The following is a 55538-nucleotide window of genomic DNA, read 5'->3' as shown; positions in this document are numbered from 1 at the left end:
ATACCGTCCGCGTCCTGAAGAAGGACCTTAACTGAACGGCATTAGCCCGAAGGCTGCCTCTTGTTTGCTACCACCAGAAAGGCTTAACGGCCCTTCGAGCGCAGCCTATGGATCGCTGCCAGCTGCGCAATGGCAGCCGCGAGTTCCGACTGCGCTTTCGCGTAGTCGATCGTCGAGTCCTGGTTCTGCATCAGTTCTTCGGCCTGGCGCTTGGCTTCCTGGGCTTTCGCTTCGTCCAGGTCGCCGCCGCGGATCGCGGTGTCGGCCAGCACGGTCACGCCGTTCGGCTGCACCTCGAGGATGCCGCCGGCGACGAAGACGAACTCTTCATTGCCCGCGGTCGTCTGGATGCGCACGGCGCCCGGACGGATCCGCGTGATCAGCGGCGTGTGCTTCGGGTAGATACCCAGCTCGCCCGCTTCACCCGGCAACGCGACGAAAGTCGCTTCGCCGGAGAAGATCTGCTCTTCGGCCGAGACCACGTCAACGTGAAAAATGTTTGCCATGTGTGTCCTTCAGGTTGAAGAAACCGATTAGGAAGCCAGTTTCTTGGCTTTTTCGATTGCTTCTTCGATGGTGCCGACCATATAGAACGCCTGCTCCGGCATGTGGTCCAGTTCGCCCGATGCGATCATCTTGAAGCCCTTGATCGTGTCTTTCAGCGAAACGTACTTGCCCGGTGCGCCGGTGAACACTTCAGCGACGTGGAAAGGCTGCGACAGGAAACGCTGCATCTTACGTGCGCGTGCCACGGTCAGCTTGTCTTCCGGCGCCAGTTCGTCCATGCCCAGGATCGCGATGATGTCGCGCAGTTCCTTGTAACGCTGCAGGGTGCCCTGAACAGCGCGCGCGGTCTCGTAGTGTTCCTGGCCGACGACGAGCGGGTCCAGCTGGCGCGAGGTCGAATCGAGTGGGTCGACCGCAGGGTAGATACCCAGCGAGGCGATGTCACGCGACAGAACGACGGTCGAATCCAGGTGGGCGAAGGTGGTCGCTGGCGATGGGTCGGTCAAGTCATCCGCAGGGACATAGACGGCCTGGATCGAGGTGATCGAACCGGTCTTGGTCGAGGTGATGCGCTCTTGCAGGCGGCCCATCTCTTCGGCCAGGGTAGGCTGGTAGCCCACTGCCGACGGCATACGGCCCAGCAGTGCCGAGACTTCGGTACCGGCCAGGGTGTAGCGGTAGATGTTGTCGACGAAGAACAGCACGTCCTTGCCTTCGTCACGGAAGGCTTCGGCCATGGTCAGGCCGGTCAGCGCGACGCGCAGACGGTTGCCTGGCGGTTCGTTCATCTGGCCGTAAACCATCGCGACCTTCGAGTTTTCCGGATTTTCCAGGTCGACGACTTTTGCATCCGCCATCTCGTGGTAGAAGTCGTTGCCTTCACGGGTACGCTCGCCAACACCGGCGAACACGGACAGGCCCGAGTGCGCTTTAGCGATGTTGTTGATCAGTTCCATCATGTTGACGGTCTTGCCGACACCGGCGCCGCCGAACAGGCCGACTTTACCGCCTTTGGCGAACGGGCAGACCAGGTCGATGACCTTGATGCCGGTTTCCAGCAGGTCGGTCGATGGCGACAGTTCGTCGTACACAGGCGCCGAGCGGTGGATCGAGGCGGTGCGCTCGCTGCTGACAGGGCCGCATTCGTCGATCGGGTTACCCAGCACGTCCATGATGCGGCCCAGGGTGGCGACGCCAACCGGAACCATGATCGGGTTGCCGGTGTTCTGGATGATCATGCCGCGACGCAGGCCTTCCGAGGAGCCCAGCGCAATGGTACGGACGATGCCGTCACCCAGCTGCTGCTGCACTTCCAGGGTCAGTGCGGAGCCTTCCATTTTCAGTGCGTCGTAGACCTTCGGCATGGCGTTACGCGGGAATTCCACGTCGACCACTGCGCCGATACACTGAACGATTTTGCCATCAGCCATGTTCGTTCCTTCAGATATAGTTAAATTCGTGTTTTAGACCGCGGCCGCGCCGGCGACGATCTCGGAGAGTTCTTTGGTAATCGCTGCCTGGCGGGTCTTGTTGTAGACCAGCTTCAGTTCGCCGATGACGCTGCCTGCGTTGTCGCTTGCGGCCTTCATCGCCACCATGCGTGCCGATTGCTCGGACGCCAGGTTTTCGGCGACAGCCTGGTACACCAGGGCCTCGACATAACGCACCAGCAGTTCGTCGATCACGACCTGCGCTTCCGGCTCGTAGATGTAATCCCACGAGATGGCGCCCTTTTCCTGTTCCAGGTGCTTGGACGGCAACGGGAGCAGCTGCTCGACGACCGGTTCCTGCTTCATCGTGTTGATGAATTTGGTGTAGCACAGGTAAACCGCGTCCAGCTGGCCGTCCTGGTATGCGTCGAGCATGACCTTGATCGGGCCGATCAGCTTGTCCAGGTGCGGCGTATCGCCGATCTGGGTAGCCGACGACACCAGCTTGACGCCCACGCGGTTCAGGAAGCCCAGGCCCTTGTTGCCGATGGCAACTGCCTCGATGCGGTTGCCCGCCGCTTCCAGTTCGCGCGACTTCTGCGTCACCTGGCGCAGGATGTTGGTGTTCATGCCGCCGCACAGACCTTTATCGGTCGTGACGACGATGAAGCCGACAGCTTTTGCCTGCACGTGCTTGGCTTGCGCCATGAACACGTGGGTGTACTCCGGATTTGCGCCGGCCAGATTGGCGGTGATGTTCCGAACTTTCTCACTGTAGGGACGGGCGGCGCGCATACGGTCCTGCGCCTTGCGCATTTTCGATGCGGCGACCATTTCCATCGCCTTGGTGATCTTCTTCGTATTCTCTACGCTCTTGATCTTGCCACGAATCTCTTTGCCTACTGCCATGAGTCCTTACTCCTTCCGGTCACCAGCATGGCATTCCTGCGGAAGCCATGCTGGATCGTTCATTTCACTTATTAAAATGCGCCGGACTTTTTGAAATCAGCAATGGCGGCCGCGAGTGCTGCATCGGCGTCCTTGTCCAGTTGCTTGGTTTCTTCGATCTTCGACAGGAGCGCAGGCTGCTTGGTCTTCAGGTAGCCGTGCAGGCCACTTTCGAAAGCCAGCACTTGCTTGACTTCGATATCGTCGAAGTAGCCCTTGTTGACGGCGTACAGCGATGCGGCCATCAGCGACACCGGCAGCGGCGAGAACTGCGGCTGCTTCAGCAGTTCGGTCACGCGTGCACCGCGGTCCAGCTGCTTGCGGGTCGATTCGTCCAGGTCCGATGCGAACTGCGCGAACGCAGCCAGTTCACGGTACTGCGCCAGGTCGGTACGGATACCGCCCGACAGGTTCTTGATGACCTTGGTCTGAGCAGCGCCACCGACGCGCGAGACCGAGATACCGGCGTTGATCGCAGGACGGATACCGGCGTTGAACAGCGAGGTCTCCAGGAAGATCTGGCCGTCGGTAATCGAAATCACGTTGGTCGGCACGAAGGCCGAGACGTCGCCCGCCTGGGTTTCGATGATCGGCAGTGCGGTCAGCGAGCCGGTCTTGCCGGTCACGGCGCCGTCGGTGAACTTCGACACGTAGTCGGCGTTCACGCGTGCTGCGCGCTCGAGCAGACGGCTGTGCAGGTAGAACACGTCGCCTGGGTAGGCTTCGCGGCCTGGTGGGCGGCGCAGCAGCAGGGAGATTTGACGGTAAGCGACTGCCTGCTTCGACAGATCGTCGTACACGATCAGCGCGTCTTCGCCGCGGTCGCGGAAGTATTCGCCCATCGCGCAGCCCGAGTAGGCCGAGATGTATTGCATGGCTGCCGATTCCGACGCCGATGCGGCGACGACAATCGTGTATTCCATCGCGCCGTGCTGTTCCAGCGAACGCACGATGTTCTTGATGGTCGATGCCTTCTGGCCGATTGCAACGTACACGCAGGTGACGTTCTGGCCTTTCTGGTTGATGATCGCGTCGACTGCAACAGCCGATTTACCGGTCTGGCGGTCGCCGATGATCAGCTCGCGCTGGCCACGGCCGATCGGCACCATCGCGTCGATCGACTTGATGCCGGTCTGCATAGGCTGCGACACGGATTCACGGGCGATGACGCCAGGAGCGATCTTTTCGATCGGGGCGGTCAGCTTGGCGTCGATCGGACCCTTGCCGTCGATCGGCTGGCCCAGTGCGTTGACCACGCGGCCACGCAGTTCAGGACCGATCGGCACTTCCAGGATGCGGCCGGTGGTCTTGACGGTGTCGCCTTCCGAGATGTGCTCGTACGAGCCCAGGATGACCGAGCCGACCGAGTCGCGCTCGAGGTTCATCGCCAGACCGAAGGTGTTGCCCGGGAATTCCAGCATCTCGCCCTGCATCACGTCCGACAGACCATGGATGCGGCAGATACCGTCGGCGACGGAGATCACCGTGCCTTGATTGCGAACGTCAGCCGAACCTTCGAGGCCCTGGATGCGGCTCTTGATCAGTTCGCTGATTTCAGATGAATTAAGTTGCATGAGTGCTAACTCCTAATAGTTTCTTGATGCGTAGGGCAAGGACGTGGATGCGGCGACGTGTGCGAAGTCCGGATTACGACACCAGCGCAACATGCATCTGTTGCAGCTTGGCGCGTACCGAGGTATCGAGCACTTCATCGCCGACCACCACGCGCACACCACCGATCAGCGACGAATCGACGGTCACCGTTGGGTTGAGCTTGCGGCCGAATTTCTTTTCCAGCGTACCGACCAGCTGCGCGGTTTGCGCGTCGGTCAGCTCGAAGGCGCTGAAGATGGTCGCGTCGGCAGCACCTGCCTGCGCGTTCTTCAGTTCCTGGAACTGCGCGCCGATCTGCGGCAGCAGGCTGATGCGGCCGTTTTCGGCCAGCATCGCCAGGAAGTTCGACGCCTCCGGGGTCACCGGCGACTTCACCAGCGAGGTCAGCGTAGCGACCAGGTCGGTTGCGGTCAGTTTCGGATTGGCGGCAAACGCCTGCACATCAGAATTGGCGCCGATCTGGGCCAGTTCGGACACCAGGTCGGACCAGGCTGCCATGTTGCCCGATTGGGCAACGCGGAACAGCGCTTCGGCGTAGGGACGGGCGACGGTTGCGAGTTCAGCCATGATTACAGCTCGGCCGACAGTTGCGACAGCAGGGCGGCGTGCGCTTCTGCGTTCACTTCACGCTTCAGGATCTGCTCGGCGCCCTGGACTGCCAGCGCAGCGACCTGGCCGCGCAGTTCTTCGCGCACGCGCGTCACTTGCTGCTCGGCGTCGGCTTTTGCGTTGGCAACGATGCGGGCGGCTTCTTCAGCGGCGGTCTTCTTGGCTTCGTCGATGATCAGCGCGGCGCGCTTTTCGGCGTCGGCGATGCGCTTCTGGCCTTCGTCACGGGCGCCAGCCAGTTCCGATTGCACGCGCTTTTCGGCGGCGGCCAGGTCGGCCTTGCCGCGGTCGGCAGCTGCCAGACCGTTGGCGATCCGCTCGGCGCGCTCGTCGAGTGCCTTCATCAGCGGCGGCCACACGAACTTCATCGTGAACAGCGCCAGGATGAAGAAGACGGCGAACTGGGCAAACAGGGTTGCGTTAAGGTTCACTGTATTTTCCTTCTCACAAAAACGGATGCCGAACCGCGATGGTTCGGCCATTCAAAACCCGAGATGCTTTGCTGCTTAGCCGCTGAACGGATTGGCGTAAGCGAACAGCATGGCGATACCAACGCCGATCAGGAATGCCGCGTCGATCAGGCCGGCCAGCAGGAACATCTTGGTTTGCAGGGTGTTCATCAGTTCTGGCTGACGTGCCGAGGCTTCCAGGTATTTACCGCCCATGATAGCGATACCGATACATGCGCCGATAGCGCCGAGGCCGATGATTAAACCGCAAGCCAGTGCAACAAAAGATGCGTCAGTCATGATTACTCCAAAAAGTTAAATGAAAAGCTAAATTAAAAACTACTACTTCGGTACTACTACGATCTGTTCGATGCTTGCGGCGCCGATCAGTGGCCTTCGTGGGCCTGACCGAGGTACACCAGCGTCAGCATCATGAAGATGAATGCCTGCAGGAAAACGATCAGGATGTGGAAGATTGCCCAGATCGAACCAGCGATGACCTGACCTGCGAAGCCGAAGACGGTAGCGGTCGAGCCCAGCAAGGCGATCAAGAGGAACAGCAGCTCGCCGGCAAACATGTTGCCGAACAGTCGCATACCGAGCGACACCATTTTTGCTGCGTATTCGATGATGTTCAGGAGCAGGTTGAACGGCGCCAGCCAGATGCCGAACGGCGCTGCGAACAACTCGTGGAGCCAGCCGCCCAGGCCCTTGATCTTGATGCCGTAGTACAGCATCAGGACCAGTACGCCCAGCGAAATACCCACGGTACCGTTCAGGTCGGCGGTTGGCACGACGCGGTGGTAAGGGAACAGATGCTCGACGCCGAAGAAGCCGAAGGCTGCCGAGAACAAGTCGACCGGCAGGAAGTCCAGCGAGTTCATCAGGGCGACCCAGACGAACACGGTCAGCGCGGCCGGGGCAATGAAGCTGCGGTCGCCATGGATGATGGTCTTGGCCTGGTTGTCGACCATTTCGAACAGGATCTCGACGGCAGCCTGGAAGCGGCCCGGCACGCCCGAAGTGGCGCGGCGCGCGGCCGACCACATGATCAGGCAGCCGATCGCGCCCATCAGGACCGACCAGAACATGGTGTCGTAGTGGAAGACGGAAAAGTCGACCGGGCCATTCTGGTGCGAACTCGACAGGTGCGCCAGGTGGTGCTTGATGTACTCGCCTGCGGTGGGCGCGTGGTGTGCTGCGCCTTCTACGGTTGTCGTCATATCAGTGCCTAAATAATAAGAATATGTAACTTTTCAGCGCCACGATGAACCCGGCGAGGAGCGCCAGCCAGTTCAGGTCACGGTACAGCCACGCAGTTGCCGCCAGCAGGGCAAGCGTTAATGCAATCTTTATAAATTCCCAGATGAAAAACGTGAACGGGTTGGTCCCGCCCGGCTGGTGTGCGGCGGCGAACAAGCGCAGCGCCATGATGCCGTTGGGCACAACACAACAGATTCCACCGAGTACCGCCGAAAACATCGCAGGCCATCCCCCCAGCAGTGCGGCGACGAGGCCGGCGACAGCTGTTGCGATCAATTGCAGGGAGACCAGGCGCAACATTTTTATTCTTCTGCCTTGGCCGTTTGAACCGAGTTACGGTGTGGTAATTACATGAATCAGCGGGATTATATGTTCGTTCATGTATCTGAGTCAAACGATTCCAGCTGTGCGGTAGTAGCGTGCAAGGGCTTGAAATGTCACATAAATCTTGATAGATCGGCAGGTTTTACGTGCAGTTCGCGGGGCGGAATGCAGATGCCGGATCGGGCCGCCGCAGGGGGATTTACCCGGGGAGAATGGGGTACTGGTGGGCTTGCTGACCGCCCATTCAGCGCCAGTCGGCCCGAGTTCGCGATACCGCTATAGTTGGCAACGTAGGGTGGACGGGTTTCCCGTCCACGCGTTCAACAATTGTTGGATATGCGCGACAGTTGTTGATGCCGGGGTGGTGGATATCGTAGGGTGGGCACTCTGTGCCCGCGCGTGAAGTGCGCTGCGTGTTAGCGCCGGAATCGGGCCAACGATGTTCATATGTCACGCGTGGGCACGGAGCGCCCACCCTACCGTCATCCCGGTCAACAACTTCAGAAACGTCGTGCGCGTCTCCGCGCCATTGATGGATCACGCGCGCAGGCGGGCCAATACACCTTCGAGCACATCCAGGTTCGAGAAGTCGATGATCATCTGCCCCTTCCCTTTCGGCCCCATCTTGAATGCGACCGGCGTCGCCAGCTTGTCCGACAGCTCTTCCTCCAGCCGCACGATATCGCCCGACTTTTCCTTCTGGCGCGCGGCCGACGCCGGTGCGTCGAGTTCCTCGATCGCACGCGCCACCAGCTTCTCGGTCTCGCGCACCGACAGGCGCTTGGCCACCACCTGCGTGGCCAGCGCGATCTGGCTGGCGTTATCCACAGACAGCAGCGCGCGCGCATGCCCCATGTCGATATCCCCTGCCATCAGCATGGTCTGTACCGGCCCGGCCAGGTTCACCAGGCGCAGCAGGTTCGACACCGCACTGCGCGAACGGCCCACGGCGCCCGCCGCCTGCTCATGCGTGAAATTGAAATCCGAAATCAGGCGCGCGATGCCCTGCGCTTCTTCCAGCGGATTCAAGTCCTCGCGCTGCATGTTCTCGATCAGCGCCATTGCCGCGGCCGCCTGGTCGTCGACTTCGCGCACCAGCACCGGGATCTCGTCGAGCCCGGCCAGCTGCGCCGCGCGGAAGCGGCGTTCGCCGGCGATGATCTCGTAGCGACCGCCATCGACCGGACGCACCAGCACCGGCTGCATCACCCCCTGGGTCTTGATCGACGCGGCCAGCTCCTGCAAGGCCCCCTCGTCCATCCGGGTACGTGGCTGGTATTTGCCCGCTTGCAGCTGCGCGATGGCGAGCGAGGACGGTGCGTGCGCCGGGGCCGGCACCGCATCGAGGTCGCCGCCGAGCAAAGCATCGAGACCGCGGCCGAGGCCTTTGAATTTCTTTGTAGCCATTTATAGATGTCTCCGCTTACATGGTCTTGATGCGCTCGACCATTTCGGCCCCGAACGCGATATACGCCTGTGCGCCTTTCGACGACGGGTCGAAGGTCACGCCCGGGATGCCATAGGACGGCGCTTCGGCCAGGCGCACGTTGCGCGGGATGATGGTTTTAAAAACCTTGCCACCGAAGTGCTGTTCGAGTTGGGCCGACACCTGCTGCGACAGCGTCATGCGCGGATCGAACATCACACGCAGCAGGCCGATGATCTTCAGGTCCGTATTCAGGTTGGCGTGCACCTTCTTGATGGTGTTGACCAGGTCCGACAGGCCTTCGAGCGCGTAGTACTCGCACTGCATCGGGATGATGACGCCATGCGCGGCGCACAGGCCGTTCAGGGTCAGCATCGACAAGGCGGGCGGGCAGTCGACCAGGATGAAGTCGTAGTCGCCATCCACCTTGGCCAGCGCATTCTTCAGGCGGCGCTCGCGGCTGTCGAGTTGCACCATCTCCACTTCGGCGCCGGCCAGGTCACGGTTGGCGGGCAGCACGTCGAAGCGCCCTGCTTCCGAGCGCACGCGCGCTTCCGTTACGTCGGCCTCGCCCAGCAGCACGTGATACGTGGAAGCTTCCAGCGTTGCCTTGTTGATGCCTGCTCCCATGGTGGCATTGCCCTGGGGGTCGAGGTCGACCAGCAGCACGCGCTGCTCAAGCTTGGCCAGGCCTGCCGCCAGGTTGACGCTGGTGGTCGTCTTGCCGACGCCGCCCTTCTGGTTTGCTACGCAAAATATCTTTGCCATCTATTCTTTCGAACGCTACTTAATCGGACTATATCGTTCATTCCGTTTAAACCGTATAAACGATTTATTCAGTTTAAACGATATAAACCGTTTACATTGTTAATTGATAGAGTCTGTTTTTTCGATGAAAACCAGGTGACGCTCCGCTTCCACTTTTGGCACTTTGATCGGTCTCAATTCCTGTATCTTCCATTCGCCTGGCAGCCGCTCCTGTTCGTCCGCCGGCGCCGTGCCTTTCAAGGCGATGAATCTGCCGCCCTCTGCCAGCAGGTGTCCGGACCAGTTGACGAAATCCGACAGGTCGGCAAAAGCGCGCGAAGTAATCACGTCGAAAGGCCCGGCTTTCAGCTCCTGCACCTTCATGGTGTACACGTTCACGTTTTTCAGGCCCAGCTCGGCCTTCACCTGGGTGAGGAAGGCGGTTTTCTTGTGCACGGTGTCGATCAGGGACACGTTCATGTCTGGCCGGGCAATGGCCAGCACGATGCCCGGCAACCCGCCCCCTGCCCCGACGTCGAGCACGTTTTTCGCGCCCTCGAAGGCCGACACCGCCGCCAGCGAATCGAGCAAATGATGGGTCACCATCTGCATCGGGTCGCGCAGCGAGGTCAGGTTGTACACACCGTTCCACTTGGCCATCAGGGCCAGGTAATCCATGAGTTGCTCGCGCTGGGCGGCCCAGAGCGGCAAATCCATGGCCTCGATGCCGTCGTTCAGCACTTCGCTCAGTTTTTCGCGGTCAAAACCCCTCATTGGGCAGCCTCCTCGTTGGCAGTTGGGGCACTGGTAAAGCCTTTGGCACCGCGTTTTTTCAGGTGCACCAGCAGCAGGGAAATCGCCGCCGGGGTCACGCCGGAGATGCGCGAAGCCTGGCCCAGGGTTTCCGGACGCTGTTTATCGAGCTTCTGGCGCACCTCGATCGACAGGGCCGCGATCTCCAGGTAATCCAGGTTGTCCGGCAATTTCAGGTTTTCGTAGTAGTCGTGACGCTCGACTTCGCGCGCCTGGCGGTCGATGTAGCCCGCATATTTCAGCTGGATTTCCACCTGTTCCTTGACCGCAGGATCTTCCACGCCAGGACCAGCAAGCGCCTGGCCTTCCAGGCCATTCATGCTCATCAGCGTGTCGTATGCGACGTTCGGACGGCGCAGCAGATCGGCCAGGTTGTACTCGCGTTCGAGCGCCTGCCCTACCACGCGCTCGGCTTCGCTTGCAGCCAGGATGCGCGGGTTGACCCAGGTCGAACGCAGGCGTTCCAGCTCGCGCGCTACCGATTCGCGCTTCTTCTCGAAGGCTTCCCACTGTGCGTCGCCGACCACGCCCAGCTTGCGGCCGATCTCGGTCAGGCGCATGTCGGCATTGTCTTCACGCAGCGACAGACGGTATTCGGCACGGCTGGTGAACATGCGGTAAGGCTCGGCTACGCCCTGGGTGGTGAGGTCGTCGACCAGCACCCCGAGGTAGGCTTCGGAGCGGCCTGGGGTCCACGTCTCTTCGCCCTTGGTTTGCAGGGCTGCATTCAAGCCAGCCAGCAATCCTTGCGCCGCTGCTTCTTCGTAGCCGGTGGTACCGTTTATCTGGCCGGCGAAGAACAGGCCCTTGATGGAACGGGTTTCGAGCGTCGATCTCAGGCCGCGCGGGTCGAAATAATCGTATTCGATGGCGTAGCCCGGTCTCAAAATGAAGGCGTTTTCCATGCCCTTCATCGAGCGCACCAGGGCCAGCTGCACGTCGAACGGCAGGCTGGTCGAGATCCCGTTCGGATAGAACTCGTGCGTCGTCAGGCCTTCCGGTTCCAGGAAAATCTGGTGCGATTCCTTCGACGCGAAGCGGTGGATCTTGTCTTCGATCGACGGGCAGTAACGCGGCCCGACGCCTTCGATAACGCCGGTGTACATCGGGCTGCGGTCCAGGCCGTTGCGAATGATGTCGTGGGTTTGCGCATTCGTATGCGTCACCCAGCACGGCACCTGGCGCGGGTGCATGGCGGCGTTGCCCATGTACGAAAACACCGGTACCGGATCGAGGTCGCCCGGCTGTTCGGCCAGCACCGAGAAATCGATGCTGCGGCCGTCGATGCGGGGCGGCGTGCCGGTTTTCAGGCGGCCTTGCGGCAGCTTGAGTTCTTTCAGGCGCGCGGAGAGCGACAGTGCAGGCGGGTCGCCGGCGCGGCCAGCCGAATAATTTTGCAGGCCAACGTGGATCTTCCCGTCCAGGAAAGTACCGGCCGTCAGCACCACGGCACGGGCGCGGAACTGCAGGCCAATCTGGGTAACGGCGCCGACCACGCGGTCGCCTTCCACCATCAGGTCGTCGACGGCGTGCTGGAACAGCCACAGGTTTGGCTGGTTTTCCAGGCGCGAACGGATCGCCGCCTTGTACAGGATGCGGTCGGCCTGGGCGCGCGTGGCACGCACGGCCGGGCCTTTCGAGGAGTTCAGGATGCGGAACTGGATGCCGGACTCGTCGGTGGCGATGGCCATCGCGCCGCCCAGGGCATCGACTTCCTTGACCAGGTGGCCCTTGCCGATGCCGCCGATCGAAGGGTTGCAGGACATCTGACCGAGGGTCTCGATGTTGTGGGTAAGGAGCAGCGTCTTCTGCCCCGTGCGCGCAGACGCGAGCGCAGCCTCGGTGCCGGCATGGCCGCCGCCGACGACGATCACGTCGAATTCAGTTGGAAATAGCATGATGGGATGTGTGAAGCAAAGGACTAAGTTGCGCGTAGACGCGGAGTATAGAAGCGGATTATAGGAGCTTTTCTTTACGCAGACTCAGCTCGACCAAAAAACACAGCCGTTTTTGTTTCACGTGGAACACATCGTGAGAAGTTGATAACGACGTTCCACGTGAAACAATCGGGTGACTGAGACGTAAAAAAGCCGGCTGAGCCGGCTTTGTTCCACGTGAAACAACCCAACAAGCCTTAGTTAAACCACCTGACAATCGCATCGAAGCCAGTCTTGACGATCAGTACCGAGACCACGACCAGGAACAGCTTGCGCACAAACGCACTGCCATGCTGGATTGCCAGCTTCGTTCCGACCAGCGAACCGGCGATTTGGCACAGCGCCATCAGCAAGCCAAGCTGCCACAAGATGTGACCGCTGTAACCGAACCACATCAGCGCCGACAAATTGCACGCGACATTTACGATCTTCGCCGCCGCCGAAGCGCTGAGGAAGTCGAAGCCGAAGAAGCGCACATACAGGAAGATCAGGAAGCTGCCCGTTCCTGGTCCAAAGAAGCCGTCATAAAACCCGATGGCCGCGCCCATGCCAATTGCCCACCAACGCTCGGCCGATCCGCTGTGCACAGGTGCATGGACCGAACCCAGGTCTTTCTTGCGGAATGTGTAGATGGCCACCGCCAGCAGGATCAAGGGCAGCAGGCTGCGTACGAAGTCGCCGGGCACACGGGTCACGGTCCAGGCGCCGACGAACGACAGGGCAAACGCCGCCAGGGCCGCCGGTGCTGCGGCGCTCCATGCCACCCGCACACGCTGGGCATATTTCACTGCCGCCGCGCCCGTGCCGAAAATGCTGGCCAGCTTGTTGGTGCCGAGCAGGGTTGCCGGCACTTCCTTCGGCAACACGGAAAAGATCGCCGGCACCTGGATCAGCCCGCCACCGCCGACCACCGCATCCACCAGCCCCGCCAGGAAGGCTGCGCCGCCCAGCCATACGAAGTCAATCATCTACCGCTTTCAAAACTTGGAAAGGCGAAATTGTACGCATGATTTGCCAGTCAGTGCAGGGTCCTCAGGCCCTTGCCCCATCGCCGCGACCCAGCCATTCTGGTGTAAGCTAATCGGCAAACAACACCTGGGATGAGACCATGACCGACTTTGCCTTCAGCACCGTTGCCAGCATCCTTTCCGAGACCGGGGCCGCCGCCCGCCTCGGCCAGATCGTCCGCGAACGTTTTCCCAATGCGCGCCGCGCCCTGGTCGTCACCGATCCTGGCTTCCTGCGCACCCGGCTGGCAGAGCTGCCCTGCCTCGATTTGCAGCGCCACGGTTTCACGGTCAGCGTCTTTTCCGGCGTGGTCGCCGATCCGCCCGAAGATGTAGTGAGGGAGGCAGTCCGCTTCGCCCAGGAGAAGGACAGCGACCTGGTCATCGGCCTGGGCGGCGGCAGTTCGATGGACGTCGCCAAGCTGATCGCCATCCTGGCCACCGGCGAACACCAGCTCGCCGACATCTACGGCATCGGCAAGGTCAGCGGCTCACGCCTTCCGCTGGTCCAGGTGCCGACCACCGCCGGCACCGGTTCGGAAGTGACCAACATCGCCATCGTCACCACCGGCGCCACCACCAAGATGGGCGTGGTCGCGCCCCAGCTCTACGCCGACCTCGCCGTGCTGGATGCGACGCTGACTTTGGGCTTGCCGCCGATGGTCACTGCCGCCACCGGCATCGACGCCATGGTCCACGCGATCGAGGCCTATACCAGCAAGCACAAGAAGAATCCGATGTCGGATACGCTGGCGCGCCAGGCGCTCGAGCTCTTGTCGACGAACCTGATTTCTGCCTGCGAAAACGGCAGCCGCCTCGAAGCGCGGCAAGCGATGCTGCTCGGCGCCTGCCTGGCCGGCCAGGCGTTCTCGAATGCACCGGTGGCGGCGGTGCATGCACTGGCTTATCCGGTAGGCGGCATCTTCCATGTGCCGCATGGCTTGTCGAACTCGCTGGTGCTGCCGCATGTGCTGCGTTTCAACGCACCGGAAGCGGCGCCGCTGTATGCCGAGCTGGCGGCGATTGCCGTACCGCAGGCCAGCGGCAGCGCGGAAGCACGCACCGAAGCCCTGGTCGCGGCGATGCAGCAGACGGCCCGCATCACGGGCATCCAGACCACGCTGCAACAAGTGGGAATCAATGAAAGCGACCTTGACCGGCTGGCGGATGACGCCATGCTCCAGACCCGCCTGTTGGGGAATAATCCGCGCACCCTGACGCGCGCGGATGCGCGGGCGATCTACGCCGCTGCGCTGTAGGGATTACGCAGCAAAAATTAGCTGGAGGCGGCAGCCATGGATGGCCGAGGCACGGTTGCAAAGAAATCGAGCAGCAGCGCATTCAGGCGATCGGCCGCCGTCAATTGCAGCCAGTGGTCGGCGCCATCGATGCGCTCGTAACGGAAACCGGCTTGCGCAAATTGCGCCGAGTCGCGCATCTGCTCTTCGGTAAGCGCCGCGTCGCGGCTGCTCCACACCCCCATCACAGGCACCGACACCGGATCGGCTTTCCCGCCCGGCAGCATCATGCGCGGCACATTCGCACGGTAGTAATTCAGGGCAGCCGTCAGGCGGCCAGGCTCGCGGAGGCTGCGGCGCCACACATCGTACTGGGTCGGTTCCTTGGTGAACCTGCGCATCGGCTGGAAGTCGTTGAAGCTCAGCGAGGTCTCGGCCAGGAAAGGCAGCATGAACCACAGCATGTAGCTGCTGCGCAGGCGCTGCATGATGCCGGCCCGCGCAAACGCTGCCGGGTGCCCGACCGACAAGGCCACGTACTGCTCGAAGCGTTCCGGCGCGCGCATGCACAGCAGCCAGCCGATCAGCGCGCCCCAGTCATGCCCGACCAGCCGTGCCTTCTGCACACCCATCACATCCAGCAGGGCCAGCATGTCGTCGCAGATATACCGTGTGCGGTAGGCCGACACCGTTCCCGGCGCATCGGTCTGGCCATAGCCGCGCATGTCGGGCACGATCACGCGGTAGCCGGCGTTCACCAGCGGCCCGACCTGCTTGCGCCAGACCAGGTGGGTGTCCGGAAAGCCGTGCATCAGCAGCACGGCCGGCCCTTCCCCTGCACTCATCACATGCATGCGCAGGCCGTTCACGCTGAGGATCTGCGAGGTTTCTTTCATGCGATTTCCCTGTCTGGGTTGACGACACCTGGCGCAGGCGCGACCGGCTTGGCGCGCGCGCGGCGCTCGAACAGCGCGCCGATCTCGCCGACGATCCCGCGCCGGAACAGCAGCACGCAGACGATGAAGATCAGACCGGTCACCATGCCCACCGATTCGCCCAGCGACGAGAACCATTCGATGCCCGTCATCTCGGCCAGCGCCGTGCCGACTTCGCCCAGCTTGTTTTCCAGCGCCACGATGATGAAGGTGCCGATGATCGGGCCGGCCATCGTGCCCATGCCGCCAACCAGGGTCATCAGCACGACCAGGCCGGACATGGTCCAGTGCACGTCGGTCAGGGTTTCGAAGCCGAGCACCACGGTCTTGGTGGCGCCGGCAAGACCCGTCAATGCAGCCGACAGCACAAAGGCCAGCAGCTTGTAGCGGTCGGCGTCATAACCGAGCGAAATAGCGCGCGGCTCGTTTTCCTTGATGGCTTTCAGCACCTGGCCAAAAGGCGAATGCACGGTGCGCACGATCAGGGCGAAGCCGAGCACGAAGATCGCCAGCACCACGTAGTAGAGGGTCAGGTCGCTCGACAGATCGATCAGGCCGAACAGGCGTCCGCGCGGCACGCCCTGCAGGCCATCCTCGCCATGGGTATAGGGGCTGCGCAGCGCGGCGAAGTACACCATCTGCGCCAGCGCCAGGGTGATCATCGAAAAATAGATGCCCTGGCGGCGGATCGCCAGCGAACCGATGACCAGCCCCAGCGCCGCGCTGGCCGCGACGCCTGCCAAAATGCCGAGCTCGGGCGACAGGCCGACATTCGCCAGCAGGTGGCCAGTCACGTAGCCGGCGCTGCCGAAGAAGGCGGCGTGGCCAAACGACAGCAGCCCGGTAAAGCCGATCAGCAAATTGAAAGCACAGGCGAACAGCGCGAAGCACAGCAGCTTCATCAGGAACACCGGGTAGCCGAAGAACGGCGCCGCCAGCGCCACGGCGAGGGCAATCGCGTACAGGATTTTCTTGTTCATGCTTACTTCTCCTTCCCGAACAGGCCGGCCGGGCGCAGCAGCAGCACAATGACCATGACGACGAACACGACGACTTCCGAGCCTTCCGGATAGAACACGCGGGTCAGGCCCTCGATCACGCCCAGCATCAGGCCGGTGATGATGGAGCCGAGGATCGAGCCCATGCCGCCGATCACGACCACGGCGAAGACGACGATGATCAGGTTCGAGCCCATCAGCGGCGTGACGTTGATCACCGGTGCGGCCAGCACGCCGGCAAGACCTGCCAGCGCGACGCCGAAGCCGTAGGTCAGCGTGACCATGCGCGGCACGTTGATGCCGAAGGCTTCGACCAGTTTCGGGTTCTCGGTACCGGCGCGCAGGTAGGCGCCGAGGCGGGTCTTCTCGATCACGAACCAGGTGCCGAGGCAAACCACCAGCGAGGCGGCGACGACCCAGGCGCGGTAGTTCGGCAGGATCATGAAGCCGAGGTCGGTGGCGCCGGTCAGCTGTTCCGGTACGTCCAGGGTCTGGCCCGAGACGCCGAAGAAGGAGCGGAACACGCCTTCGAGCAGCAGCGTGATGCCGAAGGTAAGCAGCAGCCCATACAAATGGTCGAGTTTATACAGCCAGCGCAGCATGGTCTTTTCGACCGCGATGCCGAAGGCGCCGACGACGAGCGGCGCCAGCACCAGCATCATCCAGTAGTTCAGCTCGTAATGATTGACGCCGATGAAGGCGATGAAGGCGCCCATCATGTACAGGGCGCCGTGGGAAAAGTTGATGACGTTCAGCAGGCCGAAGATGACGGCCAGGCCGAGCGAGAGCATCGCGTAGAAGGAGCCGTTGACCAGCCCCAGCAGCAGCTGGGACATCAGGGCTTGCAGGGGGACTCCGAAGATTTCCATAGGCACCAGGGGTAAAGTCGGAAGACAGGTGTGCGGCGCCGGCGTGGAATGGGCGCCGCGGTGAGGCGAATAACGTTGGACGCGTGGACGGGAGACCCGCCCACGCGTTCAAATCACGCGTGCATTACGGCGAAACAATTGAATCGATGGTGACGAATTACTTCCACGCCGCGCACTTGGTCTCGGCCTTGGTCGTGTACGCCTGGTCGCCCGGAATCGTCGACACGACCTTGTAGTAATCCCAAGGCCCTTTCGATTCCTTCGGCGTCTTCACCTGCATCAGGTACATGTCGTAGACCATGCGGCCGTCCGGACGGATCACGCCGTTCTTGGCGAACATGTCATTGATCTTGGTCGCCTTCAGGTGGTCCATGATCTTGGTGGAATCGTCGGTGCCGGTCGCTTTCACCGCGTTCAGGTAGTTGGTGGCTGCGGAGTAGTCGGCCGCCTGCAGCATCGACGGCTGCTTCTTCATCTTGGCAAAATAACGCTTGGCCCAGGCACGGGTGTCGGCGTTCTGGTCCCAGTACCAGCCGTCGGTCAGGTACATGCCCTGGGTGGTTTTCAGGCCCAGGGTGTGGACGTCGTTGATGAACACCAGCAGGCCCGCGATCTTCATCTTCGAGGTCAGGCCGAACTCGTTGGCGGCCTTGATCGAGTTGATGGTGTCGCCGCCGGCATTCGCCAGGCCCAGCACCTGCGCTTTCGAGGATTGCGCCTGCAGCAGGAAGGACGAGAAGTCCGAGGCCGACAGCGGGTGCTTCACGCTGCCCAGCACAGTGCCGCCGTTCTTTTTCACCACGGCGGTGGTGTCGCCTTCGAGCGACTGGCCGAAGGCATAGTCGGCGGTCAGGAAATACCAGCTCTTGCCGCCCTGCTTCAGCACCGCGGAACCGGTGCCGCGCGCCAGCGCCACGGTGTCGTAGGCGTAGTGCACAGTGTAGGGCGAGCACTGTTCATTGGTCAGTTGCGCGGTGCCGGCGCCGATCGAGATGAAGACCTTTTTCTTTTCCGCCGCCACCTTGGCCATGGCCAGGCTGGCGCCCGAGTTGGTGCCGCCGATCAGCATGTCGACGCCCTGCTGGTCGAACCATTCGCGTGCCTTGGAGGCGGCGATGTCGGGCTTGTTCTGGTGGTCGGCCACCATGAACTGGATCTTCTTGCCGGCCACGGCGCCGCCCAGGTCGGCAATCGCCATGCGCACGGCTTCGGCGCCGCCGTTGCCGTCGACGTCGGAATACACGCCGGACAGGTCGGTGATCATGCCGATCTTGATGGTGTCGCCGCTGATCTGGGCGTGTGCTGGAAGAGCGAAGCCGGCAGTAGCGAAGGCGGCGGCGGTGGCGAGGGCGAGGGTTGTGCGTTTCATCTTGTCTCCGTTGTTGTATGTGAAGCGTTGAAGCATGAAAGCGTGGGACTGCCCGGGTGGTCTAGACGCCGAGCAGTTCGGTCAGTACGGGCATGCGTGCGTCGAGTTCGCTTGATGCGATGGTTTCGACGATTTGCCCGTGCTCGACCACGTGGAACCGGTCCGCCAGCGGTGCGGCGAAGCGGAAATTCTGTTCGACCATGACGATCGTGTAGCCCTTGTTCTTCAGCGTCGTGATCATGCGCGCCAGGGTCTGCACGATGACCGGCGCCAGCCCTTCCGAGATTTCGTCGAGCAGCAGCAAACGCGCGCCGGTGCGCAGGATGCGCGCCACCGCCAGCATCTGCTGCTCGCCGCCCGACAGGCGCGTGCCCTGGCTGTGGCGGCGCTCGTACAAATTCGGGAACATCTCGTAGATCTCGTCGAGCGACATCGCGGTGCCGGCTTTCGGCAGCACCGGCGGCAGCAGCAGGTTTTCCTCGGCCGACAGCGAGGCGAAGATGCCCCGCTCTTCCGGGCAATAGCCGACGCCGAGGTGGGCGATGCGGTGGGTCGGCATGCCGATCGATTCGACGCCGTTAATCTTGATCGAGCCGGTGCGGCGTCCGGTCAGGCCCATGATGGCGCGCAGCGTGGTGGTGCGCCCGGCGCCGTTACGGCCGAGCAGGGTCACGACTTCGCCCTGCGCGACCGTAAAACCGATGTCGTGCAGGATGTGCGATTCGCCGTACCAGGCCTGCAGGTTGCGGATTTCCAGCGCTGCCGAGGTGTTGGCTGAACTCATGCGTGTGCTCCTTCGAGTTCGCCGTCGGCCGTGCCCATGTAGGCCTGCATCACTTGCGGGTTTTTCGATACCTCGGCATACGTGCCCTCGGCCAGCATGGCGCCGCGCTGCAGCACCGAGATGCGGTCGCAGATGCCGGACACCACGTTCATGTTGTGCTCGACCATCAGGATGGTGCGGCCGGCCGAGACCTTCTTGATCAGCTCGGTCACGCGGTGCACGTCTTCGTGGCCCATGCCCTGGGTCGGTTCGTCGAGCAGCATCAGCTCCGGTTCCATCGCCAGCGTAGTGGCGATCTCGAGCGCGCGCTTGCGGCCGTAGGGCAAATCGGCGGTGACGGTATCGGCAAAGCCTTCAAGGTCGACCTCGCCCAGCAGCGCCATCGCGCGCTCGTTCAGTTGGTCGAGCGAGCCTTCGCTGCGCCAGAAATGGAAGCTGGTGCCGAGCCCGCGCTGCAGGCCAATGCGCACATTCTGCAGCACGGTCAGGTGCGGAAAGACGGCGGAAATCTGGAAGGAACGGATGATGCCCATGCGCGCAATCTGCGCGGGCTTGGCGCCGGTGATGTCCTTGCCGTTGAACAGGATCTGGCCGGACGATGGCACCAGGAATTTGGTGAGCAAATTAAAACAGGTGGTCTTGCCGGCGCCGTTCGGACCAATCAGGGCGTGGATATGGCCACGCTGCACCTGCAGGTCGACGCCGTTGACGGCAGTGAAACCCTTGAACTCCTTGGTGAGGCGCTTTGTTTCAAGAATGACGTCTGCCATTGTGTCTCCGGTACGTTATCAACGTGCTGCTCGAGAACTACCTGGCCGATATTACACAGAAGAGTTGTGGTCCACAAGACAACACAGTCTTTGTGCACCGCTGCACAGGCTGGGCAGATCTGCCCACCCGTTTTGCATAATTGCACGGCTCAGCAAGATGTTTCGCGGTGCGGACGAGATGGAAGAAAACCGCGAATAAACGCGCGTTAAGGTGGCTCGAACCGTACGGTGGGCACCCCGTGCCCACGCGGTTACGTGCGCATGCTTGCACCTGCAGCCGGGATGATTCGCCCGCCGGCTTCAAACCCGGTCACGCAAGCATCGATATCATCCCGGCGCTGTTGCCGCCGCCTGCTTCACAATCATCTCCGCCGCCTTCTCCGCAATCATCAAGGTCGGCGCATTCGTATTCCCCGACGTAATGAACGGCATGATCGACGCATCCACCACGCGCAATCCTTCCACCCCGATCACGCGCAACTCGCTATCGACCACCGCTGCCGGATCGTCGCGCCGCCCCATGCGGCAAGTGCCCACCGGGTGGAAAATCGTGGTCCCGATCAGTCCCGCCGCCTGCGCCAGTTCTTCCTCGGTCCGGTAATGCGGCCCCGGCTTGAATTCCTCCGGCCGGTATTGCGCCAGGGCCGGCGCCGCCACGATGCGCCGGGTCAGCGCCAGCGCCTGCGCCGCCGTGCGCCGGTCGGCATCGGTGTTCAGGTAATTCGGTGTGATCTTCGGCGCCGCATAACTGTCGTTCGACGCGATGCGCACATGCCCGCGCGAGCTCGGCCGCAGGTTGCAGACGCTGGCCGTGAATGCCGGAAAACCGTGCAAAGGATCGCCGAACTTTTCCAGCGACAGCGGCTGCACGTGGTACTGCAAATTCGGCGTGGCTTCGTCCAGGCTCGAGCGCGCAAACGCACCCAGCTGCGACGGCGCCATCGACATCGGCCCGCTGCGAAACAGCGCGTATTCCATGCCGATCTTCATCTTGCCGAACCAGCTGGCGGCCGATGTGTTCAGCGTCTTCACACCCGTCACCTTGTAGACCATGCGCAGCTGCAGGTGGTCTTGCAGGTTCTCGCCCACGCCCGGCGCATCGACGACCGGCTTGATGCCGTGGCGCTGCAAACTCGCCGCCGGCCCGATGCCGGAGAGTTGCAGGATATGCGGCGAGCCGATCGCCCCCGCCGCCAATAAGGTTTCGCGATGCGCGACCGCCGTAAAAGCCCGCCCGCCGCCGGTGAACTGCACGCCCTTGCACACCTTGCCCCCCTGCCCCTCCTCGATCAGCAAACGTTCCACGTGGCAGCCCGTCATGATGGTGAGGTTTGCGCGCTGCGCCGCCGGCTTCAGGAAAGCCTTTGCCGTGTTCAGGCGGATGCCGCGGCGCTGGTTCACTTCGAAGTAGGACGAGCCGGCATTGTCGCCGGTATTGAAATCCTCGACCTTCTCGATGCCGACCTCGGCTGCCGCATCGCGAAAGGCATCCAGGATCTTCCAAGACAGGCGCTGCTTTTCCACGCGCCACTCACCGCCGGCGCCGTGCAATTCGCTGGCGCCAAGGTAATGGTCTTCGCTCTTCTTGAACAGCGGCAGTATCCGGTCCCAGCGCCAGGAATCGTCGCCGGCTTCAACGGCCCAGCGGTCGTAGTCGCCCTGCTGGCCGCGCATGTAGATCATGCCGTTGATCGAGGAACTGCCGCCCAGTACTTTCCCGCGTGGGTAAATCAGCGCGCGGCCACCCAGGCCCGGGTCGGGTTCGGTATTGAACAGCCAGTCGGTGCGCGGGTTGCCGATGCAGTGCAGATAGCCGACCGGGATGTGGATCCACAGGTAATCGTCACGCGCGCCGGCTTCGATCAGCAGCACGTTCACGTTCTTGTTACGGGTCAGGCGATTCGCCAGCACGCAGCCCGAAGTGCCGCCGCCGACGATGATGTAGTCGTATTCTCCAGCCGATTCCACGCAGGGTCTCCTGTCAGGACTGCAATTCGGATGCCAATAGTGCGATCAATTGTTCAGCCGGCATGGGACGTGCCCGCGCCACGCCGGTGCCGGCCCAGAGCGACATCAGCTCGGTGTCGTTGCTTGCGGATGCCGCGGCGCGGATGCTGCCGGTCAATGCGTTCTGGACGGGGTAAGGCGGCACCTGTGTTTCCAGCGGCGCCATCTGGCGCATGAAGCGGTTCTCGATGCCGCGCGCGTAGCGCCCGGAAAAGCTGCGCGTCAGGCGGGTCGGCTGGCCTTCGGCATCGATCAATCTTTGTTTGTAGGCGGGATGAATGCCGGACTCGTCGGTGACAAGAAAGGCAGTGCCCATCTGCACCGCTGCGGCGCCCAGCGCCAGCGCCGCCTTGATATCGCTGCCGTCCATGATAGCGCCGGCGGCGATGACGGGAATGTCCACCGCTTGCGCCACTGCCGGCCAGAGTTCGCGGGCAGTCAAGGTGGCGTCTTCCTGGCGGCCAATGAAAGTGCCGCGGTGGCCGCCGGCCTCGACGCCGGAGGTGATCACCGCATCGGCGCCGATGGCTTGCCAGGCCAGCGCCTCGTCGACCGTGGTGACGGTGCCGATGGCCAGGATGCCGGCCGCATGCAGGCGTTCGACCTGGAGCGCGTCGAGGATGCCGAAGGTGAAGCTGGCCGCGGCCGGGCGCAGGTCGAGCAGGGTTTCGAACTGGGCGTCGAAGTCTTCGCACCATTGCTTTGGCTGCGGCAGGGCGGTCCAGCCCAGGCTTTGCCAGACCGGGCGCAGGAGTTCGGCGCCACGTTCGATTTCTTCATTCGACGGCGCGGGGGTGCGCTGGACGAAGAAATTCAGGAGGAAGGGACGGTCGGTGAGGCTGCGGATGCGCTCGACCCCGGTGCGCAGGGCTGCGGGGGATAACAGCGAACCGGCAAAAGAGCCGAGGGCGCCGGCGTTCGAGACAGCAGCCACCAGCTCGGGCGTGGTGGCGCCGCCGGCCATTGGGCCCTGGATGATCGGCAGCTTGAACAGCGAACTGAACTCCATACGGCATCCTTCCCTGAAACGACGCAATTAAGCGATTCAATGAAGCAAAGCTTACCAGATCGCAAAACAGTTGCCGAAAATATGGACGGCAATGTTGGCTTGCAGCCTGAATCCGGCCTGCTGCTGCAACCGTAGAGGATGTGAAAAAATCGTCAGGGCAAGGCGCCGAGTCGAAGACAATACGAGCGTACGGCGAGACGAGGCAACGCAGCCATGGCGATTTTTTCACATCCTCGTAGGGTGGGCCGGGCCGCGCTAGGCACCCGTGCCACGCGGAAACATAAGCAGACCCTGGCCGCAGGAGCAACACACGGCCCGGCCAGCGCCAACCAAAACCGCGGCCGCAGGAGCAGCAACGCGGCCGAGGCCAGCGCCAACAATCAGAAACTGTTGTTCAAGCCAACCCACACCCGGCGTCCGTCACCCACGGTGTTGTAGGTCAAGTCGTCCAGCTGCTTGCCCTGAGCATCGGAGAATTCCGGCTGCTGCGGGTATTGCTGGCCCATCCAAATACCGTGCTCAGCCGTGAACGCATGCTGGAACTCACTGCCGGCAGCGACCCGCAGGCGTTTGACCGCAGCATCGACAGCCAGGTCAGCCGCCTGCGCAAGAAAATCGAAACCGATCCACGCCGTCCGCAGCTGTTGAAGACCGTCTGGGGCAATGGCTACATTCTGGCAGCCGAAGTGCATCCGGCCTGAAGCGCCAGATCCGGCATTTCCCCGGCAACGCTCCACCCAGCGCTGCCACGAAAACCGACGCGAACGGCCAGCACGCCACCACCGGCCTGCGTTTCAGTTCACAGCAGCAAGCTTACCAGATCGTAAACGCCGCGCCAGAGGCGCTACTGTGGATAAGCTTCTTGATATCCACAGGAACGGTTTGTGCAAAAACGCGTCTTTTTCCACACGCGCGATTTTTATCCAAATTTGCCACCAGGAACATACAGCAGCAAATCAGGGCTTATACCGCGTGTAAACCAATGATTTCGCGTCCGTTAACTGGCTTATCCACAGAAAAGGGCAGTTGTTAACACTACTACTATCTTTGTATACAGATTTTGGTTGTAAACCTGAGGTGCTTCGCGCTGCGCGCCCGAAAAAAAAAATTTTCGCTGAGAGCCCGACTGTTGGCAAAAAGCCGCACATCGCAAGCTGCCAGCTTTTCGCCATGTGGGCAGCTGGGAAACCACGCTCTGCTCGCCTGTCTGCAGGTTTGGCAGGTCGATGCTGGTTTGCTAGCCGCTGCCAGCTGTGGACAAGCCCATGTATATCCACAGGAAGGAATGTGCAGAACGGCTGACTTCCGCATGCAGGCAAAATTTGTACAAAAACCGTGCAAGTCAAAAACAAGGTTTGTCCAGCCCATCCGGAAGCACGTAAACCGTTGACGCTGTGGAGAAAAACCAGTTTATCCACAGATAAAGGGGCGTTTACTACTACTACCAACTTTATATCTATGTACTTATTAAGAAGATGAAGTGCGCAAGTGCAGGGGAAAAGCAAAAAAAAACGTCCGGGATGCTGCATACGCTGTCGCGTAGGCTGCTGAAGAAAGGTTTGGCAGGAAGTCACGAAGACGCGTCGGGCATCGACTACGAAAACAAGCCGATGTGCACGCGTTTGCTGAAGCTCGCTGAAAAATGGTCGGGCCTGTTTGGCCTGGTTCGGATTTACCTGCTTTGCCCGCTTCGCCGAACCGACGGGAAGCTGGCCAAGTCCACCACCATGATCGCGATCCTGGCAGGCTGAATCGGACCGGGACAGGATAGGCGCAAGCTGCCGGCACGACTGCATGCCGCTGAATGCACTCTGCCAGCATCGAAACACTGCTTGAAACCTGTTTTGCCAGCAAAAAGCAGTCTGAAAGCGCCTGGAAGCAGCTCGGCTGTGGACAAGCCGCTGGATATGCACAGGATCAGATGTGCAGAAACGACTTCTTTGTTGACTAGCCGTTTTTTCTCCAACATCTGTTCTGGATAGATACAATCCTTGTCCAGCCAGTTCGTGTCGACGTAAACTGCTGATCTTGTGGAGAAAACTCTTCTTATCCACAACAACATCATCGTTTACTATCACTATCAAATTTATATATACGTTTACTACTGTAAACAGTAAATAACGCGAACAACGGGCATAAGTGCCATTTCAGGCGCTCCCAGCTCGTCTGCAGACTCTTTTTTGAACTCAAAACAAGCAAAAACATGCGTCTAGGGATCATCAGCGCCTTGTACGAAGAACAGCAGGGGCTCGTAGAGGCCATGCAGAGCCCCTACAAGCTCATCCATGGCCAACGCGAGTACTGGCTCGGACAACTCTGGGAAATCGACGCTGTGTGCGTTTTATCGCGTATAGGCAAGGTTGCAGCTGCCATGACAGCCACCACGCTTGTGGAAAAGTTCGGAGTTACGCACATCCTCTTTACGGGTGTGGCTGGCGCTGGCGACAAAACGGTGCAGGTTGGCGACATCGTGGTGGCCGAATCGCTGGTCCAGCACGACATGGATGCCAGTCCCCTGTTCCCGCGCTTCGAGGTGCCGCTGACCGGCCTGACCCACTTCCCCGCCGATCACGCGCTCGCTACGCGTTTGATCGATGCGGCGCACGTTTTCCTGGACGAGGACTTCGACAGCGCCATCGATCCGCGCGAGAAAGCGGTATTTGGACTCAGCCGGCCACGGATCCACCGCGGCCTGGTTGCCAGCGGCGACCAGTTCGTCAACGATGCCGAGCACATCAGTGGATTGAATGCAGCCCTGCCCGGCCTGGTGGCGGTGGAGATGGAAGGTGCGGCGGTGGCCCAGGTCTGCTACGAGCTGGGTGTGCCGTTTGGCGTGATCCGGACGATTTCCGACAACGCCAATGAAAACGCGGCCACCGACTTCATGCGTTTCGTGAAATCAGTGGCCGCGCGGTATGCGTTTCACATCGTCAGGCGCTTTTGCCTGGAGACGGAAAGCGTGTCGGTTCAGTCGAGCAGGGAATCGGCAGGCGTGTAGTCGTAGTTCAAGGCTTCAGCCACCGCCCCGTAGGTGATCTTGCCCTGGCAAACGTTCAGGCCGTTGCGCAGGTGGACATCGTCCGCCAGCGCCTGGCGCCAGCCTTTGCCGGCCAGCGCCACGGCGTGGCCGATGGTGGCGTTGTTCAAGGCAAAGGTCGAGGTACGGGCCACGGCGCCCGGCATGTTGGCCACGCAGTAGTGCACCACGCCATCGACGACGAAGGTCGGATCCGCATGCGTGGTCGGATGCGAGGTCTCGAAACAACCGCCCTGATCGATGGCCACGTCGACCACCACCGAGCCCTTCTTCATGCGCGCGATCATGTTGCGGGTGACCAGTTTCGGCGCCGCCGCACCCGGTACCAGCACGCCGCCCACGACCAGGTCGGCCGAGAGTACTGCTTCCTCGATCGCATGGGCATTCGAATACAGGGTGGAAATGCGGTTGCCGTAGACCAGGTCGAGCTGGCGCAGGCGGTCGATGTTCTTGTCGAGCACGGTCACGCGGGCGCCGCTGCCGACCGCCATCTGCAGCGCGTTGGTGCCGACCACGCCGGCGCCGATGATCACTACATGGCCCGGCGCCACGCCCGGCACACCGCCCAGCAGCAAGCCCATGCCGCCTTTCGATTTTTCCAGGTGGGCTGCACCGGCCTGAATCGCCATGCGCCCCGCCACTTCGCTCATCGGCGCAAGCAAGGGCAAGCCGCCGCCTTGGCCGGTGATGGTTTCGTAGGCAATGCAGACGGCGCCGGAATGCACCAGCGCCGCGGTCTGCTCGGGATCGGGCGCCAGGTGCAGGTAGGTGTAGAGGATCTGGCCGGCACGCAGCATCGCGCACTCCTGCGGCTGCGGCTCCTTGACCTTGACGATCATGTCGGCGCGCGCAAAGACTTCTTTCGCCGTCTCCACGATGCTGGCGCCGGCGGCCAGGTATTGATCGTCGGATAGACCGATCTCGCTGCCGGCGTTCGTTTGAACAATCACCTGATGCCCCCGTGCGACCAGCTCGTGCACCGAAGGCGGGGTCAAGCCGACCCGGTACTCATGGTTTTTAATTTCTTTTGGAACGCCGACCAGCATGTCTTCCTCCAATTGTTTGAATAAAAACTGCTACATGATTACAGCCCCAGCGTCATGAGGCTTGCGTTGCCGCCAGCCGCAGTCGTGTTGACGCACAGCGCGCGCTCGGCCACCAGGCGCCACAAGTCCACCGGCGCCTGGCCATCGGTATCGACGATGCCGACGATTGCATCCGGACGCGCCGCCAGCTGCGAGCGCAGTGCACCTTTCAGGCCGGTTTCTAGCAGCGCGATCCCGAAATCGCACTGCGCCACGTCAGCGGAACCGACGAAGCGGATGCGGTCTTTCACCTCGATCGGCAAATCGTCCGGCACGACAATCCCGGCGCCGGCCAGCACATAGGCGCGGTTGCCGGTGGCCAGCGCCGCTGCCAGCTGGTTCAGCATTGCCGGCAAGGTATCGGCTGCGCACAGCACGGCGCCGCGCGGGCAGAAGGCCAGGGTGTTGCGCTCGCCGGTCGGGCCCGGCAAGACGAGTTCGCTGCCGTTCAGCTGGGTGCGGGTGTAGGTCTCGCCCAGCTGGACAATGTGCGGGTGGCCATGGGTGCGCGCCCATACCAGCAGCGACACCAGCGCCGGGCAAGCCTTGCGATTGTGTTCCAGCAACGGTGCGGCGCCGCGCTGCAGGCGCTTCAGGTAGAGCGGGCCGCCGGCTTTCGGGCCGGTGCCGGATTTGCCTTCGCCGCCGAACGGCTGCACGCCGACCACGGCGCCGACGATGTTCCGGTTCACGTAGATATTGCCCACATGCGCGCGGGTGGTGATGAAATCGATGGTTTCATCGATGCGCGAATGCACGCCCAGGGTCAGGCCATAACCGGTAGCGTTGATCGAGTCGACGACCTTGCCCAGGTCGGCGCGGCGGTAGCGCACGATGTGCAGCACCGGGCCAAAGACTTCGTGCTTCAGCTCGTTCAGCGAGCCGATTTCCAGCACGGTCGGCGGGACGAAGGTACCCTGCGCCGTCACGCTGGCCGGGAGTTCCAGGGCAAAGTGGTTTTTCGCGGTGGCCTGCATGCGCTCGATGTGGGCCAGCAGGTTGCGCTGGGCTTCCGCATCGATGACCGGGCCGATGTCGGTGGCCAGGCGGTCCGGGTTGCCGACGCGCAGTTCGCCCAGCGCACCTTTCAACATGCGGATGGTCTTGTCGGCGATGTCGTCTTGCAGGAACAGCACGCGCAGGGCCGAGCAGCGCTGGCCAGCGCTGTCGAATGCCGAGCTCAGCACATCTTGCACCACCTGTTCCGGCAGCGCCGACGAATCGACGATCAGCGCGTTCTGGCCGCCGGTTTCCGCCACCAGCGGAATGTCGGCGCCTTCGACTTCGCCGCGCTTGGCCAGCGTGCGGTTTATGAGTTGCGCCACTTCGGTCGAACCGGTAAAGATCACGCCTTTCACGCGCGCGTCGCCAGTGAGTGCGGCGCCGACCACTTCGCCGCGGCCCGGCAGCAATTGCAGCGCGGCGGCCGGGATGCCGGCTTCGTGGAACAGCTGCACCGCGCGGTGGGCGATCAGCGGCGTTTGCTCGGCCGGTTTCGCCAGCACGACGTTGCCGGCAGCCAGGGCCGCGGCCACTTGACCAGTGAAAATCGCCAGCGGGAAGTTCCATGGGCTGATGCACGTCACCGGTCCGAGCGCCTGGGCCGCCATGGCGTCTTTCGCCTGGGCAGCGTAGTAGCGCAGGAAGTCGACCGCTTCGCGGATCTCGGCGATCGCGTTCGGCAGCGATTTACCGGCTTCGCGCACGGCCAGGGCCATCAGCTCGGCCATGTTTTCTTCGAACAGATCGGCCACGCGCATCAGCATCGCAGCGCGTTCGCCGTTGGCGCTTGACTGCCACTCGCCGGCGAAGACGCTTGCCACTCCCAATGCGGACTCGACGTCGATCTTCGATGCTTCCAGCACCGTGCCGACGACATCGGCCGATTGCGCCGGGTTCACCACCTTCAGCGAGTCGGCGCCGTGCACCGGGCCGGCGATCAGTGGCGCTGCCGCGTAGTCGCGCTGGCGCGACAGTTCGGCGCCCAGCACCTGCAATGCATCTTCATTCGTCAGGTCGATGCCTGCGGAATTCTTGCGCTCGGCGCCGAACATGGCGCGTGGCAGGGCGATACCCGTGTGCGGCAAGCCGCCGGATGCGCGCGCCACCTCGAACGGATCGTTCAGCAGCGACTCGACCGGGATCTTTTCGTCGACGATCTGGTTCACGAACGAGGAATTGGCGCCGTTTTCCAGCAGGCGGCGCACCAGGTAGGCGAGCAAGGTTTCGTGCGAACCGACCGGCGCGTAGATGCGGCAGGCCTTGTTCAGGTTATCCTTGCCGACCACCTGGTCGTACAGGGTTTCGCCCATGCCGTGCAGGCACTGGAATTCGTAGTTATCCACGCCGCGTTCCTTGGCCCAGGTGTAGATCACCGACAAGGTGTGCGCATTGTGGGTGGCGAACTGGGCGTAGATGACGTCGGTTGCGGCCAGCAGTTTTTCCGCGCAGGTGAGATACGACACGTCCGTATAAACCTTGCGCGTGTACACAGGATAGCCCGGCATGCCGTCCACCTGGGCGCGCTTGATCTCGGCATCCCAATAGGCGCCTTTCACCAGGCGCACCATGAATTTCTGGCCGCTGCGCTTGGCCAGGTCGACCACGTAGTCGATCACGAAGGGGCAACGCTTCTGGTAACCCTGCACCACCAGGCCGATGCCCTCGAAACCGGCCAGTTCCGCATCGAAGGCCAGCGCTTCCAGCATGTCGAGGGAAATTTCCAGGCGGTCTGCTTCTTCCGCATCGATGTTGATGCCGATGTTGTAGCTTTTCGCCAGCAGCACCAGGTTGCGCACGCGCGGCAGCAACTCGCCGATCACGCGCGCATACTGGGCGCGGCTGTAGCGTGGATGCAGGGCCGACAGCTTGATCGAGATGCCGGGGCCGTTCTTGATGCCGCGCCCGTTCGAGGCCTTGCCGATGGCATGGATCGCCGCCACGTAGGAGGCATAGTAATTCTGAGCATCGGTTTCGGTCAGCGCCGCTTCGCCCAGCATGTCGTAGGAATACTGGTAGCCGCGTGTCTCGTTCGGCTGGCTGTTCTTCAGCGCTTCCTCGATGGTCTGGCCGGTGACGAACTGGTTGCCCAGCATGCGCATGGCCATGTCGACGCCCTTGCGGATCAGCGGTTCGCCGCCCTTGGCGATCAGGCGTGTCAGGGCCGAGCCCAGGCCGCGTTCGCTGTTGCTCGAGACCAGCTTGCCGGTGACCAGCAAGCCCCAGGTGGCCGCGTTGACGAACAGCGACGGCGATTCGCCCAGGTGGCTGCGCCAGTCGCCCTTGCTGATCTTGTCGGCGATCAGGCGGTCGGCGGTGGCGCTGTCGGGAATGCGCAGCAGCGCTTCGGCCAGGCACATCAGGGCCACGCCCTCTTCCGACGACAGCGAGAATTCATGCATCAGCGCATCGACGCCGGAAGCGCGCGTGCGTTTCGTGCGCACGTTCGAGACCAGGCGGTGCGCCAGCGGCTTGGCTTCCGCGCTCGGCTTCGCGCCCTGGGCCAGCAGCCACTGGACGGCTTCGGTCTCGTCGCGGCGGTAGGCGGCGGTGATGGCGGCGCGCAGCGGCGTCTGCTCCTGCTTGATTTCAGCCTGGAAGGTGTCGAATGGAACGAAGGTGGTGGCCGGGGTGGCGGCGATCTGCATGGTGGGTCTTTTAGGTTCAGGGAAAGGGAGCGCACAGCAAAACGCGCCGCTTGCAGGAGCAAGCGACGCGCGATTTATACCGTGCTTCAATCGTTTGATTGTAGAAGGAAATCTTCTGGATTAATTCTGTTTTTAATGGGCACTAGCAATAGATAGTTTTTGGTGCGAGAATTCGGCCAAATAATATTTACGGTAGGAGCGGAGACGCCATGCTGGACAAGATTTCGAAAAAAATACTGGGCGAGCTGCAGAACGATGGACGCATCAGCAACGTCGAGCTGGCCGCGCGCGTCAACCTGTCGCCGGCCGCCTGCCTCGAACGTGTGCGCAAGCTGCACGAGTCGGGCTACATCACGGGCTACACGGCCCAGCTGAATCCGCAACTGCTGGATGTGTCGCTGCTGGTCTTCATCGAAGTCGTGCTGGATCGCACCACGCCGGAGGTGTTCGACGCCTTCAAGCAGAGCGTGCAATTGATTCCGGAAGTGCTGGAATGCCACATGGTAGCGGGCGGCTTCGACTACTTGGTGAAAGCGCGCGTGAAGGACATGGCGGCCTACCGCGAATTCCTGGGCAAGACGCTGCTGCAGAAGGGTGTGCGCGAAACGCACACCTATGCGGTGATGGAAGAGGTGAAGAATACGACGAAGTTGCCGATCAGGTAATTCAACGGCGTTGTTTCCCGTAGCGTGGGCACTCCGTGCCCACGCGGAACGATGCGTCGTGTTGACCTCGTTTCATTGAAACGTATGAGGTAACGCGGCCTGTCCTGACGCGGACACGTGGCGCTTTCAAGTTCGTGATCTGCTTTTTTGTGCGGCCGGCACATCATCACGGCCGCAAGGTGTTGTCACACGTTCCGTGATTGCATCCCGTGCACCGCGTGGGCACGAGTGCCTAGCGCGGCCCGGCCCACCCTACAAAACCCACAAAACCTTAAGCCGCTTGCCGTTCCATCAACGGCTTGGTTGCCGCCGCCGCCGTCGTTTCCAGGTTATTCCGCAGCCAGCGATGCGCCGGGCTGCGGCCGTCGCGTTCGTGCCAGAGCATGTCCAGGTGCACGGCGGGCAGCGCGAACGGCAGCTCACGCCAGATCAAGGATTCGGTCATGCCGGTCGACACCATCAGGTGTTTCGGCAGCACGGTAATCAAGTCCGAATTCGCCACCACCCGCCCTGCGGTAAAGAACTGGTTCACGGTCAGCAAAATCCGGCGTTCGCGGCCGATCTGCGCCAGCGCCTCATCGACCAGGCCGTGGGCGCGGCCCGAGAAACTTACCAGCAGGTGGTTCGCCTTGCAGTAGGCATCGAGGTCGAGCTTGCCGTCGGCCAGCGGATGTTTTTTACGCATCACGCACACATACTGCCCGGAATACAAACGCTCATGCCGGATCGGCGAACCGGTTTCATACGACAGCTGCGCCGCCACGCCCGGGAAGAAACCCACCGCCAGGTCGATGTCGCCACGCAGCAACATCGGACGCGGTTCGCGCGTGGTCAGCGGCACCATGCGGATGTTCACGCCCGGCGCTTCCGCCTCGATCGAGCGCATCAGCGAAGGCAGCCAATAGGCGGCGGTGGCATCGGCCATCGCCATGCGGAAAGTTGCCTGGGCTTTCGAGACGTCGAAGGTTTCCGGCATCACCGCCGCTTCCAGCGCCGCCAGTGCCTGGCGCACCGAGGGCCATAACGCTTCGGCGCGCGGCGTGGGCTTCACGCCGTAGGCGGTGCGGATCAGCAATTCGTCGCCCAGGCTCTCGCGCAGGCGCTTGATGGCGTTCGATACCGCAGGCTGGGTCATGGCCAGATGGCCCGCTGCGCGCGTCAGGTTTTGCTCGGTCATCACTGCGTCGAATACGCGCAGCAAGTTCAGGTCCAGGGTCAGAAAGCTCATGATGTTGTCTCGTTAGGCGATGTAGCCGGTTTTTAAGTCTGCTTGTGAGTGTAACGCATTTCCATTCACGATCCATATAAGCGCCATCATCGAACGGAATTAGATTTATATGCTGCACTGCACTATAGTTGAAAAAAACAACATCAACCGAGCCAAGATCATGTCCTTCGTTGCTACCTTTACCCAGTTTTCTTTCCCGGCCCTGCCGCTCGCGGATATCCTGCGCCTGGTCCTGATGCTGGCGCTGGCGGCGAGTTTCGTCATGTTCTTCCGCCCGCTGTTGAGCGGCATCGTGCGTGCACTGGTCCTGACCGTGCGTCCGCGCCTGGCGAAACCGGTCCGCACCGCTGCGCGAGCCTGAAGCTTCATCGCATCCGCAATAAAGAACGCGGCGGCCGGTTGACCCGGACGCCGCGTTTTTTTTATAGCGGTTCTGGTATTACTTTGCGTCGCCCAACAAGGCTGGCTTGAGCGAGCTGTCGGCCGGCTTGTCGCCCAGCCAGATGCGCAGCACGGCGTTATAGAAACCGACGTCGATCGCGGTGCCGCCGATGCGCTTGCCGTTCAATTCGCACACGGTGCCGGTGCCCGGCACCCAGTCCATGTGCAGCACGTCGCCCTTCTTGATCTGGTCGACGCTGGCAAACATTTCGCCGAACTTGTTGATCTGGGTGACGAATTTCGCCTTCTCCGCCTTGTCCAGATTATCGTTGATACCGTCCATGAAGGCCTTGGCCAGGTCTTCGGACGAGAGGTCGCGCGCCATCACCAGGGTGACGCGGCGTGGACCTTCCATGCCCAGGATCTCGGCCACGTTCTTGCTTTTCTCGGGAAGATACAGACCGGCCGCATACACCTTGATCACGATCTTGGTGCGCATGCCGGCGCCGTTCAGTTTCAAGTCCTTGCCGCCGACCTTGACCGTGTCTTCGAACTTGACGCCGTTGACGTCGATGGCAGCCATGGCCGGCAGGGAAAACGCGAGCGCCAGGGCGGCGCCAGCAGCGAGGGTATGCAACGCTTTCATGCTGTCTCCTAGTTTATCGATATACATCCGGCCACTCGCCATTAAAAAAGAATGACCGTGCTAAAACCTGGATAGCAATATAGCATTGAATTCTTGTCGAAAAACAACAGGGGAAGATTATTTCGATGCTGCGGGAGCACATTCCAGCGCGGCTGGATGCCTTTCGTTTTATTTAATTCCGCCTTATTTTGTCTCGCGTTCGATGGCGCTGAGGACGCTGGGCGCATCGGCCGGCTTGGCCAGTTCCTCGGCTTCGCGGTCGGGCTTGCTCATCAGGTTCGGACTCTCGCGCCGGATATCTTCCAGCATGGCGATGATCTTGCTGGTCTTTTCATCGGACAGCAGGCTGATTTGCAGATCGAGATGGGCATTGCGCTCGGCCAGCTTGGACATGCGGTTCTGGCGGATCAGCACGGTGGTGGAAATGATAAAGGCGTTCAGGGAGACGAAACCCTGCAGCCAGTAGAAAGGCGGCTCGTCGATCTGTTCGAGGTCGAAGATCGGCGCCAGGCTGTTCCAGAGCAGCCAGCAGACGATAAAGGTGATGTTGACGGCAAAATAACTGGGGCTGCCCAGGAACAGGCTGACTTTCTCGACCAGCTTTTGCGCGGTGGTGACTTGCTCTTCGTTGCGCTCGCAGTATTCGGCGATCGTGCCGATGTTTTCGCTGACACTGTGCGGTAGCGGATCGCACGCCTGGTTGTCGTCCTGGGGAGCCATGGAACGAGCATAGCACGGCCATTCCGGCGCGCCGCGTCAGCGTCATATCGTGCGCAAAGCGCACATGAAAACGCCGGCGCGGGGCCGGCGTGGTGGTCAGGCGGCGTTCTTGGTGCTGGTCAGACGTTCATACTTGATCATCAGTTCCTCGCGCGTTTCGCGCCAGGCCGGATCGAGGGGAATGCAGGCGACCGGGCACAGCGAGGCGCACTGCGGTTCGTCGAAGTGGCCGACGCACTCGGTGCATTTATTCGGATCGATCTGGTAGAACTCTTCGCCCACCGAAATCGCGTCGTTCGGGCACTCGGGCTCGCACACGTCGCAATTGATGCAGTCGTCGGTAATCAGTAAGGCCATGATACTGCTCGCTTATTGCCTCGTTAAATGCCCGCGGATTCAGGCTTTCGGCAGGTTCATTGCTGCGATTTTCTTTTGCAGCCAACGGTCCACCGACGGGAAGACGAATTTCGACACATCGCCGCCCAGCATGGCAATCTCCCGCACGATGGTGCCGGAGATGAACTGGTACTGGTCGGACGGGGTCAGGAACAGGGTCTCGACGTCAGGCAGCAAATAGCGGTTCATGCCCGCCATCTGGAACTCGTATTCGAAGTCGGACACGGCGCGCAGGCCGCGCACGATCACGCGCGCATCGTGCTTGCGCACGAAATCCTTGAGCAGGCCGGAGAAACTCTCGACCTGCACGTTCGGATAATGGCCGAGCACCTCGTTGGCGATTTCCAGGCGTTCCTCGAGCGAGAAGAAAGGCTTCTTGTTCTTGCTGTCGGCAACACCGACCACGAGCGTGTCGAACAGACCCGACGCGCGGCGGACCAAATCTTCATGGCCGCGGGTGAGCGGATCGAAGGTACCTGGATAAACGGCTACAACCATTGTGGCTCCCTGGGAGAAACACCTGTGTTTAAAGGCGCATTATGCCTGATATTCCGGCAGTTGCCCCAGATCGGGGCCGCATTTGCCCGTTAATTGAGCATTGTTAGACGCTTTAAGCCTTGTTTTCGTGCAATTTCAGCAGGTGATAGTAGACCATGCCCGCTTTGTCGGCACGCACCTGCTCCCATGGCAGCAGCCACTCAGGCATGTCTTTACCATCCGGCAGTGCAAATTCCGCTTCCACATACACCATGCCGCCCTCGTTCAGGAGATCGGCGCACAGCGGCAGCGCCTTGGCAATGAAATCCTGCTGGTATGGCGGATCGAGGAAGATCACGTCGAAGCGCTGGCCACGCGCGGCCATGTCGCGCGCCACCACGAAGGCGTCGCCGCGCAGCACGGAGACGTTCTGCGCCTTCAGGGTTTCCTTGTTCAGTTCGAGCTGGCGCGCGGCAGGGCCGTGGAAGTCGAGCATGACGACGGAGCGGGCGCCGCGGCTGGCAGCCTCGAAACCGAGCGCGCCGCTGCCGGCGAACAAGTCGAGGGAGTCGACGCTGTTCCAGTCGCTGCCGACCTGGTGGTTGATCCAGTTGAAGACGGTTTCGCGCACGCGGTCGGGCGTGGGGCGCAGGCCGAGGGCGTCGAGCACCGGCAGCAGGCGCCGTTTCCACTCGCCGCCGATGATGCGCACTTGTTGTGGGGCCAGGCGCGGACGCCCGTGCTGGCCCTGGGGTTTTGCTGGCTTTCTTTGCATGGCGCGCACTATACCATGCGGGTTTGCGCCCTTATTTCGCTTCCTTGGCCAAAGCGTTGAAATCATCGATCCAGCCCTGCATGCGTTTTTGCGCATGCGCTTTCTGTTCCGGCGTGGCGATGCGGATCGCGGTCAGGATGTAGTTCACGGTCGCATTCGTATAACTGTCATAGAACGCCTTGCGTTCCGGCGCATCCATGCGGGTGAAGAATTCGCGGATCAGGCCATTGATCATCGTCGTGGTCTGTTCCTTGCTCGGCTTTTCCGCCTGAATCTTGCGGACCAGGGCCAGGATCTTGCGCTGGCGCAGGACACGTTCTTCCAGCCAGACGTTGTTGTCGAGGGGACGCGCGTCCGACGCGCGGCGCAAGGTCGCTTCCTGCTCGCGGCTGAAACTGCCGAACCAGAGTTTTAACTGTTCCATCGATTTGTCGTAGCGCGCTTCGTTGCGTTTTTCGACGCTGCCGCTGACGAACTTGCTGCGGTATTCGCGGTTCTTTTTCTCGAAACGCTCTTCCATCTGCTTGATCTGCTCGGGCGTCAGTGAGCGCGCCAGGTCCACCATATCCGGCACCGCGTGGTAGGCCAGGGTTTCGGTACGGCTGCGGATTTCCTTGTACGCATTCAGCAGATCGGCCTGGGCTGGATTGGCCGCCAGCTGGCGCTGGTATTTGGCGAGCAGTGCCGCATAATCTTGCAACTGGGTTTTACGATGCCATTGAAACAATTCCTTGATATCTTGTTTGACGCCGTCGGACTGGTCGCCCTCGAAATCGACATAGGCGTCCAGCCACCAGTACAGTAAGGTGTCGCCGTGGTTGTAGCTGAAGCGGATGGTGCTGCAGGCGGCCAGTAAAGCAATCAGCCCGATCAGGAACAGTGCGCGCGTGCGCTGGAACAGGGTGTCATGCGTGCTAAACTTTTTCATCTTATTAACTCTTTTTGAAATCGGCTTATGAACGTTGTCATCCTTGCCGCCGGCATGGGAAAGCGGATGCAGTCCGCTCTGCCTAAGGTTCTGCATCCGCTGGCTGGTAAGCCGCTGTTGCAGCATGTCATCGATACGGCGCGACGCCTGTCGCCGAGCAAATTATGCGTGATCTACGGGCACGGCGGCGCAGCGGTGCCGGAGATGGTGGGCACGCTGGCGCTGGACAGTGGCGCGGCCATCGACACCGCCCTGCAGCAGCCGCAACTGGGCACCGGCCATGCCGTGATGCAGGCCGTGCCGCAACTCGATGAAGATGCGCCGACCCTGGTGCTGTACGGCGACGTGCCGCTGACGACAGAAGCCTCGCTGCGCAGCCTGGTGGAGGCCGCCGGCAACGACAAGCTCGGCATCCTCACCGTCGAGCAGGCAAATCCCTTCGGCCTGGGCCGCATCGTGCGCGAAAACGGCCGCATCGTGCGCATCGTGGAAGAAAAGGATGCCAGCGATACCGAGCGCGCGATCCGTGAAATCAACAGCGGCATCATGTGCATCCCGACGCGCCACCTGAAGCGCTGGCTGTCCGCGCTGTCGAACAACAATGCGCAGGGCGAGTACTACCTGACCGACATCGTGGCCCAGGCCGTGAGCGAAGGCGTCGAGGTGGTATCGGCCTCGCCGTCGGCCGAGTGGGAAGTGGCAGGTGTAAACAGCAAGGTGCAACTGGCCGAACTCGAGCGCCGCCACCAGCTGAACATCGCGCATGCCCTGCTGGAACGCGGCGTGACCTTGATGGACCCGGCCCGCATCGATGTGCGTGGGGAACTGATCTGTGGACGCGATGTCGTCATCGACGTCGGCTGCGTGTTCGAAGGCCGCGTGGAACTGGCCGATGGCGTGACGGTCGGCCCGCATTGCGTGCTGGTGAATGCGAAAGTGGCGGCAGGCGCCAACATCAAGCCCTTCTGCCACATCGAGGATGCGTTGGTTGGGCCGAAATCGCAGATCGGACCGTATGCGCGCCTGCGCCCGGGCACCGAACTCGGCGAAGACGTCCATGTGGGTAATTTCGTCGAGATCAAGAACAGCCAGGTCGCCGCGCACAGCAAGGCGAATCACCTGGCCTACGTGGGCGATGCCACCGTCGGCTCGCGCGTGAACATCGGCGCCGGCACGATTACCTGCAACTACGATGGCGCGAACAAGTTCCGCACTGTGATCGAGGACGACGCCTTCATCGGCAGCGACAGCCAGCTGGTGGCGCCGGTCACCGTCGGCAAAGGCGCGACGCTCGGCGCCGGCACCACGCTGACCAAGGATGCACCAGCCGGCAAGCTGACCATCTCGCGTCCCAAGCAAATGACGCTCGATGGCTGGACTCGTCCTGTGAAAGCGAAGAAGTAATCCACCGCTCATCCACCGGAAATCGACAGCGAATCCACATGGGTATCCACCGGCTTATGCACGGGATACCCATACCGATTCCACATGGTCATCCACCGGTTTATCCACAGGTTGATAGCCCGTCTCAGACGGCGATGCGGGTGTCGAACTTGCTGCGGAAGGTCGAGAAATAGGCTTTGACGTTGCGCACGTTGGCGTGCGTGGCGAACAGGCGGTGCGCCAGTGCGTGGTAGGCCGGCATGTCGACCACCTGCACCACCAGCACGAAGTCGGGGCCGGGCGCCACGCGGTAGCACTGCAACACCGCCTCCTCTGCCGCGGCCAGCTTCTCGAACGCTTCCATGCGTTCGGCGGCCTGCACATCGAGTGTGATCTCGACGATAGCGGTCAGGCGCGCCCCCACTTTGCTCGGATCGACAATCGCAACTTGCCGCTCGATAACACCTGCATCGGTCAGCTGCTTGACGCGGCGCAGACAAGTAGGAGGCGAGACATGCACCAGCTCAGCCAGTTCGGCGTTCGTCTGCGATGCATCAGTCTGGAGGGCGTTCAGGATGCGACGATCAAGTTCGTCAAAGCGTGTCAGTTCAGTCATGAAATTTAACGTAAGAATATCGATTCAAATGAAATAATATTTCATCTTCACTTGCATGTGAAATTTTATTACGTGTTCGATTGAATTCTGAAAGCTTATTTCATGCGCATTGCCATAGCATATGCTTTATTGCTAATTATTTACACGAGGTCCCTCCATGTGCGGCATTGTCGGCGCGGTAGCGCAACGTAACATCACCCCTATCCTGATCGAAGGCCTGAAGCGTCTCGAATACCGCGGCTACGATTCCTGCGGCGTGGCCTTGCACGTGGATGGTCGCCTGCAACGCTCGCGCAGCACTTCGCGCGTGGCCGACCTCGAAACGCAAATCGCTGGCACCGGCCTGCAAGGCTTCACCGGCATCGCCCACACCCGCTGGGCCACCCACGGCGCCCCGGCCTCGCACAATGCCCACCCGCATTTTTCGCCGAACGAAGACAATGCGCGCATCGCGCTGGTGCACAACGGTATCATCGAGAACCATGACGAGCTGCGCCGCGAACTGACCGACCTCGGCTACGTGTTCCAGAGCCAGACCGACACCGAAGTCATCGCCCACCTGGTCGACCACATGTACAACGGCGATTTGTTCGACACGGTCCAGCAAGCCGTGAAACGCCTGCACGGCGCCTACGCGATCGCCGTGTTCTCGCGCGAAGAACCGCACCGCGTGGTCGCCGCGCGCCAGGGCTCGCCGCTGATCCTGGGCGTGGGCGAAGGCGAAAACTTCGTTGCGTCGGATGCGATGGCGCTGGCCGGCACCACCAACCAGATCATCTACCTGGAAGAAGGCGACGTGGTCGACCTGCAACTGTCGCGCTACTGGATCGTCGACGCCGAAGGCCGCCCGGTCGAGCGTGAAGTGAAAACCGTGCACGCCCACACCGGCGCGGCCGAGCTTGGTCCTTACCGCCACTACATGCAGAAGGAAATCTTCGAGCAGCCGCGCGTGATCGGCGACACCCTCGAGGGCGTGACCGGCATCATGCCGGAACTGTTCGGCGATAAGGCCTATAAGGTCTTCAAGGAAATCGACCGCGTGCTGATCCTGGCCTGCGGCACCAGCTACTACGCGGGTCTTACTGCAAAATACTGGATCGAGTGCATCGCCAAGGTGCCGGTCAATGTCGAGATCGCCAGTGAATACCGCTACCGCGACAGCGTGCCGCACCCGAACACCCTGGTCGTCACCATCTCGCAGTCCGGCGAAACCGCCGACACCCTGGCCGCCCTGAAGCATGCGCGCAGCCTGGGCATGCCGCACACGCTGACCATCTGCAACGTTTCGACCAGCGCCATGGTGCGCGAATGCGAACTGGCCTACATTACCCGCGCCGGCGTGGAAGTGGGCGTGGCCTCGACCAAGGCATTCACGACCCAGTTGGCCGCCCTGTTCCTGCTGACCCTGACCCTGGCGCAAGTGAACGGCCGCCTGACCGACGAGCAGGAAGCCGAGCACCTGAAGCAGATGCGCCACCTGCCGGTGGCCCTGTCCTCGGTGCTGGCGCTGGAACCGCAGATCATCGCCTGGGCTGAAGAGTTTGCGCGCAAGGAAAACGCCCTGTTCCTGGGCCGTGGCCTGCACTACCCGATCGCCCTCGAAGGCGCGCTGAAGCTCAAGGAAATTTCGTACATCCACGCCGAAGCCTACCCGGCGGGCGAACTGAAACATGGCCCGCTGGCGCTGGTGACCGAAGAAATGCCGGTCGTGACCATCGCCCCGAACGATGCACTGCTGGAAAAACTGAAGTCGAACATGCAGGAAGTGCGCGCCCGTGGCGGCCAGCTGTACGTGTTTGCCGACGTCGATTCGCGCATCACCTCTGGCGATGGTTTGCACGTGATTCGTTTGCCAGAGCACTACGGCGAACTGTCGCCGATCCTGCACGTGGCGGCGCTGCAGCTGCTGGCGTATCACACGGCGCTGGCGCGTGGCACCGACGTGGACAAGCCGCGCAATTTGGCCAAATCCGTAACGGTGGAGTAAGACACTGGAGGCGGCATTTTCTTTCATCATCTGAAAATGCCGCATGTAACATCGTCATATTTGTCAATATTTCGTTGTTTTTTGATTTCTTAAGGGAAATTAAAGTAACGAATTCATCAATCATTGTTGGTTTCTTGTAAGCTACGGTCTCGTCGTTTTTGGATTCGTCAAGACAGCCGCCCGGTTCAGTAAGCCCGGTACCACGGAAAGCCATTTTCCTTCGTCCTTGTTCGGATCGCTTCGATCAACCCGAACTCCCTTACAAGAAACCGAACATGAACTTCCTCCGCTTCACCATCAAGGCGCGCCTGCGCCTTGGTTTCGGCATCATCCTGCTATTCCTGCTCATCATTTCCCTGACCGGCCTGCACAAGATCAAGCAGACCAACGCCGATACCGAGCACATCGTCGAGGTGAACATGAAAAAAATTGAGCTGCTCGAGCAGATGTCGGACTCGGTGCACATCGTGTCGCGTGTGGTTCGTTCGATGGCATTGTTGGAGGACAAAGCCGAGGCGCAGCGCGAAGCACCGAAGATCGAAGCCGCACGTGTAGCTTACGACCGTGCCTACAACGCACTGAAGGCAATGCCGCTCGATGCGCAAGGCCAGCAATTCATCCGTGACCTGGGCGCCTTGCAGGATGCGGTGCGGCCGATGAACAACCGTTTCCTCGAGCTGTCGGCAACGAATACCCAGGACGCCATCCATTACCTGCTCGGCATTGCCGGGCCGGCCACCACGAAGTGGCAGGACGGCATACGCGACTTCATGACGCTGCAAAGGAAAAAAAGCGAAGAAGATGCCAGGCATGCGCAGCACGCCTACGAGCAGGCGCGTTACCTGATGCTGGGCATGACCGTGTTTGCGATCCTGGGCGGCGCCCTGTTCGCTTTCCAGATCAGCCGTTCGATCACGACGCCGCTGATGCAGGCGGTCGACCTGGCGCGGACGGTGGCGGCCGGCGACCTCACCACCCACATCGACGTGCATGCGGACGACCGTACCGAAACCGGCGCGCTCCTGCGTGCGCTGAACGACATGAACAGCAGCCTGAACACCATCGTGGCGCAAGTGCGCCAGGGCGCCGTGTTGCTGTCCAGCGGCGCCACTGAAATCGCCAACGGCAACATCGATTTGTCGTCGCGTACCGAACAGCAAGCTTCGGCGCTGGAAGAAACGGCAGCCTCGATGGAAGAATTGACGGTCACGGTGAAGAACAACGCCGACAATTCGAACCAGGCCAGCAGCATGGCCAGCAGCACCGCGCAGGCCGCCGTGCGTGGCGGCCAGGCGGTCGGGCAAGTGGTCGACGTAATGGGCCACATCGAAGCGTCATCGGCGCGCATCGTCGAGATCATCGACGTTATCGACGGCATCGCCTTCCAGACGAATATCCTGGCGCTGAACGCCGCGGTGGAAGCGGCGCGTGCCGGCGAGCAGGGCCGCGGTTTTGCTGTGGTGGCGAGCGAAGTGCGCACCCTGGCCCAGCGTTCGGCCACGGCTTCGCGCGAAATCAAGACCCTGATCAACGATTCGGTGGCCCAGGTGAACCAGGGCGGCAGCCTGGCGCGCGAAGCCGGCAGCGTGGTGCAGGGCATCGTCGGCGGCATCACCAAGGTGTCGGATATCGTGGCCGACATCGCAGCCGCCAGCCGCGAGCAGTCGATGGGCATTGAGCAGACCCACCAGGCAGTCAGCGAGATGGACCAGATCACGCAGCACAACGCTGCTTTGGTCGAGGAAATTGCCGCGACGGCGGCGTCGCTGCAGGACCAGGCCAACGCGCTGGAGCAGGTCGTGCAGCGCTTCCGCCTGAAAGGCGAACACGGCTACACGACGCCTGCCACCGGTGTGCGCAAGCAACAGGGTGTGCCCCGCCTGGTTGCCACACTGGCTTGAACGCAGGGCGACATGCCGCTGCCATGCAGCAGGCCGTGGCGCCCTCCGCTCAGCTGGTCAATTGATCAGCTGAGCAAATCCTTCCTTTAGCGCGAATCCGCGCCGCCTGCCCCGCCTTCGTCCTTCTGCGCCAGCTTCTCGACTTCGTCGCCCTCGGAGACGCCGGTGATCCGGCTTTGCTGGCCAGCGCCGTCCGGGTTGCCCATCGAGGTGCCGGGATTGCCGCCTGCCGCCGCTGCACCCATAACGGATTGGCGGTTGTCATCGCCGCGCGATGCACCGACGGTGCCCCCGGGAATCGGGCCTGAGGCGCTGCCGTGGCTGCTCTGCGGTGCACCCGCTGGGTTGACATTGCTTTCCGGCGAAGCGCTGGGGAAGCCGCCCTGGCGCGCGCTGCCTGCGCCTTGTTGCTGGTTGTTGGCTTCGTTCGGCGACACGGGCGCCGCCAGTGTGTCGGCGCGGCTGCTCATGCTGCTGTCGTTCCCGCCTGCGTTTTGTTCGTCCTGGCGGCCCATGTTGCCGCGATCGGTATCGTTGTTACTTGCCATCATGTTCTCCCGGCTTGAATACAGAACCATGATGGTAGTCCGATGCCAGGCAGAGCCAATCGGCGCGCGACTTGAGGCTGTGTAGGACGCTTCGGACGAGGCCTTCCCGTCGGCTTGCTTCAGTTTGCCGAGACTTCGGGCGGCGGCGGGCGCAGCAGGTGCGCGCTGCAGTGCTCTGCGTCCTCGTTGCCGAGGCAGAGTACCGATGCGCCCCGTACCAGCGCCCCGTGCTGCGCCAGCGCCAGCGCCGTCACAAACGGCACGTCGCCACAGGCGCCACTGGCGCTGCCGACGCAGAACACGTCTTCGCTCTCGTCGAGTTCGGGCATGGCGTTCGAGACCATGCCCATCAGTTCCAGCGTACGGGTCTGGCGCTGGCCGCTGTCGGCCACCACCATGGCGACTTCCGCCAGCCCGGCTTGTGCATGCCGGCCGGCGCGTCCGGCCAGTTCGCCCAGCAGGGCCGGCTGCGCCCGCTGCCGTGCCGGGGCCGCCGCCTCGCGCCGGGCTTCCTCGGCCGGATCGAGCAGGACAAACAAGGTTCCTTCGATCGATTGCGCCAGGCGCAGGTCGGTCAGCAGCAGGGCGGCTGCACCCTCGCCCGGCACCAGGCCCTGTGGCCGGCCAGAGGTGAACAGGATGCCTTTGCTCGCCCACTCGTCGACAATGTCTTGCCCGATATTCGACGCGCAGGCCACGACCAGGGCCACGACGGGGGCATCTTTTGCCGCCTCGTTTGCCAGTTGCGTGCAGAGCGCCGCAGGCGTGGCGGCCCCGGCGTTAGCGTCCGGCAGCGCCACTTGCGCAGCCGGCCAGCCGAAGCTCGCCGCCAGGTGCTTGAACCATATCCCGGCGGCATTGCGCTGTTCCGTCGTCCAGTCTCCTGGCAGCAAGGGCAGCAGGCGCAAGAGCGGCGGCTTGCCTTCGGCCGGCAACAAATCGCCCGCGCGGCTGGCCAGCTCGGCCACGACGCTGCTGCCCAGCGTTAAGGCTCGCCACTGCGGGTCGCTGAAGGACAGCTCCTCCATGCCATTCTGCACCAGCCACGCGGCTACTTCTTCCTGGAAGGATTCGTCCTGTGCATCCGTGCAGCGCGCCGCCGCCACTGGAAAACCATCGTCATCCACCAGTTCGGCATCGAGGTCGGACCGCAGTTTGTTGCCGGCAATCGCACCGGCCAGTTCTTCGGCGGATGCGCCATACGGCGACCGCAAGGCACTCGAGACGATGGCCAGCGAAGGCAAGGCCGCAACCGGCGCCGGCGCCGCTGCCGCTGCCGCTGCTGCTGCCGGCGCCATGGGAACCAGGGCCGCCCGTTTCGCCAGTAGCTTGCCGCCAAACCACATCGACCCGACCAGCATCAGCGGCAAGCCCAGCAGCACCAGCGCCAGTTCGAGCGTGCCGGGCGTGCGGCTGGCGCCGCGCCAGTACCAGATGGCGCCGCCCCAGCAGGCGGCAAACACGCCGGCGGCCAGCAGGCCGCCCTTCAGCGGGCCGGGCAAGGCGCCCGGCGAGGCAATCGCAGTAGTCATGGAAGTCGCGTCAAATGTTGTCGATCGTGGCCTGCTGGCCGGCGATCAGGGTGGCGCCGCAGGCGGTCTTGTCGCCGTTGCGCGCGGCGGGCTGGCCGTCGACGATCAGGGTGGCGTCGCCGCTGACGATGGGGTTCGGCCCGTGCTTCGGGCAGGTGGCCTTGTCGCCGACGCGGGCGATGCCCTTGCCGCCGGCATCGCTGTTGGGCGACGCTTCGATCACTGAACCGCCGTGCGAGGTTTTGTCGCCGAGAACAATAAGAGGTCCGGACATCGTTGTTTCCTCCTCAGGACGCCACGGCCAGCAGTTCCAGCCGGAGTTCCTTCATCCCGGCCGGCACGTAGAGCGAGATCGACTGCGCCTTGAGCATGCGCTCGTACATCTGCCCTTTCGCTTCCAACAGGAAGTAGCAGGTGTCGGGCCGCACCGGCACCGCCGCCGGCAGTTGCGGCGTGTATTGCAGGCGCACGCCGGGCAGGGCCGAAAGCACGAATTTCTCGACGTCGTCCGGGGCGCCGACCTTGAAGCGCAGCGGCACCACATCGACCAGCTCAATGGCCGGGACGTCGGCGCCGACCGCGATGTAGAAGGTGGTTTTCTCGTCGATCTTGCCCGAGTCGAGCATGCCGATGTGGTAGCAGGGCCGGCTTTCGGTGAGGGTGATGGCGAAATATTTCGACGAGATCACGGTGTCGAGCAGTTCGCGGATGATCTGGTGCAGCTTGGTGAAGCCGGGCCCGGGATCGCTGTGCTGGTAGGGCGGCAGGTCGGCCAGGGTCCAGCTTTTCGAAAAGGTCATCAGGCGCCCGGCTATGCCCAGCAATTGCTCGTACAGGCGTTCGGGATGCAGGGTCGGGTGGTGGAAGTGGTGGGTCAGCTCGGCATAGGCGGCGCTGGCCGTGTGCAGGAGCCAGAACGAACTCATGTCGCCGGAGCGAAATTCGATCACGTTCTTGCTCGGCTCGCGGTGATGGCCATACAACGCGCTCACCTTGGCTTGCAGGGCGTCGAGCAGGCGCCGCAATTGCTGGAACAGCGGCGGCGCGGCGGTGACCGTCAGGCTGGGCGGCACGAAGGACGGGTCGAGTTCGAAGCCGCCGGTGCTCACACGGCGCAGGCGCAGCAGCGGAAAGTGGACATAGGCGTCGCGCGGATCGGCATCCGAGATCAGGCGCACCGATTTTTTCAGGTAGGCCAGTTGCACCGGCGCCGCGCCCGTGTACAGGTCCGGCGTGTCCTGGTTGGCCTGCACGAAGCGCGCCGTGTTCGAGGCCTGCCCCGGCTGGGCGAAGTTGCCGTTGAAGGGCTTCAGGCCGGGCAGCGCCACGTAATAGGTCACGCTCCCCTGCGACTGCTGCAGGGCGCCCAGGTCGACGGTATCCGGCAACGCGTCGGCGCCGGGGGCATCGACCAGTTCGCCGTCCTGGAAGCGCACGGCGAGATCGACGATGCGCAACACATTGCTGGCCAGGGCCTCGAGGTCGATCTGCAGGCGCTCCACGCCCCAGGCATACGGGTGGACCGCCTTGATGCCCTTGTTCAGGCAATGTTCGTGGTATTCGTCCTGGCGCTGGAAATGTTGTGGACGTAACAGGAGGCCTTCGCCCCAGATTACTTTGCTGCTCATGATTCTGGCATCCCTCAAGTATTTGTTGATGTGGGCCGAACTTTCCTCAAAGGACAATAACAAGACCAAAAGTTGCGCATGTGAAGTTGCTCAAACGTTGGCGCTGGACGGCGTGGCAACATGCGGTTTGCTCCGCATTGACCACCAGCATGAAGGACGCCAATGAAAGGTTTTACGCCTGGACTATTCGACCGCCTGCTGGGTGTGCCGCTGCGTGGCAACACCCCGCGCGCGCTGCTCGAAGACATGAAAGACATGGTGGCGCGCGATCTCGAAGCCCTGCTGAACACGCGTTCGGTACTGCCCGACGCGATGCTGGAACCGTATCCGGCATGCGCCAAGTCGGTGGTCAGCTATGGCCTGATCGACTTCGCCGACCTCTCGCTGTCGAGCCCGACCGACCGCGCCCACATCTGCGCCTGCATCGAAAACGTCATCGCCCGCCACGAACCGCGCCTGAAAAACGTCAAGGCGTCGCTGGAACTGCGCGAAGACACGGTCAATCGCCTCAACTTTTCGATCACCGCCCTGCTCGTGATCAGTACCTCGCAGGAATCGGTGAACTTCGACGCCGTGCTGCAACCATCCACCCTGAGCTACAGCATCAGCAAGGCAGGCCGCACTGCGCCTGCGGGAGCCTGATTTGGAACAATTACTGCCGTACTACGAAAGCGAACTGGGCTACCTGCGCCGCAATTTGCGCGAATTTGCCGAGCGCTACCCGAAGATCGCCGGACGCCTGTTGATCAGCGGCGAAGTGTGCGAAGACCCGCACACCGAGCGCATGATCGAATCGTTCGCCCTGCTCAATGCCCGCATCGCCAAGCGTCTCGACGACGATTACCCGGAATTCACCGAAGCCCTGTTCGATGTGTTGTATCCGCACTACCTGCGGCCCTTTCCGTCCTGCTCGATCGCTCACATGGACGCCAGTGCGACCCAGGGCATGGGCACGGTCCCGCGCGGCACCCAGCTGACCACGCGCCAGGTCCGCGGCGGCTCCTGCACCTTCCGCACGGTGTATCCGGTGACGGTGGCGCCGCTCGTGTTCAGCACCGCCCGCTTCGACGCCATCATCAGCCCGCCGGAAGCGGTGCGCCTGCCGGCCGGCGCCAGCGCCTGCGTTCACCTCGGCCTGTCCGGCGCCTTCGAGCAGATCCGCAGCGGCCAGCTGGTGTTGCCCACCTTGCGCGTGTTCATCGACGGCGAGCCCTCGTTCTGCGCGGCCCTGCGCGATGCGCTGTTCATGCGTGGCGTTGCCGCCTGGCTCGAAGTCGACAACAATGGGCGCTGGATATCCTTGCCGGCCATGCCTGTCCAGCCCGCCGGCTTCGGCGAAGAAGACGCCCTGATCGATTTTCCGGCGCGCTCGCACGTGGCGTACCGCCTGCTCACCGAGTACTTCTGCTTCCCGGAAAAGTTCAATTTCTTCGACATCGACCTCGCCGCGCTGGCGCCGCTGCTGCCCAAGGGCTGCAGGACGCTGACCCTGCACCTGGGTTTGCAGGGCATCCGCCCAGACTCGAATACCGCGCGCATGCTCGGTACGCTGTCGACAAACAATGTCCTGCTCGGCTGCACGCCAGTGATCAACCTGTTCCGCCAGTGCGGCGAGCCGATCCGCCTGACCCACGCCACGGCCAGTTATCCGCTGCTGGGCGACGCGCGCCGCGCGTTTGCCTTCGAGGTGTATTCAGTCGATTCGGTGAACCTGGTGCGCGAGACGCCGCAGGGCGACGCGATCGTCGAGTTCCGTCCGTTTTATTCGCTGAAGCATGCGCAGACGCCCGAGCAGCACGGCCATTACTGGGCCATGCGGCGCGACGAGGAGTTATCCGATAAAAGCCCCGGCTTCGAGTCGCAGATCACGATCGTCGACATCGACTTCGACCCGGCCGCGGTCGAGACCGAAACGCTGAACCTGGAACTGACCTGCAGCAACCGCGACCTGCCTTCGCTGCTCCGCTACGGCCAGCCCGGCGGCGACTTGTTCTTCGAAGGAGGCACCAACACGCGCGGTATCGCCTTCCTGCGCAAACCGACGCCCTCTTACCGCTTTTCACGCGGGCGCGGCGCCCACTGGCGCCTGATTTCGCACCTGTCGCTGAACCATTTGTCGCTGGCCGACGGCGGCATCGACGCCTTCCGCGAAATGCTGGCGCTGTACGACTTGCCGCGTTCGCCGTCGTCGCAGCGCCAGATCGCCGGCATTGCCGACATCGTGCAGCAGCCGGCCACGGCCTGGCTGTCCGGCAATCCGTTTACTTGCCTGGTGCGTGGCGTGGAGGTGCGCCTGAGCATCGACGAAGAAGCCTTTGTCGGCAGCGGCATCCACGCTTTTACCCACATCGTCGAACGCTTCCTCTCTCTGTATGTGCATGCCAACAGCTTCACCCAGCTGGTGGTGGTTTCCAACAAAAACCGCCAGGAGCTGCTCAGATGCTTGCCAAGAAGCGGCGATTCGAGCCTGCTGTAATCGAGAAACTGTTCCGCGAACCCTACCGCTTCGAGTATTTCCAGGCGGTGCGGGTGCTGGAACTCTGGCTCAAGCGCAACGGCATGCCGCGGCAAGGCATGGTCGCCAATTTCCTGCGCTTCCAGAACTCGACCTCGCTGCGCTTTCCGGCCAGCCAGATCGAGGCCATCGCCACCGAACCGCGCGACATCGCACGCGATGCAGCGTCGCTCGGCGCGGCCCTGCAGGACGCGACGCTGAAATACGTGCGCCTCACGCCCACCTTCATGGGCTTGCTCGGCGGCACCGGCGTGCTGCCGGTCCACTATACCGAACGGATTGCCGAGCACTTGTTCAATGAAAAGGACGAGGGTGCGCGTGCCTTCCTCGACACCTTTTCGAACCGTTCGCTGGCGCTGTTCTACGAAGCCTGGCGCAAGTACCGGCTGGCGCTGAAATACCAGGTCGATGGCCAGGACCATTTCCTGCCGCTGCTGCTCAGCCTGGCAGGCCTGGGCAACAACGCGCTGCGCCAGCGCCTGTCGCGCCAGCAGGACGGCGCCGTGCTCGACGAGTCGATCGGCTACTTTGCGGCGTCGATCCGGCATCGGCCGAGCTCGGCCGTGCAGCTGGCGCGCGTGCTCGGCGAGTACTTCGGGCATCCGGTGCAAGCCGAGCAATTCGTCGGCCGCTGGTACGAGGTGCCGCTACCCCAGCAAACCGTGCTCGGCGGCGCGATCGGCGTGCTCGGCAAGGATGCGATCGCCGGCGGCCGCGTCTGGCAACGCGACCTGCGCCTGCGCCTGGTTGTCGGGCCGCTCGACCATGCCGGCTTCATGGCTTTCCTGCCGGGTGGGCTGGCGGCACGCGCCTTGAAGAGTCTGCTGACCATGTTCACCGGGCTGGCGCTCGAATACGAAGTCGAACTGGTGCTGCGTGCGGCCGATGTGCGGCCGGTGACGATCTCGGAACGTGGTCATCCCGGCCGCCTGGGCTGGGATGCGTATCTGGTCGAGGGGCCGCAGGTGCAGGACCGCAGGGACGTGCATTACGATCTGCTAAATGGCTGATACTCCCCCGCAAATCACTCAAACCGGCAAATCCCGCAGCATTTTTTGCGCCTCTGGATTTTCAGAAACCAACAGTTAACCATGCCGCATAGAGATATCAGAATGGATGATAATTGCTGAATGAGTACGGCGCGCGAATTCGGGTGGGGATAACTCGACAGTTTTACACAATGCCGCCGTTTACACGCAAGGTTTGTCCATTCACCCATTCGCCTTCCGGGCCCACCAAAAAAGCCACCGTATTCGCGATGTCTTCCGGCGTGCCGAGGCGTTCCAGCGGTGCGGCTTTCGCCAGGCGCTCGACGAGTTCGGCCGGTTTCCCGTCCAGGAACAGATCGGTGGCAGTCGGCCCCGGCGCCACGCACATCACCGAGATGGCCCTGCCGCGCATTTCCTTGGCAAAGATATTCGTGAAGGTTTCGATGGCCGCTTTCGCGCCTGCGTACACGGCGTAGCCCGGCATGGCGAGACCGATGGCGCTGGTCGAGAAGTTGACGATGCGGCCGCCCTGGCGCAGGCGCGTGGCGGCCAGGCGCAGCATGTGGAAGGTGCCGCGCGTGTTGATGGCGAAGATGCGTTCATAGAGCGCGTCATCGGTATCGGCCAGCATCGTGGTGCCGGGCTGGATTACGCCGGCGTTGTTGATGACGATGTCGATGGGGCCGAGTGCGGCTTCGGCCTGCTCGAACAGGCGGGTGCAGTCGGCGGCCTGGGAGACATCGGCCTGGAGGGCGATGGCGCGGCCGCCGGTTGCCGTGATCTCGGCGACCACGGCGTCGGCGTCTTGCGAGCGGCTGGCGTAGTTGACGGCGATGGCGATGCCGTCGCGGGCCAGGCGCAGGGCGATGGCGCGGCCGATGCCGCGTGAGGCGCCGGTGATGATGGCGGTTTTGGGATTGGGTGTGGATGACATGGTGTTGTTTTCGTTTCGTGTTTTTTAAGGAACGTGGCGCTGTTGCGTGTCGTGTTCGTGGTGTGCGTGATCCGCGTGGGCACGGGGTGCCCACCGTACGGACACCGCTAACAGCGAGTTCATACGAAACCCGGATACGTAGCGTGTCCCGTAGGGTGGGCACTTGTGCCCACGCGGATTCAAACAACCACGGGCGGGTCAGGCAACAGCCCCATTACCCTCGGCACACCGCCGTTAGTTCACGGCCCGCCCATCAACACCTTGTCCGGCGTAATCGGCGTACTGCGAATCCGCTTGCCCGTCGCATGGAAAATCGCATTGCTGACCGCCGCCGACACGCTCACCAGCCCGATCTCGCCCACGCCCTTGGCCCCCAGCCGGCTGACGATGCGGTCGTCTTCTTCCACGAAGATCACATCGATATCGTGGATATCCGCGTTCACCGCCACGTGGTACTCCGACAGGTTGTGGTTCATGAAACGCCCGAAGCGGTGGTCGGTGTGGCTTTCCTCGTGCAGTGCCTGGCTGATGCCCCAGACCACGCCGCCGACGATCTGGCTGCTCGCCGTCTTGGTGTTCATGATGCGCCCCGCCGCAATCGCGCTGACCACGCGCGTGATGCGCACGATGCCGAGCTCCTCGTCCACGCGCGCCTCGACGAACACCGCCGAGTGCACCAGGCGGCGGAACTTGCGCTGCTTGAGCATGTTCGGCAGCATCAGGTACTTTTCTTCCAGTTGCGCGCGTCCGGTGGCGGCGACGATGGCGCCGAGCGAGATCCAGGTGCGCGGATCCTTTTTCAAACGCAGCGCGCCGTCGACGAATTCCACATCCTTCAAGCGCTTGTCGCGGAATGGCGAATCGGCTGCCGATTGCGCATAGCGCAGCAGCGTCTTGCGCAGCTTGTCGCAGACGCCCGCCACCGCCGAACCGACGGTCGCCACGTGCGAGGAACCGCCCTCGATCGGCGCCACCGGCAGGGTCGAATCGCCCAGCTGGAAGGTCACGCGCTCCAGCGGCAGGCCCATGGCTTCCGCCGCAATCGTCGCCATCACGGTATAGGTGCCGGTGCCGATGTCGGTGGCGGCGCTGGAGACCACCAGGCGCCCGTCGGCATGCATCACGGCGCTGGCGCGGGCGAACATCTGCATCGCATCCCAGACGCCGGTCGCCATGCCCCAGCCAACCAGTTCCGAACCCTCGCGCATCGAGCGCGGTTCGAGCGGCCGCTTGTCCCAGCCGAATTTCTCGGCGCCTTGTTGATAGCAGGCGCGCAGTTCCTTGCTCGAGAACGGCTTGTCTTCCACCGGGGCGCGCTCGGCGTAGTTCTTCAAACGCAGCGCCAGCGGGTCCATCTTGAGTTTGTAGGCCAGTTCGTCCATCGCCACTTCGAGCGCGTGCATGCCGTGCGCCGCGCCGGGCGCGCGCATGTCGATCGGCGTGTACTGGTCGACGCTCACCAGCTTGTAGCCCAGTTTGATGTTGTCGCAGGCGTAGAGCAGCCCCGACCAGTTGACCACGACCTCGACGTAGTCCTCGATCTGCGAGGTCTCGGCAATCGCGTCGTGCATGATCGAAGTCAGCGTGCCGTCCTGCTCGGCGGCCAGCTTCACGTACTGCACGGTCTCCGGGCGGTGGCCGAAGCTGAACATCTGCTGGCGCGTCAGCATCACGCGTACCGAGCGTTTCATCTTCAGCGAGGCCATCACCGCCAGCGTCAACTGGTATTGCGGGCGCAGGCCGGAACCGAAAGCGCCGCCCACGTACGGGTTGCGCACCGTGACCTTGTTCTTCGACAGGCCGAACACGTGTGACACGTACCAGCGGCTGTTCTGCGAGCTTTGCGTCTTGTCGTAGATGGTGAGGTGGCCGTCTTCGCCGCGGATCACGGTCGAGGCGAACAGCTCCAGCGGATTGTGGTGCTCGACGCCGTGGTGGAACTCGGATTCGATGCGTACCGGCGCGGCCTGCCAGGCCTTTTCGGCATCACCCTTTTCCGGCGGCGGCGGCTCGTAGCCGGCCTTCAGCGGACGCGGTTTGTAGGCTTTATCCAGGTTCGCGGTCAGGCGCGTGTCGTGCGCTTCCTCATGGTAGTGGATGCGTACCAGGGCTGCGCCGCGCCGTGCGGCCTCGAAGGTCTCGGCCAGCACCAGCGCTACCGGCTGGCCACTGTAGATCACCCCGTCGTCGTAGAAGGGACGGAAGGGCGAGCCGGCCGGCGCCGTCATGTCCTTGTAGCTGATGTCGAAGGAGCGTACTTTCGGGCGGTTCTGGTGGCTCATCACTTCGACCACGCCCTCCAGTGCCAGCGCTTCGGTGGCGTCGATGGCGACGATGCGGCCCTTGGCCACGGTGCTGCTCACGACCACGCCGTACAGCATGTCGGGTGCGAAGTATTCGGCGGCGTACCTGGCGTCGCCGGTCACCTTGGCGCGGCCGTCGACGCGCGAGACGGCGGTGCCGGTGCGTACCTGGCCGGTGCCCGGTTCGGCGACGGGTGCGCGTAAATCCTGGATCAGATCAGTCATTGCGCTCTCCGGTATTGGTGACGGTGCCTTCCACCGCCGTTTTCAGCGCGCGCACGATGGCGTTGCGCGCCAAACGAATCTTGAAGTCGTTGTGGCCGTGGCCCACCGCCCCTTCGAGCAGCTTGTCGGCCACTTGCCCGAACAGCGCCGGGTCGGGCTGCTTGCCCTCCAGGAGCTGCTCCGCTTCCGGCCGGCGCCACGGCTTGTGCGCGACGCCGCCGAGAGCAATGCGTGCGCTCCGGATGGCGCCATCCGGGCCGATGTCGAGCGCCGCGGCCACCGACACCAGCGCGAACGCATACGACAGGCGCTCGCGCAATTTGAGGTAGGCCGAGTGGGCGGCGTAGCGGCTGGCGTCGGGCAGCGTGATCGCGGTGATCAGTTCGTCCGCTTCGAGCACGGTGTCGTACTGCGGCGCTTCGCCCGGCAGGCGATGGAATTCGGCGAACGGGATGTCGCGCTTGCCGCGTGCCGACTCCACGTGCACCGTCGCTTCCAGCGCGGCCAGGGCCACGCACATGTCGGACGGGTGGGTGGCGATGCAGTGCTCGCTGGTGCCGAGGATGGCGTGCTGGCGGTTGATGCCTTCGCGCGCCGAGCAGCCGGTGTTCGGCTCGCGCTTGTTGCAGGGCGTGCCGACATCGTAGAAGTAGTAGCAGCGGGTACGCTGCAGCAGGTTGCCGCCGTTGCTGGCCATGTTGCGCAGCTGGGGCGAGGCGCCGGCCAGGATCGCCGCCGTGAGCAGCGGGTAGCGTTCGCGCACCAGCGGGTGGTAGGCCGTGTCGGCATTGCGCGCGGTGGCGCCGAGCAGCAGGCCGCCATCCTTTTCCTCGATCTGGTCCAGCGGCAGGCGGTTGATGTCGACCAGGCGCCCGGAGAGCATGACGCCCTCTTTCATCAGGTCGAGCAGATTGGTGCCGCCGGCGATGAAGCGCACGGCTTCGCCGGCAAAGCTGGCGTTACCGGCCACCTGCTCGATGGCGTTCCTGGCGTTGTCCGCCTGGGTAAAGGTGAACGGGTTCATGCCGGCACCGTCCCCGGCACCACTGGGTGCACGGCGTTGTCGTGGTCTTCGATGCCGGCGGCCTTGCAGACCGCCATGCGGATCTGTGGATAGGCGCCGCAGCGGCAGACGTTGCCGCTCATGAGTTCGCGCACGTCGGCGGCGGTCTTGGCCTGGCCCTCCTTGATCAGGCCGATCGCCGAACAGATCTGCCCCGGCGTACAGTAGCCGCACTGGAAAGCGTCGTTGTCGACGAAGGCCTGCTGCACCGGATGCAGCTTGCCGTCTTCGGCCAGGCCTTCGATGGTGGTGATCTCGCGGCCGTTCTGCATTACGGCCAGCGTCATGCAGGAATTGATGCGGCGGCCGTCGACCAGCACGGTGCAGGCGCCGCACTGGCCATGGTCGCAGCCCTTCTTGGTACCGGTGAGTTGGAGGCGCTCGCGCAGCACGTCGAGCAGCGTGACCCAGGCTTCCAGTTCCAGCTGGTGATCGCGGCCGTTGATGCGCAGGGTGAGCGGATGGCGCTCGGGAGCTGGCATGGTGAATCCTTTCTGGATGATGGACGAGGGCCGCGACCGCGCCGGATCGCCGGGCGGCAGGCAGCCATCGGGAGCGCAGGGGCATCCCGTCGTGATCATCTTAGTATTATCTTTTGGATAACCGGCGCACGGTTAGCCGGGCTCGCCGAGGGGAACGGCGCCGTGGGTTCCTACGAACTTGTCACAGATGATTCCATGGTCTGGGTTCGCACGAACCCGCCGCCAACGCTGCCGTGGGTTTGGATTTCGTATGAACTCGTCACCAACGCTGCCGTGGGTTGGATTTCGTATGAACTCGCCACCAACGCTGCCGTGGGTTTTGGATTTCGTGTGAACTCGCCGCTAGCGCTGACCGTATCTATGGACTCCACCCGTTTTGCAAGAAGAAGATTGA

At 62.4% G+C, this 55538-nt stretch carries 53 protein-coding genes; 13 read left to right on the top strand and 40 right to left on the bottom strand.

What is annotated here, in order from left to right; genetic code table 11:
- Positions 1 to 83: 83 nt before the first annotated feature.
- From QWL29_RS21165 to QWL29_RS21100, 14 genes are all read right to left on the bottom strand, one after another.
- On the bottom strand, positions 84 to 506 hold the full coding sequence (locus QWL29_RS21165; protein WP_305824856.1) for a F0F1 ATP synthase subunit epsilon: 423 nt from the start codon (positions 504 to 506) through the stop codon (positions 84 to 86).
- 27 nt (positions 507 to 533) lie between these two features.
- Positions 534 to 1937: a F0F1 ATP synthase subunit beta gene (gene atpD, locus QWL29_RS21160; RefSeq protein WP_305824855.1), complete on the bottom strand. Its 1404-nt coding sequence runs from the start codon at positions 1935 to 1937 to the stop codon at positions 534 to 536.
- Between the two features lie 33 nt (positions 1938 to 1970).
- Positions 1971 to 2846 carry a F0F1 ATP synthase subunit gamma gene (gene atpG / locus QWL29_RS21155; protein ID WP_305824854.1) on the bottom strand — a complete coding sequence of 292 codons (876 nt, stop codon included), beginning with the start codon at positions 2844 to 2846 and terminating at the stop codon, positions 1971 to 1973.
- Between the two features lie 71 nt (positions 2847 to 2917).
- Positions 2918 to 4459 (bottom strand): F0F1 ATP synthase subunit alpha, encoded by a 1542-nt coding sequence (gene atpA, locus QWL29_RS21150; protein WP_229436222.1) that lies wholly within the window; start codon positions 4457 to 4459, stop codon positions 2918 to 2920.
- A 73-nt stretch (positions 4460 to 4532) separates the two neighbouring features.
- Complete coding sequence (locus QWL29_RS21145; RefSeq protein WP_305824853.1) at positions 4533 to 5066, bottom strand: F0F1 ATP synthase subunit delta; 534 nt, start codon at positions 5064 to 5066, stop codon at positions 4533 to 4535.
- Positions 5067 to 5068: 2 nt separating this feature from the next.
- Positions 5069 to 5539, bottom strand: a complete 471-nt coding sequence (locus tag QWL29_RS21140) for a F0F1 ATP synthase subunit B (RefSeq protein WP_305824852.1) — start codon at positions 5537 to 5539, stop codon at positions 5069 to 5071.
- 75 nt (positions 5540 to 5614) lie between these two features.
- Entirely contained in the window at positions 5615 to 5857 is a 243-nt protein-coding gene (gene atpE, locus QWL29_RS21135) for a F0F1 ATP synthase subunit C (RefSeq protein ID WP_229436226.1), read from the bottom strand.
- An 86-nt stretch (positions 5858 to 5943) separates the two neighbouring features.
- Positions 5944 to 6780: a F0F1 ATP synthase subunit A gene (atpB, locus tag QWL29_RS21130; protein WP_305824851.1), complete on the bottom strand. Its 837-nt coding sequence runs from the start codon at positions 6778 to 6780 to the stop codon at positions 5944 to 5946.
- Between the two features lies 1 nt (position 6781).
- On the bottom strand, positions 6782 to 7120 hold the full coding sequence (locus QWL29_RS21125; protein ID WP_229436230.1) for an ATP synthase subunit I: 339 nt from the start codon (positions 7118 to 7120) through the stop codon (positions 6782 to 6784).
- A 561-nt stretch (positions 7121 to 7681) separates the two neighbouring features.
- Positions 7682 to 8551 carry a ParB/RepB/Spo0J family partition protein gene (locus QWL29_RS21120; protein WP_305824850.1) on the bottom strand — a complete coding sequence of 290 codons (870 nt, stop codon included), beginning with the start codon at positions 8549 to 8551 and terminating at the stop codon, positions 7682 to 7684.
- 16 nt (positions 8552 to 8567) lie between these two features.
- Entirely contained in the window at positions 8568 to 9338 is a 771-nt protein-coding gene (locus QWL29_RS21115; protein WP_305824849.1) for a ParA family protein, read from the bottom strand.
- A 99-nt stretch (positions 9339 to 9437) separates the two neighbouring features.
- Positions 9438 to 10091 (bottom strand): 16S rRNA (guanine(527)-N(7))-methyltransferase RsmG, encoded by a 654-nt coding sequence (gene rsmG, locus QWL29_RS21110; RefSeq protein ID WP_305824848.1) that lies wholly within the window; start codon positions 10089 to 10091, stop codon positions 9438 to 9440.
- Complete coding sequence (gene mnmG / locus QWL29_RS21105; RefSeq protein ID WP_305824847.1) at positions 10088 to 12028, bottom strand: tRNA uridine-5-carboxymethylaminomethyl(34) synthesis enzyme MnmG; 1941 nt, start codon at positions 12026 to 12028, stop codon at positions 10088 to 10090. The genes rsmG and mnmG overlap by 4 nt, the downstream gene beginning before the upstream one ends.
- A gap of 236 nt (positions 12029 to 12264) precedes the next feature.
- The gene (locus QWL29_RS21100) at positions 12265 to 13035 is read right to left on the bottom strand and encodes a sulfite exporter TauE/SafE family protein (RefSeq protein ID WP_305824846.1); all 771 of its coding nucleotides are present in this window, start codon (positions 13033 to 13035) and stop codon (positions 12265 to 12267) included.
- Positions 13036 to 13175: 140 nt separating this feature from the next.
- Between QWL29_RS21100 and QWL29_RS21095 the strand changes: the two genes are divergently transcribed.
- Positions 13176 to 14333 (top strand): iron-containing alcohol dehydrogenase, encoded by a 1158-nt coding sequence (locus QWL29_RS21095; RefSeq protein WP_305824845.1) that lies wholly within the window; start codon positions 13176 to 13178, stop codon positions 14331 to 14333.
- A 17-nt stretch (positions 14334 to 14350) separates the two neighbouring features.
- Here the strand turns inward: QWL29_RS21095 and QWL29_RS21090 are convergent, their stop codons facing one another.
- The 8 genes from QWL29_RS21090 to QWL29_RS21055 form a co-directional block, all read right to left on the bottom strand.
- The gene (locus QWL29_RS21090; RefSeq protein WP_305824844.1) at positions 14351 to 15208 is read right to left on the bottom strand and encodes an alpha/beta fold hydrolase; all 858 of its coding nucleotides are present in this window, start codon (positions 15206 to 15208) and stop codon (positions 14351 to 14353) included.
- Positions 15205 to 16227: a branched-chain amino acid ABC transporter permease gene (locus QWL29_RS21085; protein ID WP_305824843.1), complete on the bottom strand. Its 1023-nt coding sequence runs from the start codon at positions 16225 to 16227 to the stop codon at positions 15205 to 15207. Before QWL29_RS21085 ends, QWL29_RS21090 begins: the two co-directional genes overlap by 4 nt.
- Before the next feature lie 2 nt (positions 16228 to 16229).
- On the bottom strand, positions 16230 to 17114 hold the full coding sequence (locus QWL29_RS21080) for a branched-chain amino acid ABC transporter permease (RefSeq protein WP_305824842.1): 885 nt from the start codon (positions 17112 to 17114) through the stop codon (positions 16230 to 16232).
- A 157-nt stretch (positions 17115 to 17271) separates the two neighbouring features.
- Entirely contained in the window at positions 17272 to 18483 is a 1212-nt protein-coding gene (locus QWL29_RS21075) for an ABC transporter substrate-binding protein (protein WP_305824841.1), read from the bottom strand.
- Between the two features lie 61 nt (positions 18484 to 18544).
- On the bottom strand, positions 18545 to 19267 hold the full coding sequence (locus QWL29_RS21070) for an ABC transporter ATP-binding protein (RefSeq protein ID WP_305824840.1): 723 nt from the start codon (positions 19265 to 19267) through the stop codon (positions 18545 to 18547).
- Positions 19264 to 20037, bottom strand: coding sequence for an ABC transporter ATP-binding protein (locus QWL29_RS21065; RefSeq protein ID WP_305824839.1), 774 nt, complete (start codon positions 20035 to 20037; stop codon positions 19264 to 19266). The genes QWL29_RS21070 and QWL29_RS21065 overlap by 4 nt, the downstream gene beginning before the upstream one ends.
- A gap of 327 nt (positions 20038 to 20364) precedes the next feature.
- On the bottom strand, positions 20365 to 22005 hold the full coding sequence (locus QWL29_RS21060; RefSeq protein WP_305824838.1) for a GMC family oxidoreductase: 1641 nt from the start codon (positions 22003 to 22005) through the stop codon (positions 20365 to 20367).
- Positions 22006 to 22018: 13 nt separating this feature from the next.
- On the bottom strand, positions 22019 to 23053 hold the full coding sequence (locus QWL29_RS21055; protein ID WP_305824837.1) for an NAD(P)H-dependent flavin oxidoreductase: 1035 nt from the start codon (positions 23051 to 23053) through the stop codon (positions 22019 to 22021).
- 452 nt (positions 23054 to 23505) lie between these two features.
- Here QWL29_RS21055 and QWL29_RS21050 point away from each other — a divergent pair, with 452 nt between their 5' ends.
- The 3 genes from QWL29_RS21050 (at position 23506) to QWL29_RS21040 (ending at position 26051) form a co-directional block, all read left to right on the top strand.
- A complete protein-coding gene (locus tag QWL29_RS21050; protein WP_308635921.1) occupies positions 23506 to 23754 on the top strand; it encodes a winged helix-turn-helix domain-containing protein in 249 nt (82 codons plus the stop codon).
- Between the two features lie 819 nt (positions 23755 to 24573).
- Positions 24574 to 24804 (top strand): hypothetical protein, encoded by a 231-nt coding sequence (locus tag QWL29_RS21045; RefSeq protein WP_305824836.1) that lies wholly within the window; start codon positions 24574 to 24576, stop codon positions 24802 to 24804.
- A 452-nt stretch (positions 24805 to 25256) separates the two neighbouring features.
- Positions 25257 to 26051: a 5'-methylthioadenosine/adenosylhomocysteine nucleosidase gene (locus QWL29_RS21040; protein WP_305824835.1), complete on the top strand. Its 795-nt coding sequence runs from the start codon at positions 25257 to 25259 to the stop codon at positions 26049 to 26051.
- On the opposite strand, the gene ald is transcribed toward QWL29_RS21040, so the two are convergent.
- Entirely contained in the window at positions 26021 to 27136 is a 1116-nt protein-coding gene (gene ald, locus QWL29_RS21035) for an alanine dehydrogenase (RefSeq protein WP_305824834.1), read from the bottom strand. The genes QWL29_RS21040 and ald overlap by 31 nt on opposite strands.
- A gap of 38 nt (positions 27137 to 27174) precedes the next feature.
- Entirely contained in the window at positions 27175 to 30822 is a 3648-nt protein-coding gene (gene putA / locus QWL29_RS21030; protein WP_305824833.1) for a trifunctional transcriptional regulator/proline dehydrogenase/L-glutamate gamma-semialdehyde dehydrogenase, read from the bottom strand.
- Between the two features lie 209 nt (positions 30823 to 31031).
- Here putA and QWL29_RS21025 point away from each other — a divergent pair, with 209 nt between their 5' ends.
- Complete coding sequence (locus tag QWL29_RS21025) at positions 31032 to 31487, top strand: Lrp/AsnC ligand binding domain-containing protein (RefSeq protein ID WP_305824832.1); 456 nt, start codon at positions 31032 to 31034, stop codon at positions 31485 to 31487.
- Between the two features lie 271 nt (positions 31488 to 31758).
- Here the strand turns inward: QWL29_RS21025 and QWL29_RS21020 are convergent, their stop codons facing one another.
- The gene (locus QWL29_RS21020) at positions 31759 to 32715 is read right to left on the bottom strand and encodes a LysR family transcriptional regulator (protein WP_305824831.1); all 957 of its coding nucleotides are present in this window, start codon (positions 32713 to 32715) and stop codon (positions 31759 to 31761) included.
- A 160-nt stretch (positions 32716 to 32875) separates the two neighbouring features.
- On the opposite strand from QWL29_RS21020, the gene QWL29_RS21015 reads away from it, so the two are divergent.
- Entirely contained in the window at positions 32876 to 33076 is a 201-nt protein-coding gene (locus QWL29_RS21015) for a hypothetical protein (RefSeq protein WP_305824830.1), read from the top strand.
- 78 nt (positions 33077 to 33154) lie between these two features.
- On the opposite strand, the gene QWL29_RS21010 is transcribed toward QWL29_RS21015, so the two are convergent.
- The 6 genes from QWL29_RS21010 to QWL29_RS20985 form a co-directional block, all read right to left on the bottom strand.
- The gene (locus tag QWL29_RS21010) at positions 33155 to 33742 is read right to left on the bottom strand and encodes a chalcone isomerase family protein (protein WP_305824829.1); all 588 of its coding nucleotides are present in this window, start codon (positions 33740 to 33742) and stop codon (positions 33155 to 33157) included.
- A gap of 183 nt (positions 33743 to 33925) precedes the next feature.
- Entirely contained in the window at positions 33926 to 34462 is a 537-nt protein-coding gene (locus QWL29_RS21005; protein WP_305824828.1) for a DUF1003 domain-containing protein, read from the bottom strand.
- A gap of 96 nt (positions 34463 to 34558) precedes the next feature.
- Positions 34559 to 34819 carry a YfhL family 4Fe-4S dicluster ferredoxin gene (locus QWL29_RS21000; RefSeq protein WP_305824827.1) on the bottom strand — a complete coding sequence of 87 codons (261 nt, stop codon included), beginning with the start codon at positions 34817 to 34819 and terminating at the stop codon, positions 34559 to 34561.
- Between the two features lie 39 nt (positions 34820 to 34858).
- Positions 34859 to 35356, bottom strand: coding sequence for a pantetheine-phosphate adenylyltransferase (coaD, locus tag QWL29_RS20995; RefSeq protein ID WP_305824826.1), 498 nt, complete (start codon positions 35354 to 35356; stop codon positions 34859 to 34861).
- 112 nt (positions 35357 to 35468) lie between these two features.
- Positions 35469 to 36110 carry a 16S rRNA (guanine(966)-N(2))-methyltransferase RsmD gene (gene rsmD, locus QWL29_RS20990; RefSeq protein WP_305824825.1) on the bottom strand — a complete coding sequence of 214 codons (642 nt, stop codon included), beginning with the start codon at positions 36108 to 36110 and terminating at the stop codon, positions 35469 to 35471.
- A gap of 31 nt (positions 36111 to 36141) precedes the next feature.
- The gene (locus tag QWL29_RS20985) at positions 36142 to 37164 is read right to left on the bottom strand and encodes a DUF6279 family lipoprotein (protein ID WP_308635906.1); all 1023 of its coding nucleotides are present in this window, start codon (positions 37162 to 37164) and stop codon (positions 36142 to 36144) included.
- On the opposite strand from QWL29_RS20985, the gene glmU reads away from it, so the two are divergent.
- Positions 37066 to 38442, top strand: a complete 1377-nt coding sequence (gene glmU, locus QWL29_RS20980; RefSeq protein ID WP_305824823.1) for a bifunctional UDP-N-acetylglucosamine diphosphorylase/glucosamine-1-phosphate N-acetyltransferase GlmU — start codon at positions 37066 to 37068, stop codon at positions 38440 to 38442. The two genes, QWL29_RS20985 and glmU, sit on opposite strands and share 99 nt — an antisense overlap.
- Positions 38443 to 38566: 124 nt before the next feature.
- Here glmU and QWL29_RS20975 read toward each other — a convergent pair whose 3' ends face one another.
- Positions 38567 to 39037 (bottom strand): Lrp/AsnC family transcriptional regulator, encoded by a 471-nt coding sequence (locus tag QWL29_RS20975; RefSeq protein ID WP_305824822.1) that lies wholly within the window; start codon positions 39035 to 39037, stop codon positions 38567 to 38569.
- A gap of 157 nt (positions 39038 to 39194) precedes the next feature.
- Between QWL29_RS20975 and glmS the strand changes: the two genes are divergently transcribed.
- Positions 39195 to 41024, top strand: coding sequence for a glutamine--fructose-6-phosphate transaminase (isomerizing) (gene glmS, locus QWL29_RS20970; protein ID WP_305824821.1), 1830 nt, complete (start codon positions 39195 to 39197; stop codon positions 41022 to 41024).
- Positions 41025 to 41299: 275 nt separating this feature from the next.
- Positions 41300 to 42925 (top strand): methyl-accepting chemotaxis protein, encoded by a 1626-nt coding sequence (locus QWL29_RS20965; RefSeq protein WP_305824820.1) that lies wholly within the window; start codon positions 41300 to 41302, stop codon positions 42923 to 42925.
- A gap of 86 nt (positions 42926 to 43011) precedes the next feature.
- On the opposite strand, the gene QWL29_RS20960 is transcribed toward QWL29_RS20965, so the two are convergent.
- The 4 genes from QWL29_RS20960 to tssK form a co-directional block, all read right to left on the bottom strand.
- The gene (locus tag QWL29_RS20960; protein ID WP_305824819.1) at positions 43012 to 43476 is read right to left on the bottom strand and encodes a hypothetical protein; all 465 of its coding nucleotides are present in this window, start codon (positions 43474 to 43476) and stop codon (positions 43012 to 43014) included.
- 116 nt (positions 43477 to 43592) lie between these two features.
- Positions 43593 to 45005 (bottom strand): hypothetical protein, encoded by a 1413-nt coding sequence (locus tag QWL29_RS20955; RefSeq protein WP_305824818.1) that lies wholly within the window; start codon positions 45003 to 45005, stop codon positions 43593 to 43595.
- Between the two features lie 10 nt (positions 45006 to 45015).
- Positions 45016 to 45279 carry a PAAR domain-containing protein gene (locus QWL29_RS20950; protein WP_305824817.1) on the bottom strand — a complete coding sequence of 88 codons (264 nt, stop codon included), beginning with the start codon at positions 45277 to 45279 and terminating at the stop codon, positions 45016 to 45018.
- Between the two features lie 13 nt (positions 45280 to 45292).
- On the bottom strand, positions 45293 to 46633 hold the full coding sequence (gene tssK, locus QWL29_RS20945) for a type VI secretion system baseplate subunit TssK (RefSeq protein ID WP_305824816.1): 1341 nt from the start codon (positions 46631 to 46633) through the stop codon (positions 45293 to 45295).
- 162 nt (positions 46634 to 46795) lie between these two features.
- On the opposite strand from tssK, the gene tssE reads away from it, so the two are divergent.
- The 3 genes from tssE to tssG are packed head-to-tail and all read left to right on the top strand — an operon-like array spanning position 46796 to position 50158.
- Entirely contained in the window at positions 46796 to 47275 is a 480-nt protein-coding gene (gene tssE, locus QWL29_RS20940) for a type VI secretion system baseplate subunit TssE (RefSeq protein WP_305824815.1), read from the top strand.
- Position 47276: 1 nt separating this feature from the next.
- Positions 47277 to 49109 carry a type VI secretion system baseplate subunit TssF gene (tssF, locus tag QWL29_RS20935; RefSeq protein WP_305824814.1) on the top strand — a complete coding sequence of 611 codons (1833 nt, stop codon included), beginning with the start codon at positions 47277 to 47279 and terminating at the stop codon, positions 49107 to 49109.
- A complete protein-coding gene (tssG, locus tag QWL29_RS20930) occupies positions 49073 to 50158 on the top strand; it encodes a type VI secretion system baseplate subunit TssG (protein ID WP_305824813.1) in 1086 nt (361 codons plus the stop codon). Before tssF ends, tssG begins: the two co-directional genes overlap by 37 nt.
- A 163-nt stretch (positions 50159 to 50321) precedes the next feature.
- On the opposite strand, the gene QWL29_RS20925 is transcribed toward tssG, so the two are convergent.
- From QWL29_RS20925 to QWL29_RS20910, 4 genes are all read right to left on the bottom strand, one after another.
- A complete protein-coding gene (locus QWL29_RS20925) occupies positions 50322 to 51071 on the bottom strand; it encodes an SDR family oxidoreductase (protein ID WP_305824812.1) in 750 nt (249 codons plus the stop codon).
- Positions 51072 to 51310: 239 nt separating this feature from the next.
- Positions 51311 to 53599 (bottom strand): xanthine dehydrogenase family protein molybdopterin-binding subunit, encoded by a 2289-nt coding sequence (locus QWL29_RS20920; RefSeq protein WP_305824811.1) that lies wholly within the window; start codon positions 53597 to 53599, stop codon positions 51311 to 51313.
- Entirely contained in the window at positions 53592 to 54623 is a 1032-nt protein-coding gene (locus QWL29_RS20915) for an FAD binding domain-containing protein (RefSeq protein WP_305824810.1), read from the bottom strand. The genes QWL29_RS20920 and QWL29_RS20915 overlap by 8 nt, the downstream gene beginning before the upstream one ends.
- Positions 54620 to 55144 carry a (2Fe-2S)-binding protein gene (locus tag QWL29_RS20910; protein WP_305824809.1) on the bottom strand — a complete coding sequence of 175 codons (525 nt, stop codon included), beginning with the start codon at positions 55142 to 55144 and terminating at the stop codon, positions 54620 to 54622. The genes QWL29_RS20915 and QWL29_RS20910 overlap by 4 nt, the downstream gene beginning before the upstream one ends.
- A gap of 162 nt (positions 55145 to 55306) precedes the next feature.
- Here QWL29_RS20910 and QWL29_RS20905 point away from each other — a divergent pair.
- Positions 55307 to 55538 (top strand): hypothetical protein (locus tag QWL29_RS20905; protein ID WP_305824808.1); only part of this gene is annotated, 232 nt, incomplete at its 3' end.

The sequence above is a fragment of the Massilia brevitalea genome (genome assembly GCF_030711405.1).
Lineage (GTDB): Bacteria > Pseudomonadota > Gammaproteobacteria > Burkholderiales > Burkholderiaceae_D > Telluria > Telluria brevitalea.
This window is presented reverse-complemented; position numbering and strand designations above follow the sequence as displayed.

Bases quoted from the DNA above. Each gene is read 5' to 3' on its own strand.
- QWL29_RS21165 (WP_305824856.1), bottom strand. From the start codon at position 506: ATGGCAAACATTTTTCACGTTGACGTGGTCTCGGCCGAAGAGCAGATC.
- atpD (WP_305824855.1), bottom strand. From the start codon at position 1,937: ATGGCTGATGGCAAAATCGTTCAGTGTATCGGCGCAGTGGTCGACGTG.
- atpG (WP_305824854.1), bottom strand. From the start codon at position 2,846: ATGGCAGTAGGCAAAGAGATTCGTGGCAAGATCAAGAGCGTAGAGAAT.
- atpA (WP_229436222.1), bottom strand. From the start codon at position 4,459: ATGCAACTTAATTCATCTGAAATCAGCGAACTGATCAAGAGCCGCATC.
- QWL29_RS21145 (WP_305824853.1), bottom strand. From the start codon at position 5,066: ATGGCTGAACTCGCAACCGTCGCCCGTCCCTACGCCGAAGCGCTGTTC.
- atpE (WP_229436226.1), bottom strand. From the start codon at position 5,857: ATGACTGACGCATCTTTTGTTGCACTGGCTTGCGGTTTAATCATCGGC.
- atpB (WP_305824851.1), bottom strand. From the start codon at position 6,780: ATGACGACAACCGTAGAAGGCGCAGCACACCACGCGCCCACCGCAGGC.
- QWL29_RS21125 (WP_229436230.1), bottom strand. From the start codon at position 7,120: ATGTTGCGCCTGGTCTCCCTGCAATTGATCGCAACAGCTGTCGCCGGC.
- QWL29_RS21120 (WP_305824850.1), bottom strand. From the start codon at position 8,551: ATGGCTACAAAGAAATTCAAAGGCCTCGGCCGCGGTCTCGATGCTTTG.
- QWL29_RS21115 (WP_305824849.1), bottom strand. From the start codon at position 9,338: ATGGCAAAGATATTTTGCGTAGCAAACCAGAAGGGCGGCGTCGGCAAG.
- rsmG (WP_305824848.1), bottom strand. From the start codon at position 10,091: ATGAGGGGTTTTGACCGCGAAAAACTGAGCGAAGTGCTGAACGACGGC.
- mnmG (WP_305824847.1), bottom strand. From the start codon at position 12,028: ATGCTATTTCCAACTGAATTCGACGTGATCGTCGTCGGCGGCGGCCAT.
- QWL29_RS21100 (WP_305824846.1), bottom strand. From the start codon at position 13,035: ATGATTGACTTCGTATGGCTGGGCGGCGCAGCCTTCCTGGCGGGGCTG.
- QWL29_RS21095 (WP_305824845.1), top strand. From the start codon at position 13,176: ATGACCGACTTTGCCTTCAGCACCGTTGCCAGCATCCTTTCCGAGACC.
- QWL29_RS21090 (WP_305824844.1), bottom strand. From the start codon at position 15,208: ATGAAAGAAACCTCGCAGATCCTCAGCGTGAACGGCCTGCGCATGCAT.
- QWL29_RS21085 (WP_305824843.1), bottom strand. From the start codon at position 16,227: ATGAACAAGAAAATCCTGTACGCGATTGCCCTCGCCGTGGCGCTGGCG.
- QWL29_RS21080 (WP_305824842.1), bottom strand. From the start codon at position 17,114: ATGGAAATCTTCGGAGTCCCCCTGCAAGCCCTGATGTCCCAGCTGCTG.
- QWL29_RS21075 (WP_305824841.1), bottom strand. From the start codon at position 18,483: ATGAAACGCACAACCCTCGCCCTCGCCACCGCCGCCGCCTTCGCTACT.
- QWL29_RS21070 (WP_305824840.1), bottom strand. From the start codon at position 19,267: ATGAGTTCAGCCAACACCTCGGCAGCGCTGGAAATCCGCAACCTGCAG.
- QWL29_RS21065 (WP_305824839.1), bottom strand. From the start codon at position 20,037: ATGGCAGACGTCATTCTTGAAACAAAGCGCCTCACCAAGGAGTTCAAG.
- QWL29_RS21055 (WP_305824837.1), bottom strand. From the start codon at position 23,053: ATGGAGTTCAGTTCGCTGTTCAAGCTGCCGATCATCCAGGGCCCAATG.
- QWL29_RS21045 (WP_305824836.1), top strand. From the start codon at position 24,574: ATGCTGCATACGCTGTCGCGTAGGCTGCTGAAGAAAGGTTTGGCAGGA.
- QWL29_RS21040 (WP_305824835.1), top strand. From the start codon at position 25,257: ATGCGTCTAGGGATCATCAGCGCCTTGTACGAAGAACAGCAGGGGCTC.
- ald (WP_305824834.1), bottom strand. From the start codon at position 27,136: ATGCTGGTCGGCGTTCCAAAAGAAATTAAAAACCATGAGTACCGGGTC.
- putA (WP_305824833.1), bottom strand. From the start codon at position 30,822: ATGCAGATCGCCGCCACCCCGGCCACCACCTTCGTTCCATTCGACACC.
- QWL29_RS21025 (WP_305824832.1), top strand. From the start codon at position 31,032: ATGCTGGACAAGATTTCGAAAAAAATACTGGGCGAGCTGCAGAACGAT.
- QWL29_RS21020 (WP_305824831.1), bottom strand. From the start codon at position 32,715: ATGAGCTTTCTGACCCTGGACCTGAACTTGCTGCGCGTATTCGACGCA.
- QWL29_RS21015 (WP_305824830.1), top strand. From the start codon at position 32,876: ATGTCCTTCGTTGCTACCTTTACCCAGTTTTCTTTCCCGGCCCTGCCG.
- QWL29_RS21010 (WP_305824829.1), bottom strand. From the start codon at position 33,742: ATGAAAGCGTTGCATACCCTCGCTGCTGGCGCCGCCCTGGCGCTCGCG.
- QWL29_RS21005 (WP_305824828.1), bottom strand. From the start codon at position 34,462: ATGGCTCCCCAGGACGACAACCAGGCGTGCGATCCGCTACCGCACAGT.
- QWL29_RS21000 (WP_305824827.1), bottom strand. From the start codon at position 34,819: ATGGCCTTACTGATTACCGACGACTGCATCAATTGCGACGTGTGCGAG.
- coaD (WP_305824826.1), bottom strand. From the start codon at position 35,356: ATGGTTGTAGCCGTTTATCCAGGTACCTTCGATCCGCTCACCCGCGGC.
- rsmD (WP_305824825.1), bottom strand. From the start codon at position 36,110: ATGCAAAGAAAGCCAGCAAAACCCCAGGGCCAGCACGGGCGTCCGCGC.
- glmU (WP_305824823.1), top strand. From the start codon at position 37,066: ATGAACGTTGTCATCCTTGCCGCCGGCATGGGAAAGCGGATGCAGTCC.
- QWL29_RS20985 (WP_308635906.1), bottom strand. From the start codon at position 37,164: ATGCTGCAACAGCGGCTTACCAGCCAGCGGATGCAGAACCTTAGGCAG.
- QWL29_RS20975 (WP_305824822.1), bottom strand. From the start codon at position 39,037: ATGACTGAACTGACACGCTTTGACGAACTTGATCGTCGCATCCTGAAC.
- glmS (WP_305824821.1), top strand. From the start codon at position 39,195: ATGTGCGGCATTGTCGGCGCGGTAGCGCAACGTAACATCACCCCTATC.
- QWL29_RS20965 (WP_305824820.1), top strand. From the start codon at position 41,300: ATGAACTTCCTCCGCTTCACCATCAAGGCGCGCCTGCGCCTTGGTTTC.
- QWL29_RS20960 (WP_305824819.1), bottom strand. From the start codon at position 43,476: ATGATGGCAAGTAACAACGATACCGATCGCGGCAACATGGGCCGCCAG.
- QWL29_RS20955 (WP_305824818.1), bottom strand. From the start codon at position 45,005: ATGACTACTGCGATTGCCTCGCCGGGCGCCTTGCCCGGCCCGCTGAAG.
- QWL29_RS20950 (WP_305824817.1), bottom strand. From the start codon at position 45,279: ATGTCCGGACCTCTTATTGTTCTCGGCGACAAAACCTCGCACGGCGGT.
- tssK (WP_305824816.1), bottom strand. From the start codon at position 46,633: ATGAGCAGCAAAGTAATCTGGGGCGAAGGCCTCCTGTTACGTCCACAA.
- tssE (WP_305824815.1), top strand. From the start codon at position 46,796: ATGAAAGGTTTTACGCCTGGACTATTCGACCGCCTGCTGGGTGTGCCG.
- tssG (WP_305824813.1), top strand. From the start codon at position 49,073: ATGCTTGCCAAGAAGCGGCGATTCGAGCCTGCTGTAATCGAGAAACTG.
- QWL29_RS20925 (WP_305824812.1), bottom strand. From the start codon at position 51,071: ATGTCATCCACACCCAATCCCAAAACCGCCATCATCACCGGCGCCTCA.
- QWL29_RS20920 (WP_305824811.1), bottom strand. From the start codon at position 53,599: ATGACTGATCTGATCCAGGATTTACGCGCACCCGTCGCCGAACCGGGC.
- QWL29_RS20915 (WP_305824810.1), bottom strand. From the start codon at position 54,623: ATGAACCCGTTCACCTTTACCCAGGCGGACAACGCCAGGAACGCCATC.
- QWL29_RS20910 (WP_305824809.1), bottom strand. From the start codon at position 55,144: ATGCCAGCTCCCGAGCGCCATCCGCTCACCCTGCGCATCAACGGCCGC.